The sequence below is a fragment of the Vibrio sp. 10N.247.310.24 genome, assembly GCF_041467175.1.
GTDB classification, from domain to species: Bacteria; Pseudomonadota; Gammaproteobacteria; order Enterobacterales; family Vibrionaceae; genus Vibrio; species Vibrio tasmaniensis_A.
The window spans coordinates 1-57671 of record NZ_JBFSUD010000006.1; the positions used below are offsets into that span (position 1 = coordinate 1).

General features: G+C 44.0%; 51 protein-coding genes, 2 tRNA genes and 1 pseudogene (1 of these 54 running past the window's edge). 14 read left to right on the top strand and 40 right to left on the bottom strand.

Annotation, left to right across the window (positions count from 1 at the left end; translation table 11 throughout):
- On the top strand, nucleotides 1–1038 hold a 1038-nt coding region (locus tag AB6E08_RS03065), incomplete at its 5' end, for an IS4 family transposase (protein ID WP_372159650.1).
- Between the two features lie 7 nt (nucleotides 1039–1045).
- Here the strand turns inward: AB6E08_RS03065 and AB6E08_RS03070 are convergent.
- The 3 genes and pseudogenes from AB6E08_RS03070 to AB6E08_RS03080 form a co-directional block, all read right to left on the bottom strand.
- A pseudogene (locus tag AB6E08_RS03070) lies at nucleotides 1046–1696 on the bottom strand (AAA family ATPase); the annotation flags it as partial.
- Nucleotides 1697–1733: 37 nt separating this feature from the next.
- Nucleotides 1734–2264 (bottom strand): prepilin peptidase, encoded by a 531-nt coding sequence (locus tag AB6E08_RS03075; RefSeq protein WP_017096676.1) that lies wholly within the window; start codon nucleotides 2262–2264, stop codon nucleotides 1734–1736.
- A 173-nt stretch (nucleotides 2265–2437) separates the two neighbouring features.
- Nucleotides 2438–2608 carry a Flp family type IVb pilin gene (locus AB6E08_RS03080; protein WP_012604678.1) on the bottom strand — a complete coding sequence of 57 codons (171 nt, stop codon included), beginning with the start codon at nucleotides 2606–2608 and terminating at the stop codon, nucleotides 2438–2440.
- Nucleotides 2609–2801: 193 nt separating this feature from the next.
- On the opposite strand from AB6E08_RS03080, the gene AB6E08_RS03085 reads away from it, so the two are divergent.
- Both AB6E08_RS03085 and AB6E08_RS03090 read left to right on the top strand, forming a co-directional pair.
- On the top strand, nucleotides 2802–3551 hold the full coding sequence (locus AB6E08_RS03085; protein ID WP_017099534.1) for an AraC family transcriptional regulator: 750 nt from the start codon (nucleotides 2802–2804) through the stop codon (nucleotides 3549–3551).
- 90 nt (nucleotides 3552–3641) lie between these two features.
- Nucleotides 3642–5330 (top strand): AMP-binding protein, encoded by a 1689-nt coding sequence (locus AB6E08_RS03090; RefSeq protein WP_372065873.1) that lies wholly within the window; start codon nucleotides 3642–3644, stop codon nucleotides 5328–5330.
- Between the two features lie 90 nt (nucleotides 5331–5420).
- On the opposite strand, the gene AB6E08_RS03095 is transcribed toward AB6E08_RS03090, so the two are convergent.
- Nucleotides 5421–5627: a DUF1127 domain-containing protein gene (locus tag AB6E08_RS03095; RefSeq protein ID WP_012604682.1), complete on the bottom strand. Its 207-nt coding sequence runs from the start codon at nucleotides 5625–5627 to the stop codon at nucleotides 5421–5423.
- 103 nt (nucleotides 5628–5730) lie between these two features.
- On the opposite strand from AB6E08_RS03095, the gene AB6E08_RS03100 reads away from it, so the two are divergent.
- Both AB6E08_RS03100 and AB6E08_RS03105 read left to right on the top strand, forming a co-directional pair.
- Nucleotides 5731–6681 carry a LysR substrate-binding domain-containing protein gene (locus AB6E08_RS03100; protein ID WP_012604683.1) on the top strand — a complete coding sequence of 317 codons (951 nt, stop codon included), beginning with the start codon at nucleotides 5731–5733 and terminating at the stop codon, nucleotides 6679–6681.
- A 45-nt stretch (nucleotides 6682–6726) separates the two neighbouring features.
- Entirely contained in the window at nucleotides 6727–6939 is a 213-nt protein-coding gene (locus tag AB6E08_RS03105) for a VF530 family DNA-binding protein (RefSeq protein WP_012604684.1), read from the top strand.
- A 189-nt stretch (nucleotides 6940–7128) separates the two neighbouring features.
- Here AB6E08_RS03105 and fusA read toward each other — a convergent pair whose 3' ends face one another.
- Nucleotides 7129–9216 carry an elongation factor G gene (gene fusA, locus AB6E08_RS03110; protein ID WP_009847514.1) on the bottom strand — a complete coding sequence of 696 codons (2088 nt, stop codon included), beginning with the start codon at nucleotides 9214–9216 and terminating at the stop codon, nucleotides 7129–7131.
- Between the two features lie 234 nt (nucleotides 9217–9450).
- Nucleotides 9451–10830: a DNA repair protein RadA gene (gene radA, locus AB6E08_RS03115; protein WP_009847515.1), complete on the bottom strand. Its 1380-nt coding sequence runs from the start codon at nucleotides 10828–10830 to the stop codon at nucleotides 9451–9453.
- Nucleotides 10831–10991: 161 nt separating this feature from the next.
- On the opposite strand from radA, the gene AB6E08_RS03120 reads away from it, so the two are divergent.
- On the top strand, nucleotides 10992–13340 hold the full coding sequence (locus tag AB6E08_RS03120) for a PilZ domain-containing protein (protein WP_372065870.1): 2349 nt from the start codon (nucleotides 10992–10994) through the stop codon (nucleotides 13338–13340).
- Between the two features lie 124 nt (nucleotides 13341–13464).
- Here the strand turns inward: AB6E08_RS03120 and serB are convergent, their stop codons facing one another.
- Nucleotides 13465–14445, bottom strand: a complete 981-nt coding sequence (serB, locus tag AB6E08_RS03125; RefSeq protein ID WP_102249124.1) for a phosphoserine phosphatase — start codon at nucleotides 14443–14445, stop codon at nucleotides 13465–13467.
- Between the two features lie 109 nt (nucleotides 14446–14554).
- On the opposite strand from serB, the gene AB6E08_RS03130 reads away from it, so the two are divergent.
- Nucleotides 14555–15166: a YtjB family periplasmic protein gene (locus tag AB6E08_RS03130; protein WP_009847518.1), complete on the top strand. Its 612-nt coding sequence runs from the start codon at nucleotides 14555–14557 to the stop codon at nucleotides 15164–15166.
- A gap of 113 nt (nucleotides 15167–15279) precedes the next feature.
- Here AB6E08_RS03130 and deoD read toward each other — a convergent pair whose 3' ends face one another.
- The 12 genes from deoD to AB6E08_RS03190 all read right to left on the bottom strand — a co-directional run bounded on the left by deoD (nucleotide 15280) and on the right by AB6E08_RS03190 (nucleotide 26395).
- The gene (deoD, locus tag AB6E08_RS03135) at nucleotides 15280–15999 is read right to left on the bottom strand and encodes a purine-nucleoside phosphorylase (RefSeq protein ID WP_372030769.1); all 720 of its coding nucleotides are present in this window, start codon (nucleotides 15997–15999) and stop codon (nucleotides 15280–15282) included.
- 63 nt (nucleotides 16000–16062) lie between these two features.
- A complete protein-coding gene (locus tag AB6E08_RS03140) occupies nucleotides 16063–17283 on the bottom strand; it encodes a phosphopentomutase (protein ID WP_102249126.1) in 1221 nt (406 codons plus the stop codon).
- A gap of 76 nt (nucleotides 17284–17359) precedes the next feature.
- Nucleotides 17360–18688 (bottom strand): thymidine phosphorylase, encoded by a 1329-nt coding sequence (deoA, locus tag AB6E08_RS03145; RefSeq protein WP_372065865.1) that lies wholly within the window; start codon nucleotides 18686–18688, stop codon nucleotides 17360–17362.
- 108 nt (nucleotides 18689–18796) lie between these two features.
- Nucleotides 18797–19573 (bottom strand): deoxyribose-phosphate aldolase, encoded by a 777-nt coding sequence (gene deoC, locus AB6E08_RS03150; protein WP_004734477.1) that lies wholly within the window; start codon nucleotides 19571–19573, stop codon nucleotides 18797–18799.
- A gap of 538 nt (nucleotides 19574–20111) precedes the next feature.
- On the bottom strand, nucleotides 20112–21374 hold the full coding sequence (locus AB6E08_RS03155) for a NupC/NupG family nucleoside CNT transporter (RefSeq protein WP_009847523.1): 1263 nt from the start codon (nucleotides 21372–21374) through the stop codon (nucleotides 20112–20114).
- 204 nt (nucleotides 21375–21578) lie between these two features.
- Nucleotides 21579–22391 (bottom strand): TatD family hydrolase, encoded by an 813-nt coding sequence (locus AB6E08_RS03160; RefSeq protein ID WP_372065862.1) that lies wholly within the window; start codon nucleotides 22389–22391, stop codon nucleotides 21579–21581.
- On the bottom strand, nucleotides 22372–22527 hold the full coding sequence (locus tag AB6E08_RS03165) for a hypothetical protein (protein WP_372065860.1): 156 nt from the start codon (nucleotides 22525–22527) through the stop codon (nucleotides 22372–22374). The genes AB6E08_RS03160 and AB6E08_RS03165 overlap by 20 nt, the downstream gene beginning before the upstream one ends.
- Before the next feature lie 98 nt (nucleotides 22528–22625).
- Nucleotides 22626–24206, bottom strand: coding sequence for a peptide chain release factor 3 (prfC, locus tag AB6E08_RS03170; RefSeq protein ID WP_012604694.1), 1581 nt, complete (start codon nucleotides 24204–24206; stop codon nucleotides 22626–22628).
- Between the two features lie 172 nt (nucleotides 24207–24378).
- Nucleotides 24379–24834: a ribosomal protein S18-alanine N-acetyltransferase gene (gene rimI, locus AB6E08_RS03175; RefSeq protein WP_371694945.1), complete on the bottom strand. Its 456-nt coding sequence runs from the start codon at nucleotides 24832–24834 to the stop codon at nucleotides 24379–24381.
- Nucleotides 24827–25225 carry a DNA polymerase III subunit psi gene (locus tag AB6E08_RS03180; RefSeq protein ID WP_009847529.1) on the bottom strand — a complete coding sequence of 133 codons (399 nt, stop codon included), beginning with the start codon at nucleotides 25223–25225 and terminating at the stop codon, nucleotides 24827–24829. The genes rimI and AB6E08_RS03180 overlap by 8 nt, the downstream gene beginning before the upstream one ends.
- A gap of 155 nt (nucleotides 25226–25380) precedes the next feature.
- Nucleotides 25381–25884: a GNAT family N-acetyltransferase gene (locus tag AB6E08_RS03185; RefSeq protein WP_009847530.1), complete on the bottom strand. Its 504-nt coding sequence runs from the start codon at nucleotides 25882–25884 to the stop codon at nucleotides 25381–25383.
- A complete protein-coding gene (locus AB6E08_RS03190) occupies nucleotides 25868–26395 on the bottom strand; it encodes an SCP2 domain-containing protein (RefSeq protein ID WP_009847531.1) in 528 nt (175 codons plus the stop codon). The genes AB6E08_RS03185 and AB6E08_RS03190 overlap by 17 nt, the downstream gene beginning before the upstream one ends.
- A gap of 257 nt (nucleotides 26396–26652) precedes the next feature.
- Here AB6E08_RS03190 and AB6E08_RS03195 point away from each other — a divergent pair, with 257 nt between their 5' ends.
- From AB6E08_RS03195 to AB6E08_RS03205, 3 genes are all read left to right on the top strand, one after another.
- The gene (locus tag AB6E08_RS03195) at nucleotides 26653–28692 is read left to right on the top strand and encodes a bifunctional diguanylate cyclase/phosphodiesterase (protein WP_009847532.1); all 2040 of its coding nucleotides are present in this window, start codon (nucleotides 26653–26655) and stop codon (nucleotides 28690–28692) included.
- A gap of 167 nt (nucleotides 28693–28859) precedes the next feature.
- Nucleotides 28860–29873, top strand: coding sequence for a peptidase U32 family protein (locus AB6E08_RS03200; protein ID WP_009847533.1), 1014 nt, complete (start codon nucleotides 28860–28862; stop codon nucleotides 29871–29873).
- 18 nt (nucleotides 29874–29891) lie between these two features.
- Nucleotides 29892–30770 carry a U32 family peptidase gene (locus AB6E08_RS03205; RefSeq protein WP_372159655.1) on the top strand — a complete coding sequence of 293 codons (879 nt, stop codon included), beginning with the start codon at nucleotides 29892–29894 and terminating at the stop codon, nucleotides 30768–30770.
- 84 nt (nucleotides 30771–30854) lie between these two features.
- On the opposite strand, the gene AB6E08_RS03210 is transcribed toward AB6E08_RS03205, so the two are convergent.
- The 17 genes from AB6E08_RS03210 to rlmE all read right to left on the bottom strand — a co-directional run bounded on the left by AB6E08_RS03210 (nucleotide 30855) and on the right by rlmE (nucleotide 49149).
- Nucleotides 30855–32192 carry an MATE family efflux transporter gene (locus AB6E08_RS03210; RefSeq protein ID WP_371707098.1) on the bottom strand — a complete coding sequence of 446 codons (1338 nt, stop codon included), beginning with the start codon at nucleotides 32190–32192 and terminating at the stop codon, nucleotides 30855–30857.
- An 89-nt stretch (nucleotides 32193–32281) separates the two neighbouring features.
- Entirely contained in the window at nucleotides 32282–32689 is a 408-nt protein-coding gene (locus AB6E08_RS03215; protein WP_041472897.1) for a MarR family winged helix-turn-helix transcriptional regulator, read from the bottom strand.
- A 174-nt stretch (nucleotides 32690–32863) separates the two neighbouring features.
- Nucleotides 32864–33787 (bottom strand): lipoprotein NlpI, encoded by a 924-nt coding sequence (nlpI, locus tag AB6E08_RS03220; RefSeq protein ID WP_009847537.1) that lies wholly within the window; start codon nucleotides 33785–33787, stop codon nucleotides 32864–32866.
- A gap of 124 nt (nucleotides 33788–33911) precedes the next feature.
- On the bottom strand, nucleotides 33912–36032 hold the full coding sequence (gene pnp, locus AB6E08_RS03225) for a polyribonucleotide nucleotidyltransferase (protein WP_012604701.1): 2121 nt from the start codon (nucleotides 36030–36032) through the stop codon (nucleotides 33912–33914).
- A 360-nt stretch (nucleotides 36033–36392) separates the two neighbouring features.
- Nucleotides 36393–36662, bottom strand: a complete 270-nt coding sequence (rpsO, locus tag AB6E08_RS03230) for a 30S ribosomal protein S15 (protein ID WP_004734493.1) — start codon at nucleotides 36660–36662, stop codon at nucleotides 36393–36395.
- Nucleotides 36663–36880: 218 nt separating this feature from the next.
- The gene (gene truB, locus AB6E08_RS03235; RefSeq protein WP_372065849.1) at nucleotides 36881–37834 is read right to left on the bottom strand and encodes a tRNA pseudouridine(55) synthase TruB; all 954 of its coding nucleotides are present in this window, start codon (nucleotides 37832–37834) and stop codon (nucleotides 36881–36883) included.
- The gene (gene rbfA, locus AB6E08_RS03240) at nucleotides 37834–38247 is read right to left on the bottom strand and encodes a 30S ribosome-binding factor RbfA (RefSeq protein ID WP_009847540.1); all 414 of its coding nucleotides are present in this window, start codon (nucleotides 38245–38247) and stop codon (nucleotides 37834–37836) included. Before rbfA ends, truB begins: the two co-directional genes overlap by 1 nt.
- Nucleotides 38248–38382: 135 nt before the next feature.
- On the bottom strand, nucleotides 38383–41073 hold the full coding sequence (gene infB, locus AB6E08_RS03245) for a translation initiation factor IF-2 (protein ID WP_009847541.1): 2691 nt from the start codon (nucleotides 41071–41073) through the stop codon (nucleotides 38383–38385).
- A 20-nt stretch (nucleotides 41074–41093) separates the two neighbouring features.
- Nucleotides 41094–42581 (bottom strand): transcription termination factor NusA, encoded by a 1488-nt coding sequence (nusA, locus tag AB6E08_RS03250; protein ID WP_009847542.1) that lies wholly within the window; start codon nucleotides 42579–42581, stop codon nucleotides 41094–41096.
- Between the two features lie 35 nt (nucleotides 42582–42616).
- Nucleotides 42617–43072: a ribosome maturation factor RimP gene (gene rimP / locus AB6E08_RS03255; protein ID WP_004734501.1), complete on the bottom strand. Its 456-nt coding sequence runs from the start codon at nucleotides 43070–43072 to the stop codon at nucleotides 42617–42619.
- A 237-nt stretch (nucleotides 43073–43309) separates the two neighbouring features.
- Nucleotides 43310–43386: transfer RNA gene (locus AB6E08_RS03260), tRNA-Met, on the bottom strand.
- A gap of 53 nt (nucleotides 43387–43439) precedes the next feature.
- Nucleotides 43440–43524, bottom strand: a tRNA-Leu gene (locus tag AB6E08_RS03265).
- A gap of 16 nt (nucleotides 43525–43540) precedes the next feature.
- Nucleotides 43541–43873 (bottom strand): preprotein translocase subunit SecG, encoded by a 333-nt coding sequence (gene secG, locus AB6E08_RS03270; protein WP_009847546.1) that lies wholly within the window; start codon nucleotides 43871–43873, stop codon nucleotides 43541–43543.
- A gap of 278 nt (nucleotides 43874–44151) precedes the next feature.
- Entirely contained in the window at nucleotides 44152–45492 is a 1341-nt protein-coding gene (glmM, locus tag AB6E08_RS03275) for a phosphoglucosamine mutase (RefSeq protein ID WP_372065844.1), read from the bottom strand.
- A gap of 21 nt (nucleotides 45493–45513) precedes the next feature.
- Nucleotides 45514–46344, bottom strand: a complete 831-nt coding sequence (folP, locus tag AB6E08_RS03280) for a dihydropteroate synthase (protein WP_372065841.1) — start codon at nucleotides 46342–46344, stop codon at nucleotides 45514–45516.
- 91 nt (nucleotides 46345–46435) lie between these two features.
- On the bottom strand, nucleotides 46436–48412 hold the full coding sequence (gene ftsH, locus AB6E08_RS03285; RefSeq protein WP_372065838.1) for an ATP-dependent zinc metalloprotease FtsH: 1977 nt from the start codon (nucleotides 48410–48412) through the stop codon (nucleotides 46436–46438).
- Nucleotides 48413–48519: 107 nt separating this feature from the next.
- Nucleotides 48520–49149, bottom strand: coding sequence for a 23S rRNA (uridine(2552)-2'-O)-methyltransferase RlmE (gene rlmE, locus AB6E08_RS03290; protein ID WP_004734508.1), 630 nt, complete (start codon nucleotides 49147–49149; stop codon nucleotides 48520–48522).
- A gap of 114 nt (nucleotides 49150–49263) precedes the next feature.
- On the opposite strand from rlmE, the gene yhbY reads away from it, so the two are divergent.
- A complete protein-coding gene (gene yhbY / locus AB6E08_RS03295; RefSeq protein WP_004734509.1) occupies nucleotides 49264–49560 on the top strand; it encodes a ribosome assembly RNA-binding protein YhbY in 297 nt (98 codons plus the stop codon).
- 122 nt (nucleotides 49561–49682) lie between these two features.
- Here the strand turns inward: yhbY and greA are convergent, their stop codons facing one another.
- The gene (gene greA, locus AB6E08_RS03300; RefSeq protein WP_017084249.1) at nucleotides 49683–50156 is read right to left on the bottom strand and encodes a transcription elongation factor GreA; all 474 of its coding nucleotides are present in this window, start codon (nucleotides 50154–50156) and stop codon (nucleotides 49683–49685) included.
- A 513-nt stretch (nucleotides 50157–50669) separates the two neighbouring features.
- Here greA and AB6E08_RS03305 point away from each other — a divergent pair.
- Together AB6E08_RS03305 and dacB are read left to right on the top strand one after the other, a co-directional pair.
- A complete protein-coding gene (locus AB6E08_RS03305; protein WP_372065833.1) occupies nucleotides 50670–51734 on the top strand; it encodes a porin in 1065 nt (354 codons plus the stop codon).
- Nucleotides 51735–51846: 112 nt separating this feature from the next.
- Complete coding sequence (gene dacB, locus AB6E08_RS03310; RefSeq protein ID WP_372065831.1) at nucleotides 51847–53280, top strand: serine-type D-Ala-D-Ala carboxypeptidase; 1434 nt, start codon at nucleotides 51847–51849, stop codon at nucleotides 53278–53280.
- Between the two features lie 135 nt (nucleotides 53281–53415).
- On the opposite strand, the gene AB6E08_RS03315 is transcribed toward dacB, so the two are convergent.
- The gene (locus tag AB6E08_RS03315; protein ID WP_029222294.1) at nucleotides 53416–54261 is read right to left on the bottom strand and encodes a magnesium transporter; all 846 of its coding nucleotides are present in this window, start codon (nucleotides 54259–54261) and stop codon (nucleotides 53416–53418) included.
- 396 nt (nucleotides 54262–54657) lie between these two features.
- Complete coding sequence (gene tyrS, locus AB6E08_RS03320; RefSeq protein WP_004734518.1) at nucleotides 54658–55845, bottom strand: tyrosine--tRNA ligase; 1188 nt, start codon at nucleotides 55843–55845, stop codon at nucleotides 54658–54660.
- Between the two features lie 129 nt (nucleotides 55846–55974).
- Here tyrS and AB6E08_RS03325 point away from each other — a divergent pair, with 129 nt between their 5' ends.
- Complete coding sequence (locus tag AB6E08_RS03325) at nucleotides 55975–57264, top strand: peptidoglycan DD-metalloendopeptidase family protein (RefSeq protein ID WP_017088382.1); 1290 nt, start codon at nucleotides 55975–55977, stop codon at nucleotides 57262–57264.
- A gap of 90 nt (nucleotides 57265–57354) precedes the next feature.
- Here the strand turns inward: AB6E08_RS03325 and AB6E08_RS03330 are convergent, their stop codons facing one another.
- Nucleotides 57355–57671: the end of an efflux RND transporter permease subunit gene (locus AB6E08_RS03330; protein WP_372065827.1), read on the bottom strand. 2797 nt of this gene lie beyond the right edge of the window; the window shows 317 of its 3114 coding nt (coding positions 2798–3114); its start codon lies off the right edge, out of view — the gene reads right to left on this strand; the stop codon is at nucleotides 57355–57357.

The following is a 57671-nucleotide window of genomic DNA, read 5'->3' on the forward strand; positions in this document are numbered from 1 at the left end:
AAACATGCGATCAAACGCGTTGATAGACTGCTTGGAAATCGCCAACTACATCGTGAAAAAGACCTAATTTATAAATGGCATGCCTACTTAATAACGGGCGCCAACTCATGCCCTGTGATCCTTGTGGATTGGTCTGATGTTCGTGAACAACTTCGTTATATGACGTTAAGAGCATCCGTTGCACTTGATGGTCGAGCCATCACAATCTTTGAACAAGTTTTTGAGTATGGCCAATATAATTCACCGAAAAGTCACCAAACATTCCTCGATAAATTGCAGAGTATTTTACCCAGTAAAACCAGTCCAATCATCGTTTCTGATGCGGGTTTTCGAAATACTTGGTTCCGACAAGTTCAAGAGAAAGGCTGGTTTTGGTTAGGTCGTGTCCGAGGTGAAGTATCAATCAAACAACCTCATAAACCTTGGGTCTCAAATAAAACCTTTTATCCAACCGCTGTCCATAAACCCAAATATCTTGGCCACTGCTTACTAGCAAAGAGATCACCGATATCTTGTGAAGCCTATGTTTATAAGGGATTAGAAAAAGGCCGAAAAGCCCAGCGCCATAGTAGAACCAGCCAAAAACACTCCGCTACACATCTCTACCAGCGCAGTGCGAAGGAGCCGTGGCTACTCGCGACGAATGTCCCTAGACATATCTTAAATGAAGTACAAATTACCAATCTGTACGCCAAGCGTATGCAGATAGAAGAGGCCTTCCGCGATCTAAAGAGTACCGCCTATGGGATCGCACTTCGTCACAACAGAACTCGTTGTACTAAACGATTAGATATCCTGCTTCTTATTGCGTTGCTCGCTGAAATCTTGATGTGGTGGAATGGCCTCATTGCAGTACAGGCCAAATGGCATTTTGACTTCCAAGCCAACAGCATTAAACACCGCCGAGTTCTCTCCATACCTCGTCTAGGGAGAGAGGTTCGAAATCATCGGCGATATCAAATTAATGAATCCCAATATCAATGGGGAATGTTCGAATATCAAAGGCTCACACACAACGCAGGACTAGGGAAATTATGAGGGGATCCGTCAGCACCTTGATAATGTTACCCAGAGCATAGACGGCATAAGGGATAAATACAGAGGTATGTAAAGCATTCACAATACGGCTCGCAACAAATGTTTTACCCGTTCCTGCATGTCCATACAGCAACAAAGCACGTCCCGAATTGATTGCAGGCCCAAGTACTGAAATCATTTTGTCGACACCATATACATCATTCAGTGCCGCCTCGACATGTGGCCGAGTTACTAACTCAGCTCTCAAGTCTTGTTGTTTTACCACCTCACTATATTGGGTAAGCGAAACCGGTGCGGGGCCTAAATAGGCATCACGCTTGAAAGCAAGATCCGCTTCTTCAAGCCCTTTTTCTGATAGTGAATAACGAACATGACTATGTGACACAGATGAGAGGGAAATATCTGAAGTAGGCTGAAATACCTCGATTAATGACTTCTTTCTTAAAACGGCTAAAGCACTTTCCACGATATGAGTCACAACACATAAATAATTAGAAAGCTCTAAAACATCCGATTTTGGGTAAGCTGACAAATGCTTAAGTACGAGATTTTCAATAACGACTTCAGGAACACCCAACATATCAAGAGATGTAGGGACGATTGGGGCTGAAATTTGTGGCTTCAAGGTTGTTGGAGCAGTACGCCCTATAATATCCATATATTATGTCTCCCCACAAAGCTAACCAACAACAGATTTAAGTAAAGTAGCTATACATCGCTAACCCTATAACAACAGAAGGAGCAAAAGGCATCGTTACTTTATTTGAATACCGAGTATGTAAATTAGCTGTTTTATCAATGACTGGTGCAGCTCCACCAAGCACAATTATCTTATTTTCAAAATAGCTTTTAATACTAAAACAGCTCGAGTTGGACAGGTTGTATAGCAGGTAGAAAACCCCAACAACTCCAGAAGAAACCAAGATAAAGTACGATGCATCGAGTAATTGTCCCCACCCCAAATACATTCCTACAACACCTAATAACTTCACATCCCCTGCAGACATTGCTCTTAAAAAATAGAATAGCAATCCAAAACAAAAGAATACGACCGACCCAAATAAAGACATTAAGAAACTATCAAAGGTGTAATTGCTGTTGAACATTGATAAAAAATAGAAAAACAAAAAAAGAATCAATATTTTGTTTGGTATACGATGTTTCTCAACATCGTATACCGATACAGCAATTAGCAATGCCCAAAAAACAGAAGGCTCATTAATCATAATTTCAATTCATACGCTCGATATAATACTTTGAAATTTACTCACTAATGTCGTAGCCATTCCAGAGAAAATTAGCCCGACAAAAATTATGAGCGAGGCAGCACCAATGACATACTCAATAGTCGTTAACCCCTTTTGCTGTCTCACTCTCCGAGCAACCATGGCAGTAATCATTAAATACTGTTAATGATGTTATTAAGCTTAGCGGATAGGGCGGCCCCAAAACCAGTAAATATAGTGGTCAAGCCTAATACCAGTAACGCTGCACCAATTACATACTCGATAACAGTCAACCCTTCTTCATCTTTCATGAATTCTTTACAATTATTCAAAAACTTATCCATGAGAACCTCTCCTTGATTTACGTATCAGGCTTTGTTTGCCTGTAAAGTAAATCTAGAGGTGAGAGATATATTTGGTTAGGATTTTTTTGCCATTTACTTGCACTTTTTTGTGGTACTTCTAATCTAAATATAAAGCTTCATTAATTAGCCACTTTTAGACTAAAAGAGAATATGAAATGCATTGGGTATCTGTATGAAAATAGTAACCCCGTTATTATCGGATAAAGAGAGTGATTTCAACTCCGTTATTATCAATAAAATAAGTCACTATTTCTCTATTGCCAACTTCAAACAAGACATATCTATAATCAGTAACTTAGACGTCAGACTGGTATTTTTCATTTTGAATACCCCTGATAAAATCCAACTACTTACCATGGCTTTATCTATTTGCGAAAATTTGAACAAAAGAATTGTTATTATTTGCTCTGACCCGTTACCTAATATCGTTCGAAATCATAAGAATATATTTTTCATCATAGAAACAAACAGTAATCATCTGACCAGTCAATTCGAAGAGCTTAAGGCTAAGACACAGCATATGTTCGAGTCCCATTTCGATATCGACAGAGACACAAACAATAACAACCAGCTTCCTGTAAAAGCCTTCACATCCGAAGTCGTTAACTTTGTGATGGACAACATCAACAAAGAAATCAGAGAAATAGAGATCGCCGAGAAATGTCACTGTTCAACCACCTATTTTTCTAAGAAGTTTCATCTACACTTTGGAGTAAGCTTTAGAGACTTCGTGTGCGATAAACGCATTCTACTTGCCAAAAAGTTAATCGAAGCAGATACCGAATCAAAAATTGCTGTCATTGCCTATCAATGTGGATACAAGGATGTGTCATATTTCTCGAGAATTTTTAAGAAACGGACTGGAGTAACGCCTGCAAGTTACAGGCGAGCCTGCACAGATAACGGAAAACAAAGAACATAAACGCTAATTTTACTCCCTAAAAGAAAAAATCATGGTACATTTAACATGATTTTAACAAAAATAACTTAGCGAAAAACATGGAGTTAGACAATGATTCAGCCTAACGAGTTTAGCCAAGAACAAGCAACAGCTCTCCCTACACCCAATGACATGATTTTAAAATGGGCAGAAGAACGCCCAGATGAAGTCTACTTAAAGCAAATTATTAACCGCCAATTTGTTGAGTTTACTTATAAAGAAGTGGCCGACAAAGCACTGAAACTGGCGTCAGCATTAGAAGGACTCGGAGCCCAACCCGGTGATCGAGTCGCTCTCGTATCGAAAAACTGTGCAGAATGGTTTATCTGCGATCTTGCCATGATGTTAGGAGATTTTGTCAGCGTCCCAATCTTTCCAACAGCGGGTGCCGATACCATACAGTACTGTATTGAACACAGTGAAAGTAAAATTGTGATTGCGGGTAAACTCGACGATCCTAAGGCCACTCAAATAGTACTGGATGATAATCCAAACTTGGTGAGTATCTCACTTCCCTACGATAGCGCAGCGAAGTGCCAACATACTTTCGAACAACTCATCGATACCCATGAACCCTCAACCAAGCGTCCTCAGCATCACGATGATAAAGTAATGTCGCTTGTTTATACTTCGGGTACATCAGGGCTACCAAAAGGCGCGATGCTCACATACGGCGCCTTTACGTGGTCAGTTCAACGGTTGATCGATCATATTGGTATCCAACCCGGCGATCGCTTGTTCTCTTATCTACCGCTTGCCCATATTACAGAACGCGTTTACATCTTTGGCTCATCGGTAATGGGCGGTATAGTCACTGCTTTCCCGGAGTCTTTAGATACCTTTATTAATGATGTGAAAATGCATCGCCCTACTCTATTTATTTCAGTTCCTCGCTTATGGACTCTGTTCCAGCAACGAATCCAAGATAAGCTTCCGCAGAAGAAACTGAATTTCTTACTTAAGATTCCGTTTATCAACAACATCATTAAGAAGAAACTGGCTGATGGCCTAGGGTTAGATCAAGCCCGCGTTTTGGGATGTGGTTCAGCTCCGGTATCACCGGCTCTACTCGCATGGTATGAGAGTGTTGGTCTACACATTACCGAGGCTTGGGGGATGACAGAGTCTTTCGCCTACAGCACGATTAATCACCCGTTTAGAGCCGACAAAATTGGTACTGTGGGTAATGCTGGTCCGGGCATCGAACTCAAAATTGCAGAAGATGAAGAAATTTTGGTTCGAAGCAAAGGTATGTTCTCTGGCTATTACAAAAATGACATAGCCACCCAAGAGTCTTTTAACTCTGAGGGATGGCTTCATACTGGCGATATTGGTGATATCGACAGCGAGGGCTACCTAACGATCCGGGGACGTAAAAAAGACACCTTTAAAACTGCGAAAGGTAAGTTTGTGGCTCCAGTGCCAATCGAAAACAAACTGTTTGAATACAGCCGCGTAGAAATGATGTGTTTGATCGGCTTAGGTTTACCTGGTCCTATCCTACTCGTGGTACCGCATGACTTCCCTAATTTTGATCGGGCTCGTTATGAAAGAACAAGTAAACGTGTCATTGAAAAAATGAACCTACAGTTAGCCTCGCATGAGAAGATCAAAGGGGTACTGATGATTAAGGAACCGTGGAGCATCGACAACGGTGTACTTACCCCTACTCTCAAGATAAAGCGACATATCCTTGAGCAGAAATACCATGAAATCGGTCATAACTGGCCAAAAGATAAATTGGTGGTTTGGGAAGAATAATCAAAATCGAGAGGGAGCCATTACGGCTCCTTTTTTAGCACCAAAGCGCTCAACCTGAGATCAGTCACTGACTCACCTAACACACTCCACTCACTCCCAAAACGATTTCTTCAGTTCCTTATCAACTTGTTCCTGTGTAATCCCGACATCTCTCAACAAATATTCTGGTAACTCAGACAGCTGCTTTCTGGTTCTACGATTCTGAAGATAACGCTCAAAGTTAGAATAGAATTTCTTAATTGATAACGATGATAAGAATGATTGGTTAGCCCTTGATGTCGCTGTTATCGTGTTCATAGCCTATCTCCTGTTGATTTTTCGCTTTATCATGGTTAATAATCAACCAATAGATAAATATCGACAAACGATAGATACTGACATTCAGTTAAGGAAAACTAACGTGAGAGAACGAACCCCACCTTTCCAAGGGATCTACTATTTTTATACTGCGGCTGAAACAGGCAGTTTTAAACTCGCGGCTGAAAAGCTGTTCGTCACGGCAGCTGCCGTCAGCCAACAAATTCGTCAACTTGAAGAGTGGCTAGGTGCAGACTTGTTTATTCGTCAGCACCGAAAAATAGTACTCACTCACGAAGGTGATGTGCTTTACCTGCAAGCTAAGAAAGGCTTTGCTCATATTCAAGATGGGGTAAGACGAATAAACCAAGACCCCAATCCTACTCAACTGTCTATTTCAACCGTACCATCATTTGCTCAACACTGGTTGGTGCCTAGAATTGGAGACTTTCGCGATCGTCACCCTGATCTATCCATGTTGATTGAACCGACCAACAAGCTGGTGACGTTTGAAGATTCTAATGTCGATGTCTGCGTTCGATATGGTCATGGTAATTATCCAAACATTGAATCACGTTGGTTAATGGACGAAGTGGTTTACCCTGTCTGCCACCCTATCTACCAAGAGAAGCATGGTATTTATGACATCGACGATCTACACAAAGCAGAGCTAATTGAAGACCGATGGCCAGATATGGATTGGAATCTATGGCTAGACATTGTAGGAGCGAAGGCAGGACGCTCATCACTGCAATTTGATGGCTCGCATTTTGTTTTAGAAGGTGCATTATCCGTACAAGGCGTTGCTCTTGTGAAGCACAGTTTGGTCTATCGGTATTTGCAGGAAAAGAAACTCGTTCGAATCGGTAACTTAGCACTCAAGCCTAAATACAATTACTTCTTATGTGCCCCTGCTGGCTACTTTCATCGAGAAAAGATAAAGCGTTTTGAGGCTTGGATGCAAAATCAGGTTCGGTTGTTTGGGAATAGAGGTCGAGAAGAGCTAACTATTATCGAGACAGATTACCAGCTTAAATGGTCTGATAATTCATAAAGCGAAACTGGTATACTGAGCTCAAATAAATGGCGAGAACATCTCATGACACAAGACAATAATCCACTGCACGGTATCACTCTACAGAAGCTACTGACTGAATTGGTTGAACATTACGGTTGGGAAGAGTTGAGTTACATGGTGAACATCAACTGCTTTAAAAAAGACCCGAGCATTAAATCGAGCTTAAAATTTTTGCGTAAAACAGATTGGGCACGCACCAAAGTAGAGCAGATTTACATCGACTTAAAGCGTTAGTCTCTCCCTGCTTTATCAGTCCCGTGTTGAATAAATACGGGACAACCCCTGAGTATACTTTTTAGGGGCTACATCAGCACCTCGCACCTCGCACCTCGCACCTCGCACCTCGCAGTATATTACAAACAATAAAAAGCCCCGCAAGCTTTCACTTGCGGGGCTTTTTTAGCTAATTTAGAAAAGGGCTAATTACTTACCAGCTTCTTTTTCTGCTTTAACTTTTGCAATCACTTCGTCAGCAACGTTAGTTGGACATGGTGCGTATTGCGCGAATTCCATAGAGAATTGGCCACGACCAGAAGTGATAGTACGTAGGTGACCGATGTAGCCGAACATCTCAGAAAGAGGTACGTCAGCTTTAATACGAACACCAGTAACGCCAGCTTGTTGATCTTTGATCATGCCACGACGACGGTTAAGGTCACCGATAACATCACCAACGTGATCGTCTGGAGTGAACACGTCAACGTTCATGATAGGCTCAAGAAGTTGCGCGCCAGCTTTAGGCATAGATTGACGGAATGCGCCTTTCGCTGCGATTTCAAATGCGATAGCAGATGAATCGACTGCGTGGAAGCCACCATCGAAAAGTTCAACTTCAACGTCTAGCGTAGGGAAGCCAGCTAGTACGCCGTTATCCATCATGCCAGCAAAGCCTTTCTCAACTGCAGGCCAGAATTCTTTAGGAACGTTACCGCCCACAACTACTGAGTTGAACTTGAAGCCAGAACCTGCTTCACCTGGTTTGATACGGTAATCGATCTTACCGAATTGACCAGAACCACCAGACTGTTTCTTATGCGTGTAGCTATCTTCAATTGCTTGAGTGATAGTTTCACGGTAAGCAACTTGAGGAGCACCAACTGTTAGGTCAACGCCGTAAGTACGCTTAAGGATATCTACCTTGATGTCTAGGTGAAGCTCACCCATACCTTTAAGGATAGTTTCGCCAGTTTCTTCGTCAGTCTCAACTTGGAAAGATGGATCTTCTGCAACCATTTTACCGATCGCGATACCCATTTTCTCAGAACCGCCTTTATCTTTTGGAGATACAGCGATAGAGATTACTGGAGTTGGGAAAACCATTGGCTCAAGCGTTACTTGGTCTTTTGGATCACATAGAGTGTGACCAGTTTGAACGTTCTTCATACCAACGATCGCAATGATGTCACCAGCTTGTGCGCTAGTTAGTTCGTTACGGTCATCAGCTTGCATCTCAACCATACGGCCAACACGCTCAGTTTTACCTGTGAATGAGTTAAGGATCGTGTCACCTTTGTTCAATTTACCAGAGTAAATACGAACGAAAGTTAGAGCACCGAAACGGTCATCCATGATTTTGAACGCAAGCGCTTTGAAAGTTTCTTCAGTAGAAACGATAGCGTGGTTGCCTGTTTCTTCGCCGTTCTCATCCATTAGAGGTTGAGGATCAACTTCAGTTGGAGAAGGTAGGTAATCTACTACAGCATCAAGGATAACTTGCATGCCTTTGTTCTTGAACGCAGAACCACAGAACGTAGGGAAGAATGCGATATCACGAGTACCTTTACGGATACAACGTTTGATGTCTTCGATAGAAGGCTCTTCACCTTCCATGTAAGCTTCCATTAGGTCATCGTCTTGCTCTACAGCAGTTTCGATTAGCTCTTCACGGTATTGCTCAACGTCATCAACCATGTCCGCAGGAACATCAGTGATTTCGTAGTTTTCAGGAAGACCAGTGTCATCCCAAACGTATGCTTTACGGCTTAGAAGGTCTACAACACCCACGAATTCATCTTCGCGGCCGATTGGTAGAACCATAACTAGAGGAGTTGCACCTAGAACGTTTTTAACTTGGTCAACAACGTTGTAGAAATCTGCACCCATACGGTCTAGTTTGTTAACGAAGATCAGACGAGATACTTCTGATTCGTTAGCGTAGCGCCAGTTAGTTTCTGATTGTGGTTCAACACCACCAGAACCACAGAATACACCGATACCGCCATCAAGTACTTTAAGAGAACGGTATACTTCAACTGTGAAGTCAACGTGTCCAGGAGTATCGATAACGTTTAGACGGTGACCGTTCCAGAAACAGCTTACAGCTGCTGATTGGATAGTAATTCCGCGCTCAGCTTCCTGTTCCATGAAGTCAGTAGTTGATTCGCCATCATGTACTTCACCAGTCTTGTGGATCTGACCAGTTAGCTTAAGGATACGCTCAGTGGTAGTTGTTTTACCCGCATCAACGTGCGCGAAAATACCAATGTTTCTGTATTTCGATAAATCTGCCATTGTCTTACTCTGTTAATAGGATATAAAATGCGCGCAGAGTATATCACAATCTGTGAGGACTGATAGCTTTGCATGCATTTGGGACTAAAAAACTTTGCCTTTTTCTAACATATAGAAAAAGGCAATCTGAAGAAACAATCTAAATGATTGTTAAGTTTAGTGCTAACTTAAAGCGAAAATAGCGTTTAAGTTAGACTGAATTTCTGCTGTATAGAGTAGCTGAAGTGAGCTCAATTACAACTCATCAAAAGCATTAATTGCTTCCGATAATTTTTTCACACCGTGGATCTGCATTCCTGGAATGCCACCTTTAGGCATGTTAGCCGCTGGTACAATGGCTCTCTTGAAGCCGTGTTTAAACGCCTCATTTAAGCGCTCTTGACCGCTCGGTACAGGTCGAATCTCACCAGCAAGGCCTACTTCGCCAAAAACCACCACATCTTTTGGCAATGCGCGGTCTCTGAAACTCGAAAGTAAAGCCATTACCAATGCAAGATCAGCACTGGTTTCGGTTACTTTAACACCACCAACGACATTCACAAACACATCTTGGTCAGCCATTTGTAAGCCGCCGTGTTTATGCAGCACGGCTAGTAACAATGACAGTCGATTTTGCTCGAGACCAACAGCGACACGACGCGGGTTAGCCAGCTGCGAATAATCCACCAGCGCTTGGATTTCAACAAGGAGTGGACGCGTTCCTTCCCAAACTACCATCACTGAACTGCCTGAGGTTTCTTCTTCACCACGAGACAGAAAAATAGCCGATGGATTGCTAACTTCTTTTAGCCCTTGCCCTGTCATAGCAAACACACCTAGCTCATTCACTGCACCAAAACGGTTCTTGTGGCTGCGCAAGGTTCTAAAACGACTGTCCGTTCCGCCATCTAACAGCACCGAGCAGTCAATAATGTGTTCAAGTACTTTTGGTCCAGCTAAGGTACCGTCTTTAGTTACGTGTCCCACTAGGAATACGGCAACGTTGTTCTGTTTCGCATAGCGCGTTAATGCGGTTGCCGATTCGCGCACCTGAGCAACACTACCTGGAGACGATTGAACATCAGCGACATGCATAACTTGGATTGAATCGATAACCATGATCTTAGGCTGCTCTCTTTCTGCAACCTGACAGATTTTATCAACATTGGTTTCAGAGAGCATTTTGAGATGCTCTTTTGGTAACCCTAATCGAGATGCTCGCATCGCAACTTGTTGAAGAGATTCTTCGCCAGTGACATAAAGTGTCGGTAACTGAGAAGAAAGCTGACACATAGTCTGCAATAACAGCGTTGATTTACCGGCACCAGGGTTACCACCAATAAGAATCGCAGCGCCAGGTACAACACCACCACCAAGTACACGATCAAGCTCTTTGAAGCCACTACTAAAGCGCGGGACCTCTTGCAAGTCGATTTCCGATAGCGTTTGAACCGAAGATTCAGTTGCACCACCAGCGTAACCACTTAGTCGTTCATTGCGCGCGACCTGAGGTGAAGCGGCTAACCTAACTTCTGTAATCGTGTTCCAAGCACCACATGCATTGCACTGCCCTTGCCAACGTGGAAAGTCAGCACCACAGTCATTACACACATAAGCTCGCTTTGCCTTAGCCATAAAACCTCAATAATTTGCTTAGTAACGGGTAAATGTTGCTATTTTGTGACCCCGTTGACCGTACAGGTGAAAATAAAAGTTGCAGTAGGGCCACGAATACCTAAAGATCAAATACAACTCGTCGATAACAATAACGCACCATCCATTCTAACAAGAAAAGTATGCAGCAATCTGAAATTCTATCTGTAGCAGAACGACTTATTCCGGCCTACCATGCCGAAGATTTCGAATTCCTTCTTTCTCAAATGACAGAAGGCGAATCACCGTCTCTAAAACTGCTCGTTAAAATGGAACTGAATCGTATCATGGCTCCGTGCACAAAGAGCATTGATTTACGCGGGCGTATTGATAATGAATGTCATCAATTCACGCTAGACGAGCGTAAACATTGGCTTGATGACATAGCTTTGAACGCGTATCAACGTGGTACTAAAAAATTTAAAGGTTATACCGAGGGCGTGTGGGAGTTAGTGATGACACCTCGCATTCAACCTCTTCGTAATATTGTTAAAACATCCTCTCAAGATGACCACGATATCACTAACGCTGATAGCCCCTATGAAGCAGAAGCCATTAACCTCGGTTACGATTTAAAACGCAAAGAAAACAGGCTCAAGATTAGCTCACAGGTTGAAATCACCACACCAAAAGGACAAAGCCTGCATGGTGTGACAGTTGATATTTCTCCGTCGGGTGCAAAGTTCAAGGTACCAAGGGCGTTTAAATACAACCTAGGGGAAATCATCAGTGTTAAATTCACTGAGCTTGTTGAAAAGTCACTAGAAGCCGATGTTAATGAGGCGGTTGAATTTCGTATTCTGGGTATTGATGAATCCTACGAGAACAATGCAGTTAAATTTTTAAGATGCATGAGAATCAGCGATACAACGAGTGTGGCTCGTTTACTCGATGAATCTCTAAATAGTGTCAGCAAGAAAACCAGCCATGAGAATCAAGATAGGCTCATTCGAACGCGAACTCGCGGTATTGAACACACCTATCTAAAGTACACCTGTAATCTCCCTCTATTCTTCAGTGGTAGTGAGTTGAAGCTCGCGCTGCTCACGGATAACAATCATCCCCAATGGCAATACTGGCATGATGAGCGTAACCAACAGGCTCTGGGTACTTTGTTCAACGAACAACGTATGAACTTACTCGCTAAGCCTGGCGTGAAGGGAACCAGTAACGTTATCTACTCTTTTACCCATGAACATAAAAATAAGACCTTGTTCTACTCGATGATGCTGCCTGAAGCTTCTCGTGAAGAGAGGCAACTGTTCTGGCACATCGGCGGTAAACGTAAAAGTTGGAAGGCGTTCAAATTCTCGGTTTTCGAATTATCCGACGCTGAGCGACAAGCCTTAGCTGAGCATTCAGATACGCTTGCTCAAAGCTCAGCGCAACTGACTCATTGCGGTATCTTGCAAGAGATCGGTGATCACGAAAGTGCTGCCGATTATCTATTAAGTGAAAAACCACGCATTCCAAGCAGTGACCTTAATCGCTTTCGTCATCCGCGAACGGTGGTGGGGAACATTCAAAGTATCTACTTTGATTCCCAAAGTCGTCGTAAAGAACCGAGATATAGCTTTAAATCACCAATTCAACTCACATCACAAGATAGCCCAACAATAAACGGACACACTGTAGACATATCAAAACGTGGCCTAAGCATTACCCTTGAACACCCAATGGTACTCAAGATTGATGATCCGGTTGTGGTGAATTTCAATGAACTGCAACTCTATGATAAAAACTTGCCATTAAGCACAGTGCCTTACCACGTAATTCGTGTAAGCCCGAACGGTTGCAACGTTCAATTGGTTATCACCGAGAATGCAAAAACAATGCGTACCATCGCCTTCCTCAATGGGATTATCGATCAGAACCAAAGTAAGCTAAATAAGAAGCAAGAAATACTGCCCACCGATTCACTGCTTAAATCACTGCACACTGTTTTGCTTAACAAAATGGTCAGTAATCCAATTTTCATTGATAAGCCGGGCTCAACGTTGCGTTGTAAGCTCATTGGTGTGAACTTCCCGCTGAACAAGCATCTAGCGTTACTCGCTAAACTTGGGCACAACCAAAAGTTTTCACTGGAACCGATTTTCAAAGGTCACTCTAATTCACTATTAGCTGAGCCACTGAAAAGAATTGAAGGTGCAGAGCCAAAACATCATGACGTATACATTGCTGCGATAAAGTTTGGTAACAAGATTCAATCTGTACATACGAAGTTGGTGAAAGACTTTGCATCTACGAAAGAACGTATTTCTTTCATCAAGAAGGCACAAGATCTGGGTGATGTGTATGTACTGCGAGTCACTACCGCCCCTATCTTTAATCCATTAACCAGCTTGTTCCAATCAGACTTAGCCGAGCTTTCGCGCATCAGTATGCACCAAGCGAAGAAGTTAGAGAGTGAGGTCACCGCTTTTATTGGTTATGGTGAGATAGAAGACATTACCGATGAAGTATTGATTCGATTGGAACTCTCGCACTAAATAGCCAGATCAACTTACCGGTTGTCGACTTATCGGATTTAAAAGTAGAAAAAGCAGGCTCATCACCTGCTTTTTTTGTCTCTACGTCGCTATACTAATCAACTAATAGTATTAGATACGAAACCTAAGGTTTGGCTTGCCAGCTGATTTTTTGCTGCTTAGCTAATACACCTGACAAGATACAAAGCACCCCACCTAAGCCAGCATAACGCACAGCAGTTTGTGCCTGTTGTTCAACTTTCGGTTTTGCATGGTAAGCAATCCCTAAACCGGCAGAACCCATCATAACCAAGTCATTGGCACCATCACCCACGGCAACGGTGTTATGCAGTTCCAGTTCATACTCTTCAGCAAGTTCTACCAAGATATCCGCTTTGGTCTGTGCGGAAACAACATCGCCTAATACTTCACCCGTCAATTTACCATTGACGATCTCTAGCGTGTTTGACTGAGCGTGGTCAAGATCAAGCGTATCTTTCAGGTAGTCTGAGAAATAAGTAAAACCACCCGATGCAATCGCCGTCTTCCAGCCAAGTTTATTCAGAGTATTCACTAGCTCAACCAAGTCTGGCATGAATGGTAATGACTGGCGCACTTGCTCTAAAATAGTTTCATCAGCGCCTTTCAGTGCTCCTACTCGTTGGCGTAGGCTCTGTTCAAAGTCAAGCTCGCCTTGCATCGCACGCTCTGTGATTTCAGAAACTAACTCTCCGACTCCTGCGAGCTTTGCTATCTCATCGATGCATTCAATTTGAATTGCTGTGGAGTCCATATCCATCACGATCAAACCTGGCTTAGATAAGTCTGGGACCTCGCTAAGGCAAGCATAATCAAGCTTCAGTGCTTGTAAAATTTCTTCGTGTGCAGGGGTTAAGTTCCCTGACATCAGTGCCACTTCATAATGTCCCACCTTCCACGTATCGAGGATGGTGTTGTAGGTACCAGTGAAAAAGTCGATGTCATCGAATGATTGTGGAGATAGGTACTCACCGAACACAATCCAATTGGCTTTAGATTTAGCGAGTTGAGAAGCGAAACGTGTCTCGGGGAGTCGGGTTAATAATGTCGTATGCCTTTTAATCGGCAGATATTTCTGAGCGTCCATGTGTATGATTCCTAATTAACTATGCTAAACGTTAACCTATTGCAATTTGAAAACGCAAGTCTCAATATGTCTTAATCATAACATTTGTTTATTTCAGGCTTCGTGAAACATGAATGAATCATTGTTCTCAATACGTAACGCTTTACGAGTATTAGCCCTAATTTTGTTGGCTGCTATGTTCGTGGTAACCATTAAAAACACAGTAGTGATCAGTAAAGGTAATGAGAAGATCCAAGCAAAACAGTTGGAAACGCTGACCAAACTACTGATCTCACAGGCATCACTTTCAGCCAGTAAGATGATCACTCAGCAAGACCAAGAGCGCCTGCTAGAGCTCACTAACCAACTCTCTCAGGATCGATTGGTATTTGATACCACCATCTACGATGCAGAAGGGATTCGACTGGCTTCGAGTGAAAAAGCGCTCTCGGTACGCGAGGTTCTTGGCTTAGACACACCTCTTTCAACGGCAAGTATCGGCAGGCAGCAACTCGTTGAACCTATTTACTCTCCAGAGAGTACGATCATTGGCTTTATCCGCGTGACTTTTGAGACAGGAAAAATGACAGCTATTTCTGATCATCACTACCGTAAGAGCGATCGCTACATGATCGGTATGGTCTTAATGGGATTTGTCAGTGGCGTGTTGTTCATCATGCTTATTCGTAAAAGAAAGGCTAAGTCTGGGGAAAACTGGCTGCTTAAAAATGTCAGCTCTTAACGGCTTAGTTTAACAAATTCAATAAAAAGCCCCGAAGCTCAGGCAGCAACGGGGCTTTTGTTATCTATTAAACTTTGCGGTATCTATTAAGCTTTTTGAAATCTATTAGCTGATTAGTCTTGGTCACCAAGAAGCACAGAGTCGAGTGCGATAACCATCATGTCATTGAAAGTCGTTTGACGTTCATCTGATGTGGTTTGCTCACCAGTTTTGATGTGATCAGAAACAGTACAAATAGTCAGAGCTTTTGCGCCGTATTCAGCACATACACCATAGATACCCGCCGCTTCCATCTCTACGCCGACAATGCCGTACTTGTCCATGACTTCGAACATTTCAGGATCTGGCGTGTAGAACAACTCAGCCGAGAATAGGTTGCCGACTTTGACGTCTACACCACGCACTTTGGCTGCATCTTCTGCCGCACGCACCATTTTGTAATCCGCAATAGCCGCGAAGTCATGACCTTTAAAGCGAATACGATTCACTTTTGAGTCGGTACACGCACCCATGCCGATAACCACATCGCGTACTTTGATATCTTCGCTCACTGCACCACAACTGCCGACACGAATGATCTTTTTCACACCAAAGTCTTTGATCAGCTCAGTCGCGTAAATAGAACAAGATGGAATGCCCATACCATGCCCCATTACCGAAACCTTACGGCCTTTGTAAGTCCCCGTGTAACCAAACATGTTACGAACATCGCACACTTGAACCACTTCTTCTAGGAAGGTTTCAGCGATGTATTTTGCACGTAGCGGATCGCCGGGCATTAGAACTACGTCAGCGAAATCACCCATTTCAGCATTAATATGTGGAGTAGCCATTGAAAATATCCTTAATCTCAAAACAAAAAAAAGAGAGAGGTTTCCCTCTCTCTTCGTTAACTATTATAGAAAGCTTGTACCGTGTCCCATTGGCGATGTGCCAAAGTAAGACGCTAAGCTTTGACCAATATCAGCGAAGGTATCACGACGGCCTAGAGAGCCAGCAGGAACCTTGTTTCCGTAAACAATCACAGGGATATGTTCACGAGTATGGTCAGTACCTGGCCATGTCGGATCACAACCGTGGTCAGCAGTTAAGATAAGTACATCATCTTCTTTCATCATATCGATGATTTCATTGATACGGCCATCGAAGTACTCAAGTGCCGCTGCGTAACCTGCAACATCACGGCGGTGGCCGTAAGCTGAGTCGAAATCAACGAAGTTAGTGAACACGATAGTGTTGTCGCCCGCTTCAGTGATCGCTTCTTTAGTTGCTTCAAATAGCGCAGGAATACCTGTTGCTTTCGTTTTCTGAGTAATACCACAACCTGCGTAGATATCAGAGATCTTACCGATTGAGTGAACGTTACCGCCCTTCTCATCAACCAACTTCTGAAGAACTGTCGCCGCTGGCGGCTCAACAGAAAGGTCACGACGGTTACCAGTACGTTCGAACTGACCTTTACCTGGGCCAATGAACGGGCGCGCAATAACACGGCCGATGTTGTAGTCTTCTAGCTCTTCACGAGCAATCTGACAAAGGTCTAATAAGTTCTGTAGACCGAATGTCTCTTCATGACATGCGATTTGGAAAACAGAGTCTGCTGAAGTATAGAAGATTGGCAAGCCACTCTTCATGTGTTCTTCACCTAGGTTATCTAGGATTTCTGTACCCGATGAGTGACAGTTACCTAAGAAGTCAGATAAACCTGCACGCTCAAGGATGCGGTCAGTCAGTTCTTTTGGAAAACTGTTTTCTTTGTCGGTGAAGTAGCCCCAGTCAAACAGTACCGGTACACCTGCGATTTCCCAGTGACCTGATGGCGTGTCTTTACCAGAAGACAGCTCAGCAGCGTGACCGTACGCGCCAATGATCTCAGCGTCTGCGTTCATACCAGGAGCAAAGCGACCTGTAGACTCTTTGTGAGCCATAGCTAAACCTAGCTTAGACAGGTTTGGCAGCGTTAGTGGACCTTTACGATCCGCATTGTCTGCAAGACCTTGATCACAATGGTCAGCAATGTGACCCATAGTGTCTGAACCTACATCACCGAATGTGTCCGCATCTGCTGTTTCGCCGATACCGAATGAATCTAAAACTAAAATAAATGCTCTTTTCATTTTCTTCACCAACTTATTGCTCTTTGCACCAGAACTCTGTTTATCGGCATACACAAGGTATGCCGATACCTGTTATTTACACGTCTTCAGAACGAATCTGACGGTAAACGTCTGGCGTTGCTGTATATTCTCCGCCCACAGTGATTGCATTTTGTAATGCTTTTGCAGCTTCTTGCCACTGTTGTTCATTGCGAGCATGAATCATTGCTAATGGTTTATCGGCGCTTGCTACTTCGCCAAGGCGAATGAAGCGATCAAAACCGACTGCGTAATCAATGCTGTCTGTTGCTACTCGGCGACCACCGCCCATACCAACGACAGCCATACCAATTGCACGCGTATCCATCGCTGATACTACACCGCTTTCTAGCGCATACACTGGTTTAACAATTTCTGCTTTTTCTAGGTAGTTATCGTAGTTCGTTACGAAATCAGTTGGACCACCAAGGCCCGCTACCATTTTACCGAAGCACTCTGCTGCTTTACCGTTATCCAGTACTGCCATCAGTTTTTCACGCGCTTCGTCTGAATCTTTTGCAAGGTTACCCAGAACCAGCATTTCAGCACACGATGCCATCGTAATTTCTAGCAAACGAGGGTTACGATATTCGCCGGTTAGAAATTGAACCGCTTCACGTACTTCTACTGCGTTACCCGCTGAAGAAGCCAGAACTTGGTTCATGTCCGTTAGGATTGCCGTTGTTTTAGTACCCGCGCCGTTTGCTACTGCAACGATAGATTTTGCTAATTCTTCAGACGCTTCGTAAGTCGGCATGAATGCGCCTGAACCTACTTTTACGTCCATCACTAGAGAATCAAGCCCAGCGGCCAGTTTCTTAGATAGGATGGAAGCGGTGATCAACGAGATGTTGTCGACTGTTGCTGTGATATCACGAGTCGCGTAAACACGCTTGTCAGCCGGTGCTAGGTCGCCCGTTTGGCCGATGATCGCCACGCCAGCTTCTTTGGTTACTGCACCAAACACATCGTTGGTAGGTGTAATATTGTAACCAGGGATAGATTCTAGCTTGTCTAGCGTACCGCCAGTGTGGCCTAAACCACGACCAGAGATCATTGGAACGAAACCGCCACATGCTGCCACCATAGGGCCAAGCATCAGAGAAGTTACGTCACCAACACCACCAGTAGAGTGCTTATCAACGATTGGGCCATCAAAGTTCATGTGGCTCCAGTCAATCACCATGCCCGAATCACGCATTGCACACGTCAGTGCGATACGTTCTGGCATCGTCATTTCATTAAAAAAGATAGCCATTGCGAATGCGGCAATTTGGCCTTCAGAAACGGTATTTTTAGCCACGCCTTGAATGAAGAAGTTAATTTCTTCAGTCGTTAGGACTTCACCATCACGTTTTCTGCGAATAATTTCTTGAGGTAGATACATTAGTGCCTCCCAAACTCTAGTGAGTATGGTTTGTAGGGAAAGAGGTAATATGGAGTGACTTAACGCCACTCCATCAAACAGACTTTATTGTTATACCCGATAGGGAAATTAGTATGCTGCTGGATCAGCAGTTTGGTCTGTCACTTCTAATGTATTAAGAAGGTTAGTCAGTAGGCTTGAAGCGCCAAAACGGTAGTGCATGTTGTCTGCCCACTCAGCGCCTAGTAGCTCATCAGCCATTGCTAGGTAAGCTTGAGCATCTTCAGCTGTACGTACGCCACCAGCTGGTTTGAAACCCACTGTTTTAGCTACGCCCATGTCACGAATAACTTCAAGCATCATGCGTGCGAACTCAGGAGTCGCGTTTACTGGCACTTTACCGGTTGAAGTTTTAATGAAGTCTGCACCTGCTTCGATACAGATTTGAGAAGCTTTCTTGATCAGTGCTTCTTCTTTAAGTTCACCTGTTTCGATGATCACTTTAAGCGTGATGTCACCACAAGCTGCTTTACACTGTTTAACTAGCTCAAAACCCACTTCTTCGTTGCCAGCAATAAGAGCACGGTATGGGAATACTACGTCAACTTCGTCTGCGCCGTACGCTACCGCTGCTTTTGTTTCAGCAACAGCAATTTCGATGTCGTCATTACCATGAGGGAAGTTAGTTACAGTCGCGATGCGTACTTCTGGAGTACCTTGCTCACGCAACGCCTTTTTAGCTGCTGGGATGAAGCGAGGGTAAATACAGATTGCAGCGGTGTTGCCAACTGCAGTCTTCGCGTCATGACAAAGTGCCACTACTTTTTCAGTAGTATCGTCGTCATTTAGCGTAGTTAGGTCCATAAGTTTAAGTGCACGTAGAGCTGCTGCTTTTAAATCGCTCATTTCTATCTCCGATCAATATATTCAAATAGTTAACTACTTCACCATCCATCCAGTATAGATGGATATTTTAGTAATGCTCAGTAGTCACAAATGAACGGACTTGGTTCCCTGAAGACTTGATAACTTTCGCTACCAATTGCAATCCTTGTCACCGCACAGTACCAGTTTGGTCTATGGCACAACAAATCAGTCATGTTGTGTCTAACATCTATAGTGTATTGCTAATATAGTGTATTGCTAAGTTTGGCTTAATCCCAGAAGAATAACGTTCGAGCTAATCTCAATGTTACTTTCTTGCCAGCAGAGACATCCTATCCCTTTAGCTAATACATTATAGGTATCCATCAATAAATTGTAGTGCTCCTTAGAACGCAAACGGTTTGTATCTCAAAAAAAACATTCTAGACCCATTTTCGACTCCAAGCATTCACTCATGCAAATGCTCAAAATCACTAGGCCCAAAAACAAAAAAGCCCCGCAGCAATTTCTTGCTACGGGGCGATATTATTATGGCGTCTATATATCGATTTCTAACTGATTAGAAAGACAGGAAGAAGCCAGCAATTGTTGCTGCCATCAGGTTAGATAGAGTACCAGCTACAACCGCTTTAACACCCATACGTGCGATGTCGTGACGACGGTTTGGAGCAATACCACCTAGACCACCTAGAAGAATCGCAATTGAAGAAAGGTTTGCGAAACCACATAGAGCGAACGAGATAATTGCTTGAGTCTTAACAGACATTACTTGACCAGTCGCTTCAACGATTTGAGCGTTTTCACCGATGTATGGTACGAAGTTTAGGTATGCAACGAATTCGTTAACAACTGTCTTCTGACCAATGAAAGAACCAGCAATAGTTGCTTCTTCCCATGGAACACCAATGATGAATGCTAACGGTGCGAAGATCCAACCTAGAAGAAGTTCTAGAGTTAGGTTTTCCATACCGAACCAACCACCGATGCCACCTAGGATACCGTTGATAAGAGCGATTAGACCGATGAATGCTAGTAGCATTGCACCAACGTTAAGTGCTAGTTGTAGACCAACTGACGCACCGCCAGCAGCTGCATCGATAACGTTAGCAGGCTTGTCGTCGCCACCGTCGATGTCTGAACCTAGGTTCTCGTCAACTTCATCAGTTTCAGGCTTGATGATTTTAGCGAATAGTAGACCACCAGGTGCTGCCATGAATGACGCTGCTACTAGGTACTCTAGAGGTACACCCATAGATGCGTAACCCGCTAGTACACCACCAGCAACAGACGCTAAACCACCACACATTACTGCGAATAGTTCAGAGTTAGTCATTTTAGGAACAAATGGACGAACAACTAGAGGCGCTTCCGTTTGACCAACGAAGATGTTTGCAGCTGCAGACATAGACTCGGCGCGAGAAGTACCTAGAGCTTTCTGAAGACCACCACCAAGAACCTTGATTACAACTTGCATCGCACCAATGTAGTAAAGTACAGAGATAAGAGCAGAGAAGAAGATTAGTGTTGGTAGAACTTGGAATGCAAAGATGAATCCGATACCGTCAACTGAGAAGTTAACAAGGCTACCAAATAGGAAGCCAGTACCATCTTTACCGTAGTCGATCACGTTTGCTACACCAGCAGAGAAACCTGCAAGTAGATCACGACCCCAAGGGATGTAAAGTACGAATGCACCAAGTGCGAATTGGATAGCGAAAGCGCCACCCACTGTTCTTAGATTAATTGCTTTGCGGTTGTCGGATAGTAGTACTGCGATTGCAATCAGTGCAACCATTCCGACGAGGCTCATAAACAGGCTCATAGTTTATGACTTCCTTATTAGTTATTTATTGGCGTGTTACAAAATGGGGCTATAAAGCGGAGGCAATTATACTCATGCGACCACTAATAAAGTAATGCCGTCCTCACACTTTCGTAGAAGATTCATGTACCATTCACACGTAAATGTGAGCCGAATCACAAGCCAAGTGCAATTTACGCAAACGATAAACAAAAACCTTCGATTTTATTCACATATACCGAATGCGCGATGGCTATTTTGCCAAATTTGCGCTGCAACCGATTGCTTCGGTTCTTTTCTAAGCAAAAATAGTTCATTTAAGATCGTAACTAAATACTTGGAATGATTAACATTTCCTTGTTTTCCATGCATGGGCATATCCGGGGCATCCGTTTCTAACACCAGGCCGTCAAGAGGCAGTTTTGAGATAGTGGTGCGTGTTTTTTGTGCTCTTGGGTAAGTAATCGTTCCACCGACACCAATATAGAAACCGAGCTTGATCCACGCCAAAGCCTGCTGTTCGCTCCCTGAAAAGCCATGAATCACGCCACCCAAAGTAAATTTATACTGCTTTATTAGCTCAATAAGTCGGTTAAAAGACTTCCTTTCATGGATGATTAAAGGCAGCTTAAACGCCTTAGCTAGCTCTATTTGTTGAATGAAAAAACGCTCTTGTTTCTCCCGTGCAACATCGACAAAAAAGTCGAGACCACACTCTCCTATCGCAACACATTGACTGGTTTTTGATGAGAGTAATCGGCGAAGCTCTGAGAATTGCTCGTCATTGGCTTGCTCTAAAAAATAAGGATGGAAACCTAAAGCGTAGTAAACATTAGGGTAAGATTGAGCGATCTCACCAAGCTTCCTCCAGTTACTTTGGCCAATAGAAGGGATGATTAACTTCTCGACTTGCGCCTGTTTCGCCTCTTTAACGTAACCTTCAATACCTTTATCAAGTGAAAAACCTTGCTCAAAGATGTCAAAGTCCGCATGGCAATGGGTGTCAAACAGCGGAAATTCACTTAATTCTGGTGTCATCTTCCCTACTCTCTGTTTGTTGTCCTTGAGGATCACGGCGATAAGCCATGCAGCTGCGCTTATTTTCAGGTGTTAAGCCAAGCTCTTCGCACCACTTATCGTATTTCTTAATCCAAGCTTTTATCCAACTGAACATACTTACCTTAAGCCTCTAACCTCAAATGACACGAATAAAAAAACGCCTATTGCAGAACAATAGACGTTTTTGTTTAACTCGAATAGAGCGCAGAGTGATTAGTGCTCGCGCGTCGCTCGGAATTGAACTTCTGGGAAACGTTCAGAAGCTAGGTTCAAATTCACCATAGTCGGTGCGATGTAAGATAGGTTATCACCACCATCTAACGCTAGGTTAGCTTGGCTCTTACGTTTGAACTCTTCTAGTTTCTTAGCGTCATCACATTCAACCCAACGTGCAGTTGCAACGTTCACACCTTCGTAAATCGCTTCAACGTTATATTCCGCTTTCAAGCGCGCTACAACCACATCAAACTGAAGTACACCAACGGCACCAACGATCAGATCGTTATTTTGCAAAGGACGGAATACTTGAACCGCGCCCTCTTCAGAAAGCTGAACCAAGCCTTTTAGAAGTTGCTTCTGCTTCAATGGATCGCGCAGACGAATACGACGGAATAGCTCAGGCGCAAAGTTAGGAATACCTGCGAACTTCAAGCTTTCGCCTTGAGTAAAGGTATCGCCAATCTGAATTGTGCCGTGGTTATGCAGACCAATGATGTCACCCGCGTATGCTTTTTCAGCACGAGCACGGTCACCCGCCATGAAGGTTACTGCATCTGAGATACTCACGTTCTTACCAGTACGAACATGGTTCATCTTCATACCTTGGTCGTAAGTACCCGATACGATACGCATGAATGCGATACGGTCACGGTGTTTTGGATCCATGTTTGCTTGGATCTTAAATACGAAACCAGAGAACTTCTCTTCAGTCGCTTCAACATCACGCTCATTCGCTTGACGCGTTTGAGGTGCTGGAGCCCATCGAGTTAGGCCGTCAAGCATATGGTCAACACCGAAGTTACCCAATGCAGTACCGAAGTAAACTGGAGTCAACTCGCCAGCAAGGAACAGTTCGTGATCAAACTCAGGACATGCGCCAATAACCAATTCAAGCTCTTCACGAACGCTGCTCGCCAGATCTTCGCCAACAGCTTCGTCTAGTTCAGGGTTATCTAGACCTTTGATGATACGAACTTCTTGGATCTCATGGCCGTGGCCAGATTCATACAAAATCGTTTCATCACGGTGAATGTGGTAAACGCCTTTAAACTCTTTACCACAACCGATAGGCCAAGAGATTGGAGCACAAGCCATACCTAGCTCGCTTTCCACTTCATCTAGCACTTCCATTGGGTCACGAACATCACGGTCAAGTTTGTTCATAAACGTTACGATTGGTGTATCACGTAAACGCGTTACTTCCATCAGTTTACGAGTACGATCCTCGACACCTTTCGCAGCATCGATAACCATCAAACAAGAGTCAACCGCGGTTAATGTACGGTACGTATCTTCCGAGAAATCTTCGTGTCCAGGAGTATCGAGTAGGTTGACTAGACAATCGTTGTATGGGAATTGCATTACAGACGTAGTTACCGAGATACCACGTTCTTTTTCCATCTCCATCCAGTCAGATTTAGCGTGCTGGTTAGAGCCACGGCCTTTTACGGTACCCGCTTTTTGAATCGCGTTTCCGAATAAAAGAACTTTTTCAGTAATCGTGGTTTTACCCGCATCCGGGTGAGAGATAATCGCAAACGTTCTACGTTTGCTCACTTCTTGTTGGAAAGACATAGTCGCCCTTTGCTGATCTAAAGCGTAAAAAGGGCAAGTAGATAATACTTGCCCTTGAATTCTGTGTGCGGATTATACAGAAAGCGTGTCACTTTCTAAAGGGTCAGTTTACACCCTATTTTGTGGCTAATTCCGGAGCTAGCGGTCTAGTTCGCGAAAAGACGTAACATGACTAGCTAAAAGACATAAAAAGATAGCTCATAATGATGGCGTCTTCGTTGCCTTGCTTGGTTGGATAATAGTTACGACGGCGGTCGACTTCATTAAAGCCAGCCTTCTCGTAAAGATTAAAAGCATTCACATTACTTTCGCGAACTTCCAGCCAAGCACTTTCCGCGTCAGCTTGTTCACACATATCGAGAAAGTGCTCAACCAAAGCCTTACCGTAACCTTTGCCTTGCTGCTTAGGGTCAACCGCTATCGTCAGCAAAGTAACCTCACCGACAATGTTCTGAGCATAGAAATAGCCGACAACCTTTCCATCGACTTCTAAAACACGGTGGCTGCCTCCACGACTATTAAGGTCACGGATCATATTTTCAGACCATGGATGAGAATGCGCGGCCTGCTCTATCAGCCAAATAGCATCTAGGTGTTGTTGTGAAGTCGGTAAAAATTGATTAGTCATAAGCACAAATTTGTTGCCATAAGTCGCGGCGATGTTGGTTATTACCGTTAATGTCAGACAGTAATGGAGATTGAAGTGTTTTTGCCTTCAGTTCATGGGCAGATTCGCAACCAGCAAACCATACCCATTCAACCGAACTTAAATCCACAGCAGACAAGTGTTGCGGTTGAAGGTGTAAAGCTTGAGATAAGTCGAGCTTGATACTTTTGAGTACTCGCTCAAACATCACGGCGAGATCATCCTGAGGTTTTTCTGGTGAAACCAACAGTAACTTGCAATCATTCGATAACAGAGTCAATTCAGATTCATAACCAGCCAAACGCTCTGGGTGACTTAACTCCCATTGGCTAATGCCCATCTCTTGTAGATATTGCGCGTGTGTTTGTGACATATCTAGCGGTCGTAACCTTTGGTTTGTTGGTATTAATATTCTTCGAGTGAACTTAAACGGTGCTCATTGGGGCTGATACTAACAAAAAATAAAGGAGCATCAAGCTCCTTTATTTAGACTAAATCAGTTTGTATCTTATTGAGTGGTAAATCAGCTTATAAGTCGTTGAACTCTGGGCTGTAAGCAATTTCACCAGAATGCCCAGCAAACGCCCCTTCTACCAACTCAATCGCTTGAAAAGCGCCTTCAGGCACATCCCAAACACAACTCAGGCCAAATTCGCTCGCCGCCTTGAAACCAAAACGACCGTAGTAAGCAGGATCACCGAGTACAACACAGGCTGGGTAACCAAAATCTACCAAAGTAGAAAATGCGTCTTCAACCAGTGATTTGGCAATGCCTTGATTGCGGAACTCTTCTTTCACGGCGAGAGGTGCGAGCCCCTGCCAGTTATGATCGTCACCATCAAGAGTAAGAGGGCTAAACATCAGGTGACCAACCACCTCCCCTTCATCAGAACAAGCCACCAGCGATAGCGTTAAATGGCTATTCTCACGCAAGCTCATAACCAAATTAGCTTCTGCATCCGTTTCAAAAACAGATTTCAATAAACGATCGATGACAAGTATATCTGCCGGTGCTTCAGTTCGAATAAGCATTCATTACCTCACTTTGTGTATCTGGGGATTGTACTCCCTTCTGCACAAAATCAGCTAATTGATTTAACAAAGTTTTCATAGGAGTCGGCAATAAGTCTAAATCGACGCTATCCATCAAATTTTTCACTTCCAAGCCTAGCTCGGTATCGCCCTCAATAGACAGTCGACGTTGGAAGAAAAGCGTATCTGGGTCTTCTTTTCGCCCAGCAATCAACACGAGATCATTTAGATTGCCACTAAAACTCACATCTTCATTGACCTCTTTATCAGCGACAACTAGTTGCTCATTTTTGTAGCTAATACACCAACTTAACCCCATATCTTTTATTGAAACTTTAAGCCACTTGTCTTCTAAGAACTCAAAATCACCATCCTCTAAAGCCTCCTTGAATACATTTTTCAATGCTTCTAATAAGGCTTTTTTTTGTACTGATTTTGGTAATAACTGGACTGGAGATCGCAAAATTGATGCGGCATTTTGAACTAGTTGAGTGCGTATCTTGTTTATCACGTGACTTATCCGTAACTTTGTCAATAATATAGAAAGCATCATAGATGATGTTGAGATCTCAGTTACTGTTATGTATCAAATTAATTCAGTTTGATGCTCGACCTTTAATATATTGATAATCACAGTTATAGTAACTCTGGTCATGAAAATCACAGCGAATCGCTGCACTCACAAGTAAACATCGATAGCTGAACAAAAAGCAATCAATGTTTATCGATAGTGAATATTCAAGCTCTTGGAGAATTGGTAGTACTTTGATGCCTCCCCAGCAACTACAACATTGGTTTACACAGCTTACTGCAAACAGCCCGTTCTTTTTTGCGGTACTTGATGCTCAACATAACTATTTTATGGTGAATGAGCGTTACTGTGATATTGCTGGTTTAAGTAAAACAGAGCTTGTAGGCATGAATGACCGCCAAACCTTGGGCGAGCAATTCTACCAACACCTTAAGCCTTACTATGAGCGTGCATTCAATGGCGAAACAATTGAGGCGGAAATCACCCTAAACGAAACGGCTTTAGACACTAGCCTTCATTTCAGCCTATCTCCGCTTACCAATGGTAAAAAGACTGAATACATCATCTTTCACGCCTTCGATACATCTGAAAACCAAGTACTTGTCCGTTCTTTAGAAGAGTCTGAAGCGAAATTCCACAAGCTATCTCACCTGCTCCCAGACGGATTGCTATTAGTTGAAAACGACTACATTCTGTCTTCGAACCCTGCAGCTGCACGCTTACTTGGTTTTAACTCCACCACAGAATTGATTGGCGAAGAGTTAGGCCGATTATTTATCGATGAACAAACCAAAACAGTCTTTAATAATGACCTCAGCTCCATTATTTCTGAGTCTGGCTTGGTTTGTTTAACGGGTGCTCGATGTGGCTTTGAACGTAAAGTTCAGTTAAATATCGACTCGACGGTCATTCTTGGAAGCAGTACCCAACTCGTACTTATTCAAGACGCTCAAGAAACAACAAAACAATACACACCCGCTAACAGTGAAGATGCCTACATCGATACACTGACTAAGCTCTACAACCGACTTGGGTTTACCAAAAGCCTTGAGCAGTTCATTCACAACAAGACCCCTGTTGTGATGCTCTACTTAGACATCGATAACTTCAAAAATATCAATGACTCACTTGGCCACCACATCGGTGATAAAGTGATTAAAGAGGTCGCATCTCGCTTAAAACGACAACTGCCTCGTCAAGCTATTATTGGCCATTTAGGCGGTGATGAATTTGGTATTATTCTGCCTGAGCCTGAACACCCACGAACACCTGAAATACTCTCTGAAAAGATCATATCTCTGATCAACCAACCCTTCGATCTCCACCATTTTAGCAAGCGTTTAGCCTGCTCGATTGGTAGTGTGAGCTTTCCTCACGATGGCAGTGACGCACGTATCTTGCTACAGAATGCTGACACCGCAATGTATGAAGCTAAGGATCGTGGACGCAACCGCCTGATCAAGTTCAACGAACAGATGAACAAAGAAGCGCGAATGCGACTGTGGCTTGAGATAGAACTGCAAAAAGCACTGCAACAGAACGGGCTTGAGGTTTGGTACCAACCAAAAGTAAATGCGCGTGACTTCACCATTAACGGAGCAGAAGCTCTGGTACGTTGGAAACACCCCGTAGAAGGTTATATTAGCCCTGCCGCATTTATTCCTGTAGCGGAACGAGCTGGCCTTATTGAACAACTTGGTCGTGTGGTAATGCGCGAAGTATTTGCCACGGTGAAACGTTGGAAGATGCAAGGTATTTTACCTGGTCGCGTCGCGATCAACCTTTCACCAGAGCAGTTTGGTAATCCAAAATTGATTGATTTCATGGAGAAGTTGCTGCGCTCTACTGAGCTAGATCCAAGTGCGATTACCTTTGAGCTTACAGAAAGTGCCGTAATGAGTGATAGTGAGCACACGCTTCAAATGCTGAACGCGATTAAGAGACTTGGCTTTGCGTTATCCATTGATGACTTTGGTACGGGTTACTCTTCTCTATCTTACCTTGCTCGCTTTCCGATTGATGAGCTTAAAATTGACCGAGCTTTTATCTCAGATATCGATACCTTACCAAAGCAAATTACCGTAATTGAAAACATCATCAACCTTGGGAAATCTCTCGATTTAACCGTGGTTGCAGAGGGTGTCGAAACCAGTGAACAAGCAACCCTGCTGTCTAACCTCAACTGTGGCTCAATTCAAGGTTTCCACTTCTATCGCCCTCAACCAAAACAAGAGGTTGAAGAACTGTTCGCCCAAAACCGTCGTCACAAGAATTAATTAAACACGCCCTCCAACACCAAGCTAAAGCATAAATTCGCCATTCGTCAGTACCTCAAATGGGGTAAAAGCAGATTTATCCATCTAAACCTGCCTTACATCAATTCCGTCATTCATAATTCTTCATAAAATACTCGCTTCAATTTTATTCTATTGGTAGTGAGCAAATGGAACTCTTATGCCCAGCGGGTAACTTACCTGCTTTGAAAACCGCTATTGATTGCGGTGCGGATGCTGTCTATATCGGATTCAAAGACGATACGAATGCCCGACACTTCGCAGGCCTTAACTTTGCGGGTAAAAAGCTCGATCGTGCTGTGCAGTATGTGCATGACCGCAACAAGAAAATTCACGTTGCCTTAAATACTTTTGCTCACCCAAACGGCTTCGAACGCTGGACTAACGCTGTAGATAACGCCGCCGCACTAGGCGTTGATGCGCTGATCATCGCTGACATTGCGGTGCTCGAGTACGCTGCAAATAAATATCCAGAACTAGAGCTGCACTTATCAGTACAAGCATCTGCGACCAATGCAGCCGCTATCGACTTCTATCATAAAAATTTCAACGTTAAGCGTGTGGTATTGCCGCGCGTATTGTCAATCCATCAGGTCAAACAGCTTTCTCGTAACATCACTTCTGACGTTGACCTCGAAGTATTCGCTTTTGGTAGCTTATGTATCATGGCAGAAGGCCGTTGCTACCTCTCTTCATACATGACGGGTGAATCGCCAAATACGGTTGGGGCATGTTCTCCAGCAAAATACGTTCGCTGGCAAGAAACTGATGGCGGACTTGAATCTCGCTTGAACGAAATCCTTATCGACAAGTATGAAGCAGGTGAGAACGCAGGTTACCCAACGCTATGTAAAGGCCGATTTGAAGCAGAAGTAGATGGTGAGCGAAAGCGTTATCACGCACTTGAAGAGCCAACTAGCCTTAACACACTATCTATGTTGCCTGAGCTTTTCGCCGCGAATGTTGCTTCTGTGAAGATTGAAGGTCGCCAACGTAGCCCTGCTTATGTCGAGCAAGTCACTCGCACTTGGCGCGCAGCCATCGATCGCTACTTAGCGAACCCTGAACAATACCAAGTGGAACAAGCTTGGAATGCGACACTGGCGAATGTATCTGAAGGTACACAAACCACGCTTGGCGCTTACCACCGTAAATGGCAATAGAGCCAAATGGAGAACTCAATGAAATACGCATTAGGCCCTCTACTTTATTTTTGGCCAAAACAAGATGTTGAAAGCTTCTATGAGCAAGCAAAATCAAGCTCTGCCGACATCATCTACCTCGGTGAAGCGGTGTGCTCAAAGCGCCGTGAGATGAAAGCAAAACACTGGATGGACATAGCAAAAGAGCTGTCTGATTCAGGTAAGCAAGTGGTACTTTCAACCATGGCATTGCTAGAAGCCCCAAGCGAAGTCAACATCATGAAGAAGTACATTGATAACGGTGACTTCGCCATTGAAGCCAATGATGTATCTGCGATTCAACTGGCAAGTGAAAGTAAGGTGCCTTTTGTTGTTGGCCCTGCGGTGAACACCTACAATGCACGCACTCTGAACCTGTTCTTGAAACAAGGTATGACGCGTTGGTGTATGCCCGTTGAGCTTTCTCGCGAGTGGCTAAGCAACGTAATGAAACAGTGCGAAGAGCTTAATATTCGTAATAAGTTCGAAGTAGAAGTGTTTAGCCATGGCTACTTACCTCTTGCTTACTCTGCACGTTGCTTTACAGCCCGAGCAGAGAACAAAGCCAAAGACGATTGCGAAACCTGCTGCATCAAATACCCAACAGGTCTACAGGTCGAAAGCCAAGAAGGCCAATCGGAATTTAACCTTAATGGTATCCAGACGCAATCAGGTTACTGCTACAACCTAGTCAATGATCTACCGAGCATGCATGACTTGGTCGATGTCGTTCGCCTGAGTCCATTGGGTATCGACACTTTCTCTGAAATCAATAACTTCAGAGCGAACGAGCAAGGTCAAAAACCAATGAAGATTGAAAGCCGCCAGTGCAATGGCTACTGGCATCAGCTTGCGGGTTTAGACGTTAAAAACATCTAGTTTCTAGAGTTAAACCCATCAGCCACAGAGACAAAAAGGTCTAGCATTCGCTAGACCTTTTTAATTCTACTTAAGAAATACGACCTATGCCGCCGCTGTATTCATCGGTGAGACATCGAGCTTCTTTACATCTTTGTAGAGCATCACCATCACCACCACGCTTAGCGCAATATTAGACAGTGGGTACGCAACCCAGATCCCCGGCACACCGTACAACTTAGGCATAATGTACAAGAAAGGTAACTGGATAAGCATATTACCTAGCATGACAAACATCGCTTTACTGCCTTTGTTGACCGCCTGATAGTAAGCACCCGCTACCACTAAGAAACCATCAAGCGCCAGTGCAAACATGTGTAATCGAATACCCAACACGGTGTACTCGACTAGCTGAGGTTCATCTGAGTTAAAGACTGACACAAACTCACGTGGGAACGCGTTCAGAAGCAGCACGAACGCCACACCAATCAATACCGAACTCATCATCGCAATCTTAAGTAGCTTACGGATATTCGCTTGGTTACGCGCACCATGGTTATAACTCACCAATGGTTGCATGCCGTTGGCGATACCTTCAGCCGTGAGATAATAAACCGTCACTATGTAGCCCAAAATCGCGTAAGCACCAATCATCAACTGGTCGCCATATTGAGAGAACAACGCATTGTGCAGCGCAACCATCATCGAACCGTAAGCGTACATAAAGAAGCTTGATGTACCAATGGCAAAGATTTGTGGAATCACATCAAGCTTCAGTCTCAGTTCATTCCAACGCAAGCGCAGGTTTGCTCGACGTGAGAAGAAGTAAGCTAACCCCAAACCTGTTACTACAAACTGAGCAATCGCGGTTGCCAATGCAGCACCCTTCAACTCCCAACCAAGCTGAGCAATAAACAGATAATCCAGAGCTATATTGATCACCGCACCGACAATCATCAGTATGGTGGCCAAGTTCGGGCTGTCATCGTTACGCAGTAAAAACGGCATCGCGATCGAACCTAGCGTGAAGGCACTCGCGCCAATCAGAATGTGTAAGTATTGTAGGCCAAGTTCATACACTCGCCCTTCTGCGCCCTGCCAAAGCAAGAAGTTGTCAGCAAACAAAAACAGCAATGCTGAAACAATGGGGGTTATCGCCAACAACAAGGTTAAACCTGTTGCTAAGATCTGCTTAGCGCCTTGAGTATCTTTTTCACCTTGGCGAATCGAGACAAGCGCACCTGTACCTACACCCACCAACATACCAATACCGAGAATCGAACCAATCACAGGCCACGCAACATTGATACCTGCAAGTCCATCAGCCCCCACATAGCGGCCAATGAAGATGCCATCCACCACTTGGTAAAGGCCATTAACCAACATGGCAGCCACAGTAGGGATTGTGTATCGCCAAAACTGGCGACTAATTGAGTTACTCATTTCTTACTCTACTTTCATCTGTGAGTCGCATATCAACAAGATATGACTCGAAAAATTAGTTAACAAGGCTAACTAAATATCTAAATTATTTACTTCAAAGCTTTATTTAATAATAGGTTTAGCTGCTGAGACTCTTGCTCAGACAAACGACTTTCCAATATCTGTGCCATGACCTGATAGATCTTACTTTCTTCTTCTAAGCCGACTTCAGCTTTGCTGGTCAATACGACCAACTTAGACCTCGCATCTTCGAGCGAAACTTTACGCTCAACAAGCCCCTTTCTCTCTAGTCTCTGAACCATAGTGGTTGCTGAAGGCTTTGTAACCTGCATCTCAATCGCAAGATCAGTCAATCGGATCGGTTCAGGAGAAGATTGAATGACCTTCAAATAGTCATACTCATTGAAGCTCAATTGGCAAATAGGATCTTCATTTACCTGAGTTCGCCATATCTTAGAGGCGAAGCGCTCAATCTTTTCTAAATTCTGGTTCAGCATACTCACCTAATCAAGAATGGCATTTAGTTAGCAAGGCTAACTATTTTAGTGTTGTTTAAATAAAAAGCAATTAAAAGCGAGCCCCCCTTTTTTTGTTTATAAAAACGGAGCATAAAAAAGGAGCATAAAAAAACCGCTGACAGGCAGCGGTTCTTCGGAATCAAAATATATCGTTTACTTTGTGTCGGCTTTTTCTTCGGCCTCAGCCAACTTAACTTTTGCTAAGTGCTCGGCTTTAAGAGTAGTAAATATACGGCTTAGCTCTAAGAAAGAGTAACGATGCTCTACATATTCATACACATTGAAAGACACTGACAACTTGTACAGAGAGATCGCATTCGCGTAGTCCCCATTCATGTGGTAACGCTTAGCAAGGTAGAAATATGTCTCAGTTAGGCGCTGCGCAAGTAACGTGTTGTCACGAGTACCGGTCAAGATGGCCTTAAAAGCCTGCTCTTCAGTAATGTCATCAAGCATAATCGCGACTAATACCCAACCCCACTGCTCATCACGGCTCTCGTAACGTTTTTGCAAATCAAGCTTGGCTTGCTCTGGCGTGAGTTCGTGCTGAATGATATACAACCAAAGCGCACGGAATGGATCACTTGGGTCATCGGTATAATGCTTCGTCATCTCTTCATTGGCTAAATCATAACGTTCGCCGTAGTAGAGTGCGATAGAGCGGTTTCTTTCTGCGTAAGAGTTTGCAGGATCAAGCTCTAACGTAGAATCAAAAGATTCATAAGCGGCATCAAACTCCCCTACCTGCGTAAAGTAAACCCCCAAAAGGTTGAAGATATCAGGTTGAGCAGGGTTCAATGAAAGAGATTGGTTGAAGTCGAGACGTGCTAGATCACGCAGGCCAACACTATCGTAGTAGTTACCACGTTCAAACAGCATCTTAGATCGAACTTCATCATTCAAGTCCGGGCGCTGTAATAATTGACTAAGACGTGCAATTTGAACCTCTTGCTGAACGCTTGGTTGCAGCGGCACAGCCATTGGTGGATAAACCCAACGTGAGGTGTTATCTGATGTTGTCGCACAACCTGTCAGTACAAGCAGTAAACACATACTCGCGGTTTGAAACCATTTCACAAATAATTACTCCTGTTATGACCGCAATAAAAAAGGGGAGCGATATGCTCCCCTTTATAACATGCTTTTTTACCAATGGGTTAGAAATCACTAAAAAGCGATAGTCCCATTAATAGGCTAAGAATTACTCAGCAGCAGGTGCTTCGCCTTCAGCTGGCGTCTCAACTGCTTCTTTCATGCTTAGACGTACACGGCCTTGACGGTCAATTTCAAGAACCTTAACTGGTACTTCTTGACCTTCAGTTAGGTAGTCAGACACTTTCTCAACGCGCTTATCAGCGATTTGAGAGATGTGTACTAGACCATCTTTACCTGGAAGGATAGTAACGAATGCACCGAAGTCAGCTAGACGAGCAACTTTACCTTGGTAAATGCGGCCAACTTCAACTTCAGCAGTGATCTCTTCGATACGACGGATAGCTTCTTTAGCAGCTGCGCCTTCAGTAGCAGCAATCTTGATTGTGCCATCGTCTTCGATTTCGATTGTAGTACCCGTTTCTTCACAAAGAGCACGGATAACTGCGCCGCCTTTACCGATAACATCTTTGATCTTATCAGAGCTGATTTTCATTGTGTGGATACGTGGAGCGAATTCAGAGATATCTTCACGAGCACCAGAGATAGCTTCATCCATTACAGAAAGGATGTGCTTACGTGCACCTTGCGCTTGGTTAAGAGCAATTTGCATGATCTCTTTAGTGATACCTTCGATCTTGATGTCCATTTGAAGTGCAGTGATACCAGCGTTAGTACCTGCTACTTTAAAGTCCATATCACCTAGGTGATCTTCGTCGCCAAGGATGTCAGAAAGAACAACGAAATCGTCGCCTTCTTTAACAAGACCCATTGCGATACCCGCAACAGAAGCTTTGATTGGAACACCAGCATCCATAAGTGCTAGAGATGTACCACATACAGAAGCCATTGAAGAAGAACCGTTAGATTCTGTGATTTCCGATACAACACGAACTGTGTATGGGAATTCGTCAACAGAAGGCATTACTGCTTGGATACCACGTTTAGCAAGCTTACCGTGACCAATTTCACGACGCTTAGGAGAACCAACGAAACCAGTCTCACCTACACAGTATGGAGGGAAGTTGTAGTGTAGAAGGAAGTTGTCTTTCTTCTCACCCATTAGGCTGTCGATGATTTGTGCATCACGTTGTGTACCAAGCGTTGCAGTAACAAGTGCTTGAGTTTCACCACGAGTGAATAGAGAAGAACCGTGTGTACGTGGAAGAACACCAGTACGTACGTCTAGCGCACGAACCATGTCTTTTTCACGGCCATCGATACGTGGGTTGCCAGCAATGATACGGCTACGTACTACGTTTTTCTCTAGAGAACCAAGCATGCCGCGGATTTCGCGCTCATCTAGGTTTTCGTCTTGTGCAATTAGAGCTTCAACAGTGTCGTTCTTGATTGCGCCAACTTGCTCGTAACGAGCCATTTTCTCAGTGATCTGGTACGCGTCAGATAGACGAGTTTCAGCAAGTTCAGCAACTTGAGCTTTAAGCTCAGTGTTAACTGCTGGCGCTTCCCAGTTCCAAGATGGAGTTGCAACTTCAGCAGCAAACTCGTTGATTGCTTTGATTACAACTTGTTGTTGGTCGTGACCGTAAACAACAGCTGAAAGCATTTCTTCTTCAGATAGGTTATCTGCTTCAGATTCAACCATAAGTACTGCGCCTTCTGTACCAGACACAACTAGGTCTAGTTTAGAGTTTTCAAGCTCAGTATTTGATGGGTTAAGAACAAGTTCGCCGTCGATGTGACCAACACGTGCAGCACCGATAGGACCATTGAATGGAGCACCAGAGATAGCAAGTGCAGCAGACGTTGCGATCATAGTGATCATGTCTGGGTTTACGTCAGGGTTGATAGAAACAACCGTAGCGATAACTTGAACTTCGTTTTTAAACGCACTTGGGAAAAGTGGACGAATTGGACGGTCAATCAGACGAGCTGTTAGTGTTTCGCCTTCAGATGGACGACCTTCGCGCTTGAAGAAACCACCAGGGATTTTACCCGCAGCGTATGTACGCTCTTGGTAGTTAACTGTTAGAGGGAAGAAATCTTGACCCGCAACAGCTTCTTTTTTAGCAACAACAGAAACGAATACTGATGTATCGTCCATAGTCGCCATTACAGCAGCAGTAGCTTGACGTGCCATTACGCCCGTTTCTAGAGTAACGGTGTGGTTACCGTACTGGAATGACTTTACAACTGGTTTTTCAAACATTGTATATCCTTCATCTGAAAATCTCTTTTCAGAATAAGTGAATGAATGCTCAGCAATAACTAATCGCGACTAGTAAAAAAAGACGAGAAGTTCAATCAGACTAAACATCTGCTTTTAATAGTCGCGACCTATTGGCCGACATCTGTGACTGTTATTGTTGAGCTAATTAGGGTGCGAAATAATCAAACAATTATTCGCGTGCGAGAGTATAAACTATTTTCTTGGCAAGAGACATTTTCACGATTAAAAATCAGGTTAACCGCACAGAGAACCTTCATTTTTAACATTAAAAATATAACAGGCACAAAAAAAGGAGCATAAATGCTCCTTTTCTTCAAACTGTCTTTGCAGACATCGCTATTAGCGACGTAGGCCTAGACGCTTGATTAGGTCTTGGTAACGAGTAAGGTTTTTGCCTTTCAAGTAATCAAGAAGCTTACGACGGCTAGAAACCATACGTAATAGACCACGACGGCTGTGGTGATCGTGTTTGTGCGCTTTGAAGTGACCTTGTAGGTGGTTGATAGAAGCAGTAAGTAGTGCTACTTGTACTTCTGGTGAACCTGTGTCGCCTTCAGATTGTGCGTATTCTGCAACGATTGCTGCTTTAGTTTCTGCATTCAGAGACATAAATCTCTCCTGATAAGAGTAAGTTTATATTTGTAGCAGCCAATCTCTGATTCAGCCGCTACGCGAGCCGAGGATTATAGGGAAGTTTACGAGTTGGTGCAATAACAATCGAACTGATGAAAAACGAAAAAAGCGAACCATTAAAATTAAGGGCTCGCTTTCTATATTATTGATTCGCTTTTCCAGGCTAAGCGCCAATACCTAACTAGGTTTCAGCGTTATGCTTGTGGCTCTTCATCTCTGAAAACAACCAAACGCTTCGGTGCAACTCGGCCATCTTCAGCAATCTGAGCAACACCAACAAACAGTTTCTCTTCACCACTTGTCATGCGAACCGTACCTTCAGTTGGCGCACCAGAAACCTGAACGGGCATACCGTGCTGAACTAGGTCAGTCAGTTCCGCGTTTAAGTTAACTTCTGGTAAGTCTTCAACGGCTGTATCCATTGGCATTAATAGTGGATCAAGCAGCTCTTTGGGTGCAATGTCTTGCGCCTGCGCTTGCTCTAGGATCTCGTTCAACTGCTCCAAAGTCACCATACGATCGTACGGATACTTAGCAACACCAGTACGACGAAGCATGGTCACGTGGGCACCACAACCTAGCATTTCACCAAGATCGTCGGTAATTGTGCGGATGTAAGTGCCTTTTGAACAATGCACTTCCATCTCAACTTCATCACCTTCAAAGCGAAGCAGTTCAATAGAGTAAACAGTGATTTTACGAGATTCACGAGGCACCTCGATACCTGCACGTGCGTATTCATACAAAGGCTTACCTTGATACTTCAATGCTGAGAACATTGATGGAATCTGGTCGGTTTCCCCTTTGAAGCTTGCAATGCAGCGTTCAAGTTGCTCTTGAGTCACGTTAACATCTCGTGTCTCTACCACTTCACCATCAGAGTCAGAGGTATTGGTACGCTCACCAAGCTTAGCGATTACTACGTAGCGCTTGTCAGAATCTAATAGAAACTGAGAAAACTTCGTTGCTTCACCAAGACAAATTGGCAGCATGCCAGTCGCAAGAGGATCAAGAGCACCGGTGTGCCCTGCCTTCTCTGCAAAGTAAATACGTTTTACTTTTTGCAGTGCATCATTAGACGAAATGCCCGTTGGCTTATCTAACAGAATTACCCCGTTGATAGGGCGACCTTTACGACGGCGAGCCATTACTCTTCGCCCTTAGACTGAGTTTCGTCAGTACGGCCAGACTCTTCTTGCTTACGCTTATCGTCGTTTAAAACTTCACTTACTAAGTTAGACATACGCATGCCTTCTACTAGTGTGTTGTCGTAAGTAAAACGCACTTCAGGCGTTAGACGGTGACGAATACGCTTACCAAGAGCCATACGAACTGGCACTTCATGCTCTTTAAGAGCAGCAAGACATGATTCAGGTGTTTGCTCACCGATACATAGGAAAGTAACGAACACTTTTGCGTAAGCAAGGTCACGAGACACTTCTACGTCTGAGATAGTGACCATACCGATACGTGAGTCACGAACTTCACGTTGTAGGATAAGTGCAAGCTCCTTTTGAAGCTGCTGAGACACACGTTGTGTGCGGCTAAATTCTTTTGACATTTTCTTTTCTCACTTAGAAAGATGGGGGGCTTGGTAATTACCAGCCCCCCATGGTGTATTCAACAACCGATTACCTTATTACCTTTATTAGTAATGTTAGTAACCTTAGTCAATATGTCGAGTCGTACAGACTGATTAGTCTAGAGTACGTTTAACCTCAACGATTTCGAATACTTCAATCTGGTCACCAACGCGAACGTCGTTGTAGTTCTTAACGCCAACACCACACTCGTAACCATTCTTAACTTCTTGAACGTCATCTTTAAAGCGACGAAGTGACTCTAGTTCACCTTCGTAGATAACAACGTTTTCACGAAGTACACGGATTGGGTTGCTACGCTTAATCGTACCTTCAGTAACGATACAACCAGCGATTGCACCAAGTTTAGGCGACTTAAATACGTCACGAACTTGTGCAAGACCAATGATTTCTTGACGGAATTCAGGAGCAAGCATACCGCCCATTGCCTGTTTAACTTCGTCAATCAGTTGGTAGATGATTGAGTAGTAACGTAGATCTAGGTTTTCGTTCTGAACTGTATTACGCGCAGTTGCGTCAGCACGAACGTTGAAACCAAGGATGATAGCGTTAGAAGCTGCAGCAAGTGTTGCGTCAGTTTCAGTAATACCACCAACACCAGAACCTACGATGTTCACTTTAACTTCGTCAGTTGACAGTTTCAGTAGAGAGTCAGCAATCGCTTCTACAGAACCTTGAACGTCAGCTTTAAGTACAACGTTAAGTTCAGCAACTTCGCCTGCCGTCATGTTCGCGAACATGTTCTCTAGTTTCGCTTTTTGTTGGCGAGCTAGTTTAACATCACGGAATTTACCTTGACGGTAGTTTGCAACTTCACGAGCTTTACGCTCATCACGTACAACAGTCGCTTCATCACCTGAAGCAGGAACGCCAGAAAGACCTAGAATTTCTACAGGGATAGATGGACCTGCAGTTTCGATGTCTTTACCGTTTTCATCACGCATTGCACGAACACGGCCGTACTCTTGACCACAAAGAACGATATCGCCTTTGTTTAGAGTACCAGACTGTACTAGCACTGTTGCAACTGGACCGCGACCTTTATCAAGACGAGATTCAACAACAACACCAGATGCCATGCCTTCTTTAACCGCTGTAAGCTCAAGAACTTCAGACTGAAGAAGGATAGACTCTAGAAGACCATCAATGTTTGTACCCTGTTTTGCAGAGATGTGAACGAAGATGTTCTCACCGCCCCATTCTTCAGGGATAACGTCGTATTGAGCTAGCTCATTCTTAACGTTGTCTGGGTTTGCACCCTCTTTGTCGATCTTGTTCACAGCAACAATCAGAGGAACGCCTGCCGCTTTCGCGTGCTGGATTGCTTCGATTGTTTGTGGCATTACGCCATCGTCTGCAGCAACAACAAGTACAACGATATCTGTCGCTTGAGCACCACGAGCACGCATAGCAGTAAAGGCCGCGTGTCCAGGAGTATCAAGGAACGTGATCATGCCGTTGTCAGTATCTACGTGGTAAGCACCAATGTGCTGCGTGATACCGCCAGCTTCGCCAGAAGCAACGTGTGCTTTACGAATGTAGTCAAGTGTTGAAGTTTTACCGTGGTCGACGTGACCCATGATAGTAACAACAGGAGCACGACCTTCAGCGATAGCATCGCTATCACGGTCAGCTAGTACTGCTTCTTCAAGTTCGTTTTCTTTACGTAGGATTACCTTGTGACCCATTTCTTCAGCAACAAGTTGTGCTGTTTCTTGGTCGATCACTTGGTTGATAGTCGCCATAGCGCCCATCTTCATCATTACTTTGATAACTTCAGTTGCTTTAACTGACATTTTGCTAGCCAGTTCAGAAACAACGATAGTTTCGCCGATAGCAACGTCAGATTTTGCAACAGTCGCTGACTTATCGAAGCCTTGCTGCATTGAAGTTGGTTTAGCAAGCTTACCTTTACCGCCACGACCACGTTGGTTACGACCACCACGGTTATTGCCAGGTTGAGTTGCTGGAGCTGGTTTCTTCTTGCGACGACGAGGTGCTTTCTCATCTTTTTTGTCTGCCGCATCTTCAGCTTCACGAGCGTAAGTAGAAGTCGTCACATGGTAATCCGCAGATTTCTCTTGCTCTTTCTTCTTCTTCTCTTCTTCAGACCAACGTTCTTGGTTCTCTTCTGCTAACTTACGAGCTTCTTCAACAAGCTTAGCTGCTTCAGCTTCGGCTTTACGAGTTGCTTCTTGCTCTTGACGAGCTTTAAGTTCATCCGCTTCTTTTTTCGCTTGTGCGTTAGCGTCTGCATTTTTTGAATTCATGTCTTTTTTAGCCTTTTCAGCTTGTGCGCGTTGAGCCTTCTCTTCAGCTTCACGTTTTGCATCCGCTTCACGTGTTACTTTTGCTTCGGCTTCGCGCTGTGCTTTCTCTGCAGCATCACGTTTCGCTTGCTCTTCAGCATCGCGTTGTGCTTTCTCTTCCGCTTCACGATTAGCTACTTCCTCAGCTTCACGTTTCGCTTCATCTTCAATAGTGCTGCGCTTCACGTAAGTACGCTTTTTACGTACCTCAACTTGAACATCCTTACTCTTACCGCCTCCAGCGGCAACACTTAGCGTGCTGCGGGTCTTGCGTTGAAGAGTTAAACGAGTCGGTTCTGTTTCACCAGAAGTATCGCCGTGCTCCTTTTTAAGGTGCGTTAGCAATGTTTGCTTCTCTGAATCAGTCACTTGGTCCGACCCTGCTTTCTTCATGCCTGCATCAGCAAGTTGTTCAATTAAGCGGTCAACTGGCGTACCAATCTCTTCACTCAGTGCTTTAACTGTTAATTGTGTCATACCGCTCTCTCCTTGCTGAATTATTCTTCGTCGCCGAACCAACAGATGTTACGCGCAGCCATAATTAGCTCGCCTGCACGCTCTGCAGTTAGGTCTTCGATGCCTTCTAGTTCATCAACGCCTTGGTCAGCTAGGTCTTCCAATGTCGCAACGCCTTTTGCTGCTAGCTTGTAAGCCATTTCACGCTCAAGACCTTCAAGTGCAAGTAGGTCTTCAGCTGGCTCAACACCATCGAAAGTTTCTTCTTTCGCTAGCGCTAGAGTTGTCAGTGCGTCTTTCGCGCGGTTACGCAATTCTTCAACGATACCTTCATCTAGACCATCTACTTCAAGAAGCTCGTTCACAGGAACGTAGGCTACTTCTTCAAGCGTAGAGAAGCCTTCTTCAACAAGCATTTGAGCAAAGTCTTCTTCGATATCTAGGTGCTTCATGAAGTTTTCAATAGAAGCAACTGCTTCTTCTTGGTGCTTCTTCTCTAGATCAGCAACAGTCATTACGTTCAGTTCCCAACCAGTAAGTTGAGACGCTAGACGTACGTTTTGACCGCTACGACCGATAGCTTGCGCTAGGTTGTCAGCTTCAACCGCGATGTCCATTGAGTGCGTATCTTCATCAACGATGATAGAAGCAACATCAGCAGGAGCCATTGCATTGATAACGAATTGCGCCGGGTTATCATCCCAAAGCACGATATCGATACGCTCACCGCCAAGGTCGTTAGATACAGCTTGTACACGTGCGCCACGCATACCAACACACGCACCAACAGGGTCAATACGTTTGTCGTTTGTTTTAACGGCGATTTTAGCACGAGAACCAGCGTCACGTGCAGCACCTTTAAGTTCAATTAGCTCTTCACCAATCTCAGGCACTTCAACACGGAATAGTTCAGCTAGCATTTCTGGCTTAGAACGAGTAACAAACAGCTGGAAGCCGCGAGCTTCTGGCTTAACTGCGTATAGAAGACCACGAACACGGTCACCTGGACGGAAGTTTTCACGAGGAAGTTGGTCATCACGAAGGATTACCGCTTCAGCGTTGTTACCTAGATCTAGAATCACTGTGTCACGGTTAACTTTCTTAACTGCGCCAGTGACTAGCTCGCCTTCGTTATCAATAAACTGTTCAACGATTTGAGCGCGTTCAGCTTCACGTACTTTCTGTACGATAACTTGCTTAGCTGTTTGAGTCGTAATACGGTCAAACGTTACTGATTCGATATCATCTTCAATGAAACCGCCAAGTTCGATCTCTGGATCATCGTACTTTGCAGCTTCAATAGAGATTTCTTTTGTTGGGAATTCAACTTCCTCAACAGCTTCCCAACGGCGGAAAGTTTCGAAATTACCCGTTTTACGGTCAATCTCAACACGAACTTCGATTTCTAGTTCGCTTTTCTTTTTTGTTGCCGTTGCAAGCGCGATTTCAAGCGCTTCAAAAATACGCTCACGAGGAACTGCTTTCTCATTAGAAACAGCTTCTACTACCGCCAAAATTTCTTTGTTCATTAATCTAGCCTCTTAAGCTCTTCTCTCTAGGAGAACTAAAATTTAGGGATCAGGTTAGCTTTCGCAATATTGCTCAGGACGAATTCTTCTTCTTGTCCTTCAACCAATACTTTCACTGTCTCGCCTTCGATAGATTGGATATCACCTTTCCATTTACGACGGTTGCCGACAGCCATTTTCAAAACGATGCTTACCTCGTGACCAATAAATTGTTGGTAATGCTCAGCTTTGAACAGTGGTCTCTCTAAACCTGGTGAAGACACTTCAAGGTTATAAGCCACTGAAATTGGATCTTCAACGTCCATTACGGCACTTACTTGGTGACTAACTTCAGAGCAATCATCTACATTGATACCATTTGGTGAATCGATGTAAATGCGTAGCGTTGAGTGCTCACCAGCACGAATAAATTCTAATCCAACTAACTCATAACCCGATGCTGCTACTGGAGCGTCAAGCATTTCAGTAAGTTGTCTTTCTAAACCAGTCATTTAACCACTCCAGAAACAAAAAAAGGGCTCAAAGCCCAATTTAAATTCCAAGCAAACATTATCATCTAAATGCATTTATAAATGCTTAGATAACAAAAAACCCCGTATAAGCCGGGGTTTTTGTTGCTGGACCCTTATATGTTAAGTGTCATCATATTTGATATCACACTTAACTCACAGTGAGGTTCACACTGTGCAAACTTGCTACCAATACAAGCTATATAATAGCATTGTAATTGGTTGCGGGAGCCGGATTTGAACCGACGACCTTCGGGTTATGAGCCCGACGAGCTACCAAACTGCTCCATCCCGCGTCCGACTTGTGAGCATTATACGCCCAACAAGATGTTTTACAAGTTTGTAAACATGGTGCCGAGAGAGGGACTCGAACCCTCACACCCTAAGGCACTAGCACCTCATGCTAGCGTGTCTACCAATTTCACCATCTCGGCATCAAATCTTTACAGATTATTGTGGAATTTCGTCGCCTTGCGCCGGAACTTCACTCACTGCATCTTCAGCTTGTTGAATCACCTGACCTTGAGTCGGGTCAATCCACTGTGACTCAGTTTTATGTGTAGACATATTACCAAGCACTAAGCTAAGGATAAAAAATGTAGTTGCAAAAATTGCAGTCATTCGGGTAAGGAAATTTCCTGAGCCACCAGCACCAAACACAGTGTTTGAAGCGCCAGCACCGAAAGAGGCTCCCATATCTGCGCCTTTACCTTGTTGAATCAACACTAGGCCAATTACACCAAGCGCTGCCAACAGGTAAATCACAAGTAGAACTGTAAACATTTTTCCACCTATGTTCCTAATTGTTGAGCCAGCGCCGTTCAAAAAACTATTTTTAAGAACAAGGCTAGCGACCTCCTAACTGAAGGCCGAGCAATACTAGCGAATGCGACGATGACTGACAAGGGGAATTTACTAAAAAATAAGCCTTTACCAAGCAAGTGGTCAAAAAAAGGGCAAAAGGGACACAAAACTCATTTGCGTCCCTTTTTAATCATCACATAACTAAAACCCGGCCGCCACAAGTGAGACCGACTTCGCCTGTTACGGCAAACGTTTTATTAGCAATTCGCTTTTACTGCATCAGCAATTTTCAGTGCAGAACTCTGAACAAGCTCAGCATCTTCGCCTTCAACCATGACACGCAGTAGTGGCTCGGTACCAGACTTGCGTAATAGCACACGACCTTTCTCGCCAAGCTCAGCTTCTACTTCTACAACCGCTGCTTTTACCGCTTCGGCTTCTAGTGGGTTTGAATCTCCGCTGAAACGAACGTTTTCTAGAACTTGAGGGTATAACGTCATGCCCTGAGACAGCTCATTCAGTGTCATTTCGCTATCAACAACTGAAGCCAACACTTGCAGAGCAGCAACGATAGCATCACCCGTCGTCACTTTATCCAATAGGATAACGTGACCCGAATTTTCTGCCCCGATCTTCCAGCCTTTAGCAAGAAGTTGCTCCATGACGTAACGGTCACCAACAGCAGCACGTACAAATGGAATACCTAATTGCTTAAGGCCATTTTCCATACCAAGGTTGGTCATTAGTGTACCAACAACGCCACCTTTCAACTCACCGCGACGCAGTGCATCACGAGCAATGATGTAAGCAATTTGGTCACCATCAATTTTGTTGCCTAGCTCGTCAACCATGATGATGCGGTCACCGTCACCATCAAAGCCTAGGCCTAACGCTGCTTTTTCTTCAAGTACTTTAGCTTGCAGAGCACGCACATCTGTCGCACCCACTTCGTGGTTGATGTTAGTACCATTTGGTTCAACACCCATTGCAATCACTTCAGCACCCAACTCTTTAAATACCGCTGGCGCAATGTGGTAAGTCGCACCATGTGCGCAATCCACCACAATTTTCATGCCCGCTAACGTCATTTTGTGTGGGAATGTACTTTTACAAAATTCGATATAACGGCCAGCTGCATCATTTAAACGTACAGCTTTACCCAATGCAGAAGATTCCACGCACTCGATATCTTTATCTAGTTCAGCTTCGATAGCCAACTCAATGTCATCCGACAATTTAGTGCCTTCAGAAGAGAAGAACTTAATGCCGTTGTCATAGAAAGGGTTATGCGATGCAGAGATAACGATACCCGCTTCAGCACGGAAAGTTTGTGTTAAGTAAGCAACAGCAGGTGTTGGCATTGGGCCAGTAAACGTAGCCTGAAGACCCGCAGCAGCAAGGCCAGCTTCTAACGCAGACTCAAGCATATAGCCAGAGATACGAGTATCTTTACCAATGATCACTTTCTTGGTGCCCTGCTTCGCAAGAACACGACCTGCAGCCCAGCCAAGCTTCAGAACAAAATCAGGTGTAATCGGGTATTGGCCAACTTTGCCACGTACACCATCTGTGCCGAAGTAACGTCTTTTATCAGACATATTGATTTTCCTTAATTATTATTAGTGATTGTTATTCATCACTTCGATTATCTTCATCGCTTCCAATGTATCTTCAACATCGTGAACGCGAATAATTTGTGCGCCTTTCATTGCAGCGATAGTCGCGCAAGTGACACTGGCTACCATGCAATCTGCTGGGGCCTTGTCCAGTAGCTTAAAGATCATCGATTTTCTCGACATCCCAGCTAAAACTGGCAACCCAAGCGTATGAAATTTTTCAAGGTGCGCTAATAGGTGGTAATTGTGTTCAATGGTTTTACCAAAACCAAAACCAGGGTCCAGAATCAGCTGTTCTTTTGAGATTCCTACAGCCTCACAACCTTCCACTCTTTCTTGTAAGAATGCTTCAACATCCATTAGAACATCGTCGTAAACTGGGCTAGCTTGCATGGTTCTTGGTTGGCCTTTCATGTGCATCAAGCAAACAGGAACATTACCCTCAGCGGCCGCTTGTAGGGCACCTGGCTCTTGTAAAGCGCGTACATCATTGATCAAATCAGCACCCGCTTCAACAGCTTGGCGCATCACTTCGGCTTTGCTGGTATCAATAGAAATCCAAACATCAAACTTAGCACGAATCGCTTTAATTGCAGGAATAACTCGAGCGAGCTCTTCCTCTAAGGAAACGTCCGGAGCTCCAGGGCGAGTCGATTCACCACCAATATCAATAATGCTAACACCGGCTTGAATCATTCGTTCAGCTTGCAGCAATGCATTATCTAATGAGTTGAATCTTCCGCCATCAGAAAAAGAATCAGGGGTGACATTGAGGATACCCATTACATGTGGGCGGTCTAAAACGAGTGTTTTATTGTTTGCTTTTAATATCATGAAAGGCAGGTCTTAAAGAGTAAAAAAACACCTTGAGCTATAAACAGAAAAACCCTGAGCGTACTCAGGGTTTTAATTTATAGCTTAGCGATTAAGAATCTTTGTTTTGAGTATCATCTGATTCAGATTTAACTTCTTCAACTTTCGACTCTTCAGCTTCTGGTTCGGCTTTAGCTTGTTCTTCAGATTTAACTTCAGCTTCAGGCTTGGCTTCTTCCTTTGCAGGTTCTGCTTTTGCTTCATCACCCCAACCAGCAGGCTCGCGAATCTCGTCTTTACGTTCCATCAAGTCATCAATCTGACCTGCATCAATCGTTTCAAACTTCATCAGCGCATCTTTCATCGAGTGCATGAGATCCATGTTCTCTTCAAGAATCTGCTTCGCACGAGCATAGTTACGGTCGATAAGAATACGAATTTCTTCATCGATGAGTCGAGTTGTATCGTCAGAAACATGTTTCGCTTGGCTCATGCCACGACCTAGGAAAACTTCGCCTTCTTCTTCAGCATATAGAAGAGGACCTAGTTTTTCAGAGAAGCCCCACTGCGTTACCATCTTGCGAGCAATATCAGTTGCACGTTCGATATCGTTAGACGCACCAGTCGAAACCTTGTCTTTACCGTAGATAAGTTCTTCAGCAAGGCGACCACCGTACAAGCTAGAGATCATTGACTCTAGGTGTTGGCGAGACATGCTTACGCGATCTTGCTCAGGTAGATACATAGTCACACCAAGTGCACGACCACGTGGAATGATTGACACCTTGTACACTGGATCGTGTTCAGGTACCAAACGACCAACAATTGCGTGGCCTGCTTCGTGATAAGCCGTTGATTCTTTCACTTCTTCAGACATAACCATTGAACGGCGCTCTGCACCCATCATGATCTTATCTTTCGCAAGTTCAAACTCAACCATAGATACATTGCGTTTGTTTCCGCGAGCAGCAAATAGAGCCGCTTCGTTAACAAGGTTCGCAAGATCTGCACCAGAGAAACCTGGAGTACCACGAGCAATCAGAGATGGTTCAACATCACCTGATAGTGGAACTTTGCGCATGTGCACTTTAAGAATCTGTTCACGACCACGTACATCAGGTAGACCTACCACAACTTGACGGTCAAAACGACCAGGACGAAGTAATGCAGGGTCTAGCACGTCGGGACGGTTAGTCGCAGCGATAACAATAATACCTTCGTTACCTTCGAAACCATCCATCTCAACCAGCATTTGGTTAAGTGTTTGCTCACGTTCATCGTGACCACCACCAACACCAGCGCCACGTTGACGACCTACAGCATCGATTTCATCGATAAAGATAATACAAGGCGCTGCTTTCTTCGCTTGTTCGAACATGTCACGCACACGAGATGCACCGACACCAACAAACATTTCAACGAAGTCAGAACCTGAGATAGTAAAGAACGGTACTTTCGCTTCACCAGCAATTGCTTTTGCAAGCAATGTCTTACCAGTACCAGGAGGACCAACCAACAGGATACCTGTCGGGATCTTACCACCCAGTTTCTGGAAACGACTTGGGTCACGAAGATAATCAACAAGCTCTTTCACGTCTTCTTTTGCTTCGTCACAACCAGCAACATCCGCAAACATCGTTTTGATTTGTTCTTCGCTCATCATTCGAGCTTTGCTCTTACCGAAAGACATCGCGCCTTTACCGCCGCCGCCGCCTTGCATTTGACGCATGAAGAAAATCCACACACCAATCAGTAAGATCATTGGGAACCAAGAGATGAAGATAGTGCCAAGCAGGCTCTGCTCTTCAGGTGGTGTACCCTGAACTTTTACGTTTTGATTAATTAAGTCATCAAGTAGCTTTTGATCATAAACAGGCATGTAAGTTACATACTTAGAACCACCGCCACGACGTGTGAAAGTAATTTCGCTGTTATTGAACTGTGCGTCTTGAATCTGGCCTTGGCCAACTTCCTGTACAAACGTGGTGTAATCTACTGCTCTGCCGTTACTTTCCCCAGGGCCAAAGCTCTGGAAGACCGACATCAACACAACCGCGATAACAAGCCACAGAATTAAATTTTTTGCCATGTCACTCAAGGTGTAAGCCTCTCGATAACTAATTGTAATTAAAGGTAGGGTACTACAGTTTGTAACCTGTAGCCATGTTGTTAACTCTCACTCTTGGAAGAGAATCGTTAACCTTTGTAACCAGTTGCTACGATAAACACTTCACGAGATCGAGCTCGAGAAGAGTCGGGTTTTCTCACTTTGACTGTTTTAAACATCTCACGGACGTCCTTAACATATTGGTCAAACCCTTCGCCTTGGAATACTTTTACAACAAAACTACCATTGGTAGCTAGAACTTGTCGACACATATCCAAAGCTAATTCAACTAAATACATAGCTCTCGGCTGATCCACAGAATTGTTGCCTGCTATATTAGGTGCCATATCAGACATCACGACATCAACCATGTTTGGTTGTATACGTTCCAACAAGGCATCTAGCACAGCTTCTTCGCGGAAATCACCTTGTAAAAAGCTCACTCCAGCAATCGGATCCATAGGTAGCAAGTCACAAGCAATGATTTGACCGTTGTCTCCGATAATCTTAGCAGCATATTGAGACCAACCGCCAGGCGCTGCGCCCAAATCCACAATGGTCATCCCAGGAGTCAGCAATTTATCTTTCGTTTGAATCTCTTCCATTTTGAAATAAGCACGCGAACGATAGCCTCTTTTTCTTGCTTCATTTGCATACTTGTCGTCGAAGTGTTCCTTCAACCAACGGCCTGAACTGGCCGAATGTTTCTGTTTGCTCATTGGATACCTAAATTGGAGGAAAGTACTAATTGCTGAATAAATTATAGTCTTCAGCTTTAGATGGCGTTAAAATAGGTTTTTTCAACCCTAATACTAAATAAAATTGGCCGCGTAATGAACCTAAGTACCAAACAAAAGCAGCATCTAAAGGGCCTAGCTCACAGTTTAAAACCTGTAGTGCTAATGGGCGCAAATGGACTTACTGAAGCTGTTCTAGCGGAAATCGAATTAGCTCTAGACCACCACGAACTGATCAAGATTAAAGTTGCATCAGAAGACCGTGAGACTAAGCAACTGATTATCGATGCAATTGTACGTGAATCTAAAGCTGAGAAAGTACAGACTATCGGTAAAGTTCTAGTACTGTTCCGTCAGTCAGAAGCACGTAAAATCGAGATTCCACGCAAATAAGCTAGTTTGACATCAAGCTAGCTCCACAAGAAAGCCACCGTGCTTGTCTTTTAGTGTAGCGTGAGAAACGAAAAAGGTCGCATTAGCGACCTTTTTACTTATTAGAACCAAAGTAAATTCAATTAGATGTATTCTACTTTGTCGATTTCGAAATCTTTATCGCCGCCAGGTGTAGAGATAATAACCTCGTCACCTTCCATCTTACCAATAAGGCCACGAGCGATCGGTGATTTCACCGAAATGCGGCCAGTTTTGATTTCAGCTTCATCTTCAGAAACGATTTGGTAACGGAACTCTTCATCAGTATCTACGTCAATCAAAGTAACCGTAGTACCAAAGATAACCTTGCCTGTGTTATCCATTTGAGTTACGTCGATGATCTGAGCTAGCGATAGCTTGTATTCGATATCTCGAATTTGAGCTTCACAGATACCCTGCTCTTCACGAGCGGCGTGGTACTCTGCATTCTCTTTCAAGTCACCGAGTTCACGTGCTTCACCAATAGCTGCTGAAATAATAGGACGTAGCTTAAGTAGGCGATCTAATTCGTCACGTAGCTGCTGAGCGCCACGCACTGTCATTGGAACCTTTTCCATTTTTTACCTCTATGCCAAAGCTTTCTTTGGCCAACATAAATACACCCAACGCATTTATTGGGTGATAGAAACAAAACGATTTGGCTTAGTGTAAACAAACTTTATGGCTAAATCACCTTTATTCCACTTTGCGTTATAAAAGCTTTATCTAGGTCTAAATTACAGACATCACAAAAATGAATAATAACTCCCCCATCAATAGGCAGAGAGTTAAATACCTAAAAAAACAAAAAACAAACAAAATAAACACAGATCACACTTTTATAAAAAACACTTTAAAACATACACTTAAACAACAAGAGATATAATAAAACAGTGTTCATTTTTTGGTTTTATATCATTTTACTAACTTACTATGGAACTTTAGAGGTAAAAAGTAACCCATGGATTGCACTGGCATTTTTCAGACTTCTGTTCTAATCATGATTATGAAGCCTGATTAATACAGGCAATACACAAAAGGGTTCAAATCCTTGATAAAACTTCTATGGACAGTAATTAGGAATTAATAACATGAACAAGACTATGATCGCGCTTGCTGTATCTGCTGCAGCTCTTGCTACTAACGCAGTGGCAGCGGACGGTAAACAAGCTGGTGGTATCGACGGCACTTCTGTATACAGCTCAAACGGCACTTCTCTAGAGATCGGTGGTCGTGCTGAAGCTCGTCTATCTCTAAAAGATGGCAAAGCTGAAGACAAAACACGTGTACGTCTTAACTTCCTAGGTAAAGTTGAAATCCAAGACGGCCTATACGGTGTTGGTTTCTACGAAGGCGAATTCGTTTCTAACCCAGAAACTGTACTAAATACATCTGGCGAAAAAGTTACGGTAGACAGTTTAGACAACCGTTACGCTTACGCTGGTATCGGCGGTACATTCGGAGAAGTGACATACGGTAAGAACGACGGCGCTCTAGGCGTTATCACAGACTTCACTGATATCATGTCTTACCACGGTAATTCCGCAGCAGACAAACTTGCAGCAGCAGACCGTACAGACAACATGCTTTCTTACAAAGGTCAATTCCAAGACCTAAGCGTAAAAGCAAGCTACCGCTTTGCAGATCGTACAGATTCAGCAACTGACAGTGGTTACGACGACAACGGTGAAGATGGTTACTCTCTATCTGGTATCTACGCAATCGGCGATTCTGGCTTCAAGCTAGGTGCGGGTTACGCTGATCAAGACCTAGACAACGAATACATGCTAGCGGCATCTTTCCGCACTGAAGCTCTATACTTTGCAGGTGTATTCACTGACGGTGAGAAAGAAGCTGACACTCTACGCCGTACTGTAGATTACACAGGTTACGAATTTGCAACTGCGTACACGCTAGATAAAACTGCGTTTACTCTAACGTACAACAACGCAGAAACTAACGATGAGACTTCTGCAGATAACGTTGCAATCGATGCAACTTACTACTTCAAGCCTAACTTCCGCACGTACATCTCGTACAACTTCAACCTAATTTCTGAAGGTGACAAGATCGGCGGTACATCTCTAGTAAACGGTAATGCATCTAAAGCTGCCGCTGAAGACGAAATCGCTCTAGGTCTACGTTACGACTTCTAATTCTGATTATCTAATTGATTAATTAGTTAATTGAGAATCAAAACGCCCGCTCTATAGCGGGCGTTTTTTATATCTGTATACTGAAAACATCAGTCATCCAAGAAAACCTTCTATGCGCCTTCTATCCAGCTTACTCCTATGTGGTTTGTCACTGTGTAGCTATTCAATTAGTGCTTTCGAATACCTCCCTCTAGATAAACTGCCCGATGGCAGTAGCACAAGCTTGATACTGAAGTCATTGAGTGATGATTCGAGTGAGTTGAACACCAATAGCGATGGCTTTTACCCACCCGCCAGTACGTTAAAGCTAGTCACCGCTTTGGCAGCCAAATTGGAGTTAGGAGATAATTTTAACTACACGACCAGCATTGCGCGTTCTAATAAAGATGTCGTGATCGCATTCAGTGGCGACCCGACCCTACAACGAGAACAGCTTAAAAGCCTTTTGGCTCAATACGCAAAATCTCAATCCAGAACCATCAAGGGCAACTTATACCTAGATAACTCGGCTTATACGGGCTATCAACGCGCGGTGGGTTGGCCTTGGGACATTTTAGGCGTTTGTTACAGCGCGCCTTCGAGTGCGATGACCTTAGACAACAACTGCGCACAAGCCTCTATTTATACAAAAGATAACGGCAGCACTCGTGTCTATATTCCCGCTCACTATCCGATAGACGTGACAACCACCGCAGCCACCGTAACTCGATCAGGGCAGAAGGCGACACAATGCGACTTAGAGCTCATTACCACTCCAGACAACGCTTACAAGCTCTCTGGTTGCTTAGTAGAGCGTAAGAAGCCACTACCACTCAAGTTTGCGATTCAAAACCCCGAGCTTTATACCTATCAAGTCGTGACATCGCTTCTTGAAGAGCTGAAAATCCAAGTTAAAGGCGATGTGATTGTTGGCAAAAAAGCAAAAGCAGAAAAAACCAAGTTAGTGGCTAGTCACAACTCAGAAAAGCTTCCTGAACTGCTCGATATCATGCTCAAGAAGTCGGATAACCTTATCGCAGATAATCTAACTAAAACGCTAGGAGCGACATTTTATGTTCAACCAGGAAGTTTCAATAACGGTACTGAAGCGATAAAGCAGATATTGCTGACCAAAGCTAATATTGACCTCAGTAAAGCGCAGCTGGTCGATGGTTCAGGACTATCCAGAAATAACCGAATGAGGTCACAGACCATGGCTCAAGTGCTTCGTTATATCTGGGATAACGACAAACAACTAAACCTCATTGGGGCAATGCCAACTTCGGGCACTGATGGGACGCTTAAATACCGTCAAAGCATGAGGAAAGCACCGATTCAAGGCAACATTATCGCCAAAAGTGGTTCTCTATACGGCAGTTACAACATGGCGGGATACGGATTAGATAAGGCGGGAAAACCAAACTCTCTGTTTGTGCAATTTGTCCGTGATTACTTCCCTGAAGAACAAGATCCAGACAAACCAGTGGAAGCACCAATCACCCAGTTTGAACGTGCTTTCTACAAAGATGTGGTCGAATTCAGTCAAACACAAAGCAAATCTAAGTAATGTTTAACTCTCTGTAAGCTTCTACTTAAACAATAAAAATGGCGCTGAAGATTTAAGATCTTCAGCGCCATTTTTCTTCCTAAGATGTTTTTCTTCGGCGGTGCTTTTTATTTTCAGAGTCTTTATTTAAAAGCGTTAAGCAATACCCAAGAATGAATTCACTACCGTGAAGTAAATCCACATCCCTGAAATATCGACAATTGAAGCCAGTACAGGGCTCACCAGCACCGCAGGATCTAACTTGAATAACCGAGCAACAATCGGCAATCCAGCGCCAAGCACGGTTGATATTGTCACTTGAATAAACAGAGCGACAGCAATCGCGTAAGCAATCATATTAATGTCGTAGCCACCCGTTGATTGGTTGTCACTGAACAGTAAGATGCGGCCTATCATCACCAAGGCAATCGCAAGCGCCAAGCAGATGGCAACTCTAAGTTCTTTCCATAAAACGTTCGCCCATTGGCGCTTCTTCAACTCGCCCGTGGCTAAAGCCCTGATGACCAGAGTCGCGGCTTGTGTTCCGGTGTTACCCCCAGCAGCAGCGATCACCGGCATATAGATCGCCAGAAGTACTAGCTGACTAAGAATGTCTTCATACTGAGCAATGATAAGCCCAGAGACAATACCCAACAGCGCTAAGGCAATAATCCAACCGATACGTTGCCTTACGTGGCTTAGCACTCCAGTTGAAAGGTAACCTTGTTGAGGCTCAACCTCTGAGTAGATCAGCCCTAGTTGGTGAGCTAGATGTCGAGAGCGCTTCTCAAAGCCCTGCTCTTCTAGCTCACTAAGTAAAGTCTGAATAATACTGAGAGAGCATTGCCCAAGTACTAACACCGCATCTTCAAGCGGCATTCGGTTCAAAAGGTTAATTTGTTGCTCACGCCCATACTGTTGAAATGCATTCGATACAGCTTGGATGTCTTGCTCTGTGTACAAAGCTTCGATAGATAAAAAAGTGTTGTTCATTACCGTCATGGCGAATCTCCCGATTGGCAAAGGTAACGACCATCAAAACAAATAGCATAAGTTTATAGATTTATGCGCACCAAGAACTGAAAGCTACTGGTGTGTCTACTTGTTAGAATCTAGTGTGTGGAAAAGAATGAGGGGGAAAAACAAAGATACCCTACCCGAACGGCAGGACAATAGATCAATACCGAGACGGGTTATTCTTCTCCATTCAAACTAGGAGGATGGTCGGTATTGTTCATAAAAATCTCCAGAATTACTGTCAATATGACAGCGCGCATAGTGTAGCAATAGCCGTTCAAAAACTTCGTCAAATTCCTGTCAATAAATAGGAGTCAATAATTAGGGGAAATAAAAAAGGCATCCGCAGATGCCTTTTCGTTAAATCATTGAGATTTAATATTACTTGATAGTAATACGAGCAAACTTACGCTTACCTACTTGGTAAACTGCAGTACCAGCTTCAGGTACGAATTTGCTATCTTCAATCTTCTCGCCTTCAAGCTTAGCAGCGCCTTGCTTGATCATACGCATCGCATCAGAAGTAGAGTTTACAAGACCCGCTTCTTTCAGAACGTTCGCAATCGGTAGGCCGGCTTCGAATTCAAATTCAGGCATTTCATCAGGCACTTGGTTCTTAGCAAAACGGTTAACGAACTCTTGCTCAGCGGCTTCAGCATCGGCTTCACTATGGAAACGAGCAATGATCTCTTTCGCTAGAAGTACTTTAACGTCACGAGGGTTTTTGCCCGCCTCAACGCCAGCTTTCAGTTCCGCAACTTCTTCAAGTGGACGGAAAGACAGTAGCTCGTAGTAGCTCCACATTAGATCGTCAGAGATAGACATGATCTTACCAAACATCTCGCTTGGTGCTTCGCTAATACCGATGTAGTTGTGCGCAGACTTAGACATCTTCTTAACGCCGTCTAGACCTACAAGTAATGGCATCATCAGTACCGCTTGTGGTTTTTGACCTGCTGCTTTTTGCAGTTCACGACCCATTAGAAGGTTAAACTTCTGGTCAGTACCGCCAAGCTCAACGTCGCTCTCTAATGCAACAGAGTCGTGACCTTGTAGAAGTGGGTACATGAATTCGTGGATAGCGATCGGTTGACCACCAGCGTAACGCTTTTTAAAGTCATCACGCTCAAGCATACGAGCAACCGTTTGGTTAGAAGCAAGACGAATCATGCCTTCAGCGCCAAGCTCAGATAGCCACTCAGAGTTGAAACGAATTTGCGTTTTCGCAGGATCTAGAATCTTGAATACTTGCTCTTTGTAAGTTTCAGCATTCTTCAATACGTCTTCACGGCTTAGCGGTGGACGCGTTGAGTTCTTACCTGATGGATCACCAACCATTGCAGTGAAATCACCAATAAGGAATGTCACTTCATGACCAAGCTCTTGGAAAGCACGAAGCTTGTTAAAGATAACCGTATGGCCTAGGTGGATATCTGGAGCGGTTGGATCGGCACCCAGCTTAATGCGTAAAGGACGACCTTCTTTTAATTTAGCAATCAGTTCGTCTTCTGGAATCAGTTCTTCTACGCCACGTTTGATCTCGGCTAGTGCAGCTTCAATACTCGCCATTCTTGTTCACTCCCACAGATTTGGCAAAAATATAATAATTAGACATCTTACTTGAATAGCGATGTATTTTGAAACCAGTTACACTATTCCGTCGTCGATTTTCATAATATTTACAGAACGAACCGGAACATGTTGTCTATTTTTGCACGCCTTCCTATTTTGCACCGGGCTTTTATCGCATTTTTTAGTGCCGTAATTTTCGTCGCGATTTTCTTACTCCCCGATGTCAGCAGTTTACGTGACGATACGGGCGCTTTAGTGGTGGGGAAACATTACCCACTGACTATCAATGCATCTGCACTTGTTAGCTCGAGTGACGCACCGCCGACGGCTGTGCTTAATTGGGAGAAATACACCGTTCGTTCTGGCGAAAGCACCTCTGTCTTATTTGAACGTATTGGCCTCTCATACCGCTTGCTGATCACGCTACTCAATACCAATAACGATATTAAGAAGCAGCTGTCTAACCTAAGACCTGGCGATGTATTGCAGTTCGGCTTCGATGAGAACAACGACCTTATTCAGTTAAAACGACAACTTAGTGCGTTTGAAAGCTTCAAGATCACTAAGTCTGGCGATTCTTTCTCATCAAGTTTCGACAAAAAAGAAGTTGCCTACCAATACAATTACGCTGAAGCCAACATCACGTCTAACTTCTGGAATGCAGGCGTTAGCGCAGGTTTAACCGCAAACCAAATCATGGAACTCGCCGGTATCTTCGGTTGGGATATCGACTTTGCGTTAGATATTCGTAAGAACGACAGCTTCAAAATCTTATACCAAGAGAAAGTGGTTGAAGGTGAGGTGGTTGGTCGCGGTAAGATCATGGCAGCCGTATTCAAAAACCAAGGCGATTCATTTACCGCGGTATTGGATGATAAGAGCGGCAACTACTTCGATGAAAATGGTCGAGCAATGAAGAAAGCGTTCTTGCGCTCACCAATTGATTTTCGTCGCGTAACATCAAACTTTAATCCTACCAGGAGACACCCAGTAACCGGTAAGGTTCGAGCTCACCGCGGCACCGATTACGCAGCTCCTGTTGGCACGCCTATCTGGGCAGCCGGTGACGGTATTGTTCAGAAGTCTGGTTACAACCAATTTAATGGTAACTACGTGTTTATCCGCCACAGCAACACCTACATCACCAAGTACCTGCACATGAAGCGACGTATGGTGAAAACAGGTCAACGAGTTAAACAAGGCCAAACCATTGGTACTTTGGGCGGTACAGGCCGTGTGACTGGCCCACACTTACATTATGAATTCTTGGTTAATGGCGTACATAAAAATGCGCGTACCGTGAAATTACCGCAATCTAAGTCGTTAACAGGTAAAGCAAAAGCAACATTTATTGCGAACTCAGAAATTCGATTGAGTAACCTAGAGCGATACGGCCAGTTACTAGCAACTAATTAGGTGACTAGCGACTAATTAGATTAATAGCCATCTAAACCAACGAAAAGAGCGCCCACCAAGGCGCTCTTTTCATTTCCGCCGAACTAGTATTTATCGTTCATCGTCGTTGCTTTGGATCATATCGGGCTTCTTATCTCGCCCTAACATCAACAGACAAGGTGTCAGCACCAAGGTTAGTACCGTTGCAAAGGCCAAACCTCCCGCAATGGCTGTAGCTAGTTGTGACCACCACTGCGTGCTCGGCGCACCGAATTCTATCTTTTGATTAATCAGATCGATGTTCATCTCTAACACCATCGGCATCAAACCTAAAATGGTGGTAACCGTAGTCAGTATTACTGGTCTTAAACGCTGAACACCTGTCCTGAGAATCGCATCTCGCTTGTCCAAGCCGCATTTTATCAGTT

Excerpts from the sequence above, each read along its gene's own strand:
- AB6E08_RS03180 (WP_009847529.1), bottom strand. The coding sequence starts at position 25,225 with ATGTCACAAACACACGCGCAATATCTACAAGAGATGGGCATTAGCCAA.
- greA (WP_017084249.1), bottom strand. The coding sequence starts at position 50,156 with ATGGAAAAGGTTCCAATGACAGTGCGTGGCGCTCAGCAGCTACGTGAC.
- AB6E08_RS03165 (WP_372065860.1), bottom strand. The coding sequence starts at position 22,527 with ATGTTCAGTTGGATAAAAGCTTGGATTAAGAAATACGATAAGTGGTGC.
- radA (WP_009847515.1), bottom strand. The coding sequence starts at position 10,830 with ATGGCTAAGGCAAAGCGAGCTTATGTGTGTAATGACTGTGGTGCTGAC.
- deoC (WP_004734477.1), bottom strand. The coding sequence starts at position 19,573 with ATGAGCGATTTAAAAGCAGCAGCTCTACGTGCACTTAAACTTATGGAC.
- rlmE (WP_004734508.1), bottom strand. The coding sequence starts at position 49,149 with ATGAGCAAACAGAAACATTCGGCCAGTTCAGGCCGTTGGTTGAAGGAA.
- AB6E08_RS03200 (WP_009847533.1), top strand. The coding sequence starts at position 28,860 with ATGGAACTCTTATGCCCAGCGGGTAACTTACCTGCTTTGAAAACCGCT.
- AB6E08_RS03315 (WP_029222294.1), bottom strand. The coding sequence starts at position 54,261 with ATGACGGTAATGAACAACACTTTTTTATCTATCGAAGCTTTGTACACA.
- AB6E08_RS03195 (WP_009847532.1), top strand. The coding sequence starts at position 26,653 with ATGCCTCCCCAGCAACTACAACATTGGTTTACACAGCTTACTGCAAAC.
- AB6E08_RS03075 (WP_017096676.1), bottom strand. The coding sequence starts at position 2,264 with ATGATTAATGAGCCTTCTGTTTTTTGGGCATTGCTAATTGCTGTATCG.
- yhbY (WP_004734509.1), top strand. The coding sequence starts at position 49,264 with ATGAACCTAAGTACCAAACAAAAGCAGCATCTAAAGGGCCTAGCTCAC.
- AB6E08_RS03205 (WP_372159655.1), top strand. The coding sequence starts at position 29,892 with ATGAAATACGCATTAGGCCCTCTACTTTATTTTTGGCCAAAACAAGAT.
- dacB (WP_372065831.1), top strand. The coding sequence starts at position 51,847 with ATGCGCCTTCTATCCAGCTTACTCCTATGTGGTTTGTCACTGTGTAGC.
- AB6E08_RS03325 (WP_017088382.1), top strand. The coding sequence starts at position 55,975 with ATGTTGTCTATTTTTGCACGCCTTCCTATTTTGCACCGGGCTTTTATC.
- AB6E08_RS03090 (WP_372065873.1), top strand. The coding sequence starts at position 3,642 with ATGATTCAGCCTAACGAGTTTAGCCAAGAACAAGCAACAGCTCTCCCT.
- AB6E08_RS03215 (WP_041472897.1), bottom strand. The coding sequence starts at position 32,689 with ATGCTGAACCAGAATTTAGAAAAGATTGAGCGCTTCGCCTCTAAGATA.
- secG (WP_009847546.1), bottom strand. The coding sequence starts at position 43,873 with ATGTTTACAGTTCTACTTGTGATTTACCTGTTGGCAGCGCTTGGTGTA.
- AB6E08_RS03305 (WP_372065833.1), top strand. The coding sequence starts at position 50,670 with ATGAACAAGACTATGATCGCGCTTGCTGTATCTGCTGCAGCTCTTGCT.
- infB (WP_009847541.1), bottom strand. The coding sequence starts at position 41,073 with ATGACACAATTAACAGTTAAAGCACTGAGTGAAGAGATTGGTACGCCA.
- truB (WP_372065849.1), bottom strand. The coding sequence starts at position 37,834 with ATGGCTCGCCGTCGTAAAGGTCGCCCTATCAACGGGGTAATTCTGTTA.
- rimP (WP_004734501.1), bottom strand. The coding sequence starts at position 43,072 with ATGACTGGTTTAGAAAGACAACTTACTGAAATGCTTGACGCTCCAGTA.
- nusA (WP_009847542.1), bottom strand. The coding sequence starts at position 42,581 with ATGAACAAAGAAATTTTGGCGGTAGTAGAAGCTGTTTCTAATGAGAAA.
- rpsO (WP_004734493.1), bottom strand. The coding sequence starts at position 36,662 with ATGTCTCTGAATGCAGAAACTAAAGCAGCAATCGTTGCAGAATACGCA.
- AB6E08_RS03080 (WP_012604678.1), bottom strand. The coding sequence starts at position 2,608 with ATGGATAAGTTTTTGAATAATTGTAAAGAATTCATGAAAGATGAAGAA.
- fusA (WP_009847514.1), bottom strand. The coding sequence starts at position 9,216 with ATGGCAGATTTATCGAAATACAGAAACATTGGTATTTTCGCGCACGTT.
- rbfA (WP_009847540.1), bottom strand. The coding sequence starts at position 38,247 with ATGTCAAAAGAATTTAGCCGCACACAACGTGTGTCTCAGCAGCTTCAA.
- tyrS (WP_004734518.1), bottom strand. The coding sequence starts at position 55,845 with ATGGCGAGTATTGAAGCTGCACTAGCCGAGATCAAACGTGGCGTAGAA.
- pnp (WP_012604701.1), bottom strand. The coding sequence starts at position 36,032 with ATGTTTGAAAAACCAGTTGTAAAGTCATTCCAGTACGGTAACCACACC.
- deoD (WP_372030769.1), bottom strand. The coding sequence starts at position 15,999 with ATGGCTACTCCACATATTAATGCTGAAATGGGTGATTTCGCTGACGTA.
- ftsH (WP_372065838.1), bottom strand. The coding sequence starts at position 48,412 with ATGGCAAAAAATTTAATTCTGTGGCTTGTTATCGCGGTTGTGTTGATG.
- AB6E08_RS03210 (WP_371707098.1), bottom strand. The coding sequence starts at position 32,192 with ATGAGTAACTCAATTAGTCGCCAGTTTTGGCGATACACAATCCCTACT.
- AB6E08_RS03160 (WP_372065862.1), bottom strand. The coding sequence starts at position 22,391 with ATGACACCAGAATTAAGTGAATTTCCGCTGTTTGACACCCATTGCCAT.
- AB6E08_RS03095 (WP_012604682.1), bottom strand. The coding sequence starts at position 5,627 with ATGAACACGATAACAGCGACATCAAGGGCTAACCAATCATTCTTATCA.
- AB6E08_RS03105 (WP_012604684.1), top strand. The coding sequence starts at position 6,727 with ATGACACAAGACAATAATCCACTGCACGGTATCACTCTACAGAAGCTA.
- folP (WP_372065841.1), bottom strand. The coding sequence starts at position 46,344 with ATGATATTAAAAGCAAACAATAAAACACTCGTTTTAGACCGCCCACAT.
- AB6E08_RS03185 (WP_009847530.1), bottom strand. The coding sequence starts at position 25,884 with ATGCTTATTCGAACTGAAGCACCGGCAGATATACTTGTCATCGATCGT.
- rimI (WP_371694945.1), bottom strand. The coding sequence starts at position 24,834 with ATGACTAATCAATTTTTACCGACTTCACAACAACACCTAGATGCTATT.
- serB (WP_102249124.1), bottom strand. The coding sequence starts at position 14,445 with ATGGACGCTCAGAAATATCTGCCGATTAAAAGGCATACGACATTATTA.
- glmM (WP_372065844.1), bottom strand. The coding sequence starts at position 45,492 with ATGTCTGATAAAAGACGTTACTTCGGCACAGATGGTGTACGTGGCAAA.
- AB6E08_RS03130 (WP_009847518.1), top strand. The coding sequence starts at position 14,555 with ATGAATGAATCATTGTTCTCAATACGTAACGCTTTACGAGTATTAGCC.
- AB6E08_RS03120 (WP_372065870.1), top strand. The coding sequence starts at position 10,992 with ATGCAGCAATCTGAAATTCTATCTGTAGCAGAACGACTTATTCCGGCC.
- AB6E08_RS03140 (WP_102249126.1), bottom strand. The coding sequence starts at position 17,283 with ATGAAAAGAGCATTTATTTTAGTTTTAGATTCATTCGGTATCGGCGAA.
- prfC (WP_012604694.1), bottom strand. The coding sequence starts at position 24,206 with ATGTCTTTCCAACAAGAAGTGAGCAAACGTAGAACGTTTGCGATTATC.
- AB6E08_RS03155 (WP_009847523.1), bottom strand. The coding sequence starts at position 21,374 with ATGAGCCTGTTTATGAGCCTCGTCGGAATGGTTGCACTGATTGCAATC.
- AB6E08_RS03085 (WP_017099534.1), top strand. The coding sequence starts at position 2,802 with ATGAAAATAGTAACCCCGTTATTATCGGATAAAGAGAGTGATTTCAAC.
- deoA (WP_372065865.1), bottom strand. The coding sequence starts at position 18,688 with ATGTATCTACCTCAAGAAATTATTCGCAGAAAACGTGATGGTGAAGTC.